At 64.8% G+C, this 57,671-nt stretch carries 39 protein-coding genes (1 of these 39 running past the window's edge); 11 read left to right on the forward strand and 28 right to left on the reverse strand.

Annotated elements, in window-relative coordinates; all coding sequences use genetic code 11:
* Positions 1-35 precede the first annotated feature (35 nt).
* Positions 36-938 (reverse strand): LysR family transcriptional regulator, encoded by a 903-nt coding sequence (locus P7C00_RS20205; protein ID WP_346635304.1) that lies wholly within the window; start codon positions 936-938, stop codon positions 36-38.
* 194 nt (positions 939-1,132) lie between these two features.
* Between P7C00_RS20205 and P7C00_RS20210 the strand changes: the two genes are divergently transcribed.
* Both P7C00_RS20210 and P7C00_RS20215 read left to right on the forward strand, forming a co-directional pair.
* Positions 1,133-1,606, forward strand: a complete 474-nt coding sequence (locus tag P7C00_RS20210; RefSeq protein WP_346635303.1) for a hypothetical protein — start codon at positions 1,133-1,135, stop codon at positions 1,604-1,606.
* Between the two features lie 391 nt (positions 1,607-1,997).
* Positions 1,998-2,624, forward strand: coding sequence for a response regulator (locus P7C00_RS20215; RefSeq protein WP_404937214.1), 627 nt, complete (start codon positions 1,998-2,000; stop codon positions 2,622-2,624).
* A gap of 22 nt (positions 2,625-2,646) precedes the next feature.
* Here P7C00_RS20215 and P7C00_RS20220 read toward each other — a convergent pair whose 3' ends face one another.
* Positions 2,647-3,888 (reverse strand): EAL domain-containing protein, encoded by a 1,242-nt coding sequence (locus tag P7C00_RS20220; protein ID WP_404937215.1) that lies wholly within the window; start codon positions 3,886-3,888, stop codon positions 2,647-2,649.
* A 530-nt stretch (positions 3,889-4,418) separates the two neighbouring features.
* On the opposite strand from P7C00_RS20220, the gene P7C00_RS20225 reads away from it, so the two are divergent.
* Entirely contained in the window at positions 4,419-5,042 is a 624-nt protein-coding gene (locus P7C00_RS20225) for a response regulator transcription factor (RefSeq protein ID WP_346635300.1), read from the forward strand.
* Positions 5,043-5,052: 10 nt separating this feature from the next.
* Entirely contained in the window at positions 5,053-8,643 is a 3,591-nt protein-coding gene (locus P7C00_RS20230; protein ID WP_404937216.1) for an ATP-binding protein, read from the forward strand.
* 107 nt (positions 8,644-8,750) lie between these two features.
* On the opposite strand, the gene P7C00_RS20235 is transcribed toward P7C00_RS20230, so the two are convergent.
* From P7C00_RS20235 to P7C00_RS20250, 4 genes are all read right to left on the reverse strand, one after another.
* On the reverse strand, positions 8,751-9,500 hold the full coding sequence (locus tag P7C00_RS20235) for a molecular chaperone (RefSeq protein WP_404937217.1): 750 nt from the start codon (positions 9,498-9,500) through the stop codon (positions 8,751-8,753).
* Between the two features lie 331 nt (positions 9,501-9,831).
* Positions 9,832-10,749, reverse strand: coding sequence for a LysR family transcriptional regulator (locus tag P7C00_RS20240; protein ID WP_404937218.1), 918 nt, complete (start codon positions 10,747-10,749; stop codon positions 9,832-9,834).
* Positions 10,750-10,837: 88 nt separating this feature from the next.
* Positions 10,838-11,317: a hypothetical protein gene (locus tag P7C00_RS20245; RefSeq protein WP_404937219.1), complete on the reverse strand. Its 480-nt coding sequence runs from the start codon at positions 11,315-11,317 to the stop codon at positions 10,838-10,840.
* Positions 11,314-22,425 carry a filamentous hemagglutinin N-terminal domain-containing protein gene (locus P7C00_RS20250; protein ID WP_404937220.1) on the reverse strand — a complete coding sequence of 3,704 codons (11,112 nt, stop codon included), beginning with the start codon at positions 22,423-22,425 and terminating at the stop codon, positions 11,314-11,316. Before P7C00_RS20250 ends, P7C00_RS20245 begins: the two co-directional genes overlap by 4 nt.
* A gap of 367 nt (positions 22,426-22,792) precedes the next feature.
* On the opposite strand from P7C00_RS20250, the gene P7C00_RS20255 reads away from it, so the two are divergent.
* Both P7C00_RS20255 and P7C00_RS20260 read left to right on the forward strand, forming a co-directional pair.
* Entirely contained in the window at positions 22,793-23,968 is a 1,176-nt protein-coding gene (locus P7C00_RS20255; RefSeq protein ID WP_404937221.1) for an SRPBCC family protein, read from the forward strand.
* 26 nt (positions 23,969-23,994) lie between these two features.
* The gene (locus P7C00_RS20260; protein WP_404937222.1) at positions 23,995-25,098 is read left to right on the forward strand and encodes an SMP-30/gluconolactonase/LRE family protein; all 1,104 of its coding nucleotides are present in this window, start codon (positions 23,995-23,997) and stop codon (positions 25,096-25,098) included.
* A 139-nt stretch (positions 25,099-25,237) separates the two neighbouring features.
* On the opposite strand, the gene P7C00_RS20265 is transcribed toward P7C00_RS20260, so the two are convergent.
* The 11 genes from P7C00_RS20265 to P7C00_RS20315 all read right to left on the reverse strand — a co-directional run bounded on the left by P7C00_RS20265 (position 25,238) and on the right by P7C00_RS20315 (position 39,054).
* Positions 25,238-25,471 (reverse strand): DUF465 domain-containing protein, encoded by a 234-nt coding sequence (locus P7C00_RS20265; RefSeq protein WP_102864849.1) that lies wholly within the window; start codon positions 25,469-25,471, stop codon positions 25,238-25,240.
* A gap of 135 nt (positions 25,472-25,606) precedes the next feature.
* The gene (locus tag P7C00_RS20270; RefSeq protein ID WP_404937223.1) at positions 25,607-28,273 is read right to left on the reverse strand and encodes an excinuclease ABC subunit A; all 2,667 of its coding nucleotides are present in this window, start codon (positions 28,271-28,273) and stop codon (positions 25,607-25,609) included.
* Positions 28,274-28,389: 116 nt separating this feature from the next.
* Positions 28,390-30,108 carry an ATP-binding protein gene (locus P7C00_RS20275; protein ID WP_404937224.1) on the reverse strand — a complete coding sequence of 573 codons (1,719 nt, stop codon included), beginning with the start codon at positions 30,106-30,108 and terminating at the stop codon, positions 28,390-28,392.
* 238 nt (positions 30,109-30,346) lie between these two features.
* A complete protein-coding gene (locus P7C00_RS20280) occupies positions 30,347-31,006 on the reverse strand; it encodes a DUF799 domain-containing protein (protein WP_402887305.1) in 660 nt (219 codons plus the stop codon).
* Entirely contained in the window at positions 31,003-31,374 is a 372-nt protein-coding gene (locus tag P7C00_RS20285) for a DUF4810 domain-containing protein (RefSeq protein WP_402887303.1), read from the reverse strand. The genes P7C00_RS20280 and P7C00_RS20285 overlap by 4 nt, the downstream gene beginning before the upstream one ends.
* A 28-nt stretch (positions 31,375-31,402) precedes the next feature.
* Entirely contained in the window at positions 31,403-32,062 is a 660-nt protein-coding gene (locus tag P7C00_RS20290; RefSeq protein ID WP_346635379.1) for a CsgG/HfaB family protein, read from the reverse strand.
* 277 nt (positions 32,063-32,339) lie between these two features.
* A complete protein-coding gene (locus P7C00_RS20295) occupies positions 32,340-35,444 on the reverse strand; it encodes an error-prone DNA polymerase (protein ID WP_404937225.1) in 3,105 nt (1,034 codons plus the stop codon).
* Positions 35,441-36,856 (reverse strand): Y-family DNA polymerase, encoded by a 1,416-nt coding sequence (locus P7C00_RS20300; protein WP_404937226.1) that lies wholly within the window; start codon positions 36,854-36,856, stop codon positions 35,441-35,443. Before P7C00_RS20300 ends, P7C00_RS20295 begins: the two co-directional genes overlap by 4 nt.
* Positions 36,857-36,863: 7 nt before the next feature.
* On the reverse strand, positions 36,864-37,481 hold the full coding sequence (imuA, locus tag P7C00_RS20305) for a translesion DNA synthesis-associated protein ImuA (protein WP_404937227.1): 618 nt from the start codon (positions 37,479-37,481) through the stop codon (positions 36,864-36,866).
* Positions 37,481-38,098: a transcriptional repressor LexA gene (gene lexA, locus P7C00_RS20310; RefSeq protein ID WP_404937228.1), complete on the reverse strand. Its 618-nt coding sequence runs from the start codon at positions 38,096-38,098 to the stop codon at positions 37,481-37,483. Before lexA ends, imuA begins: the two co-directional genes overlap by 1 nt.
* 38 nt (positions 38,099-38,136) lie before the next feature.
* Positions 38,137-39,054 carry a LysR substrate-binding domain-containing protein gene (locus tag P7C00_RS20315; protein ID WP_404937229.1) on the reverse strand — a complete coding sequence of 306 codons (918 nt, stop codon included), beginning with the start codon at positions 39,052-39,054 and terminating at the stop codon, positions 38,137-38,139.
* Between the two features lie 103 nt (positions 39,055-39,157).
* Between P7C00_RS20315 and P7C00_RS20320 the strand changes: the two genes are divergently transcribed.
* Both P7C00_RS20320 and P7C00_RS20325 read left to right on the forward strand, forming a co-directional pair.
* On the forward strand, positions 39,158-40,900 hold the full coding sequence (locus P7C00_RS20320; RefSeq protein ID WP_404937230.1) for an amidohydrolase: 1,743 nt from the start codon (positions 39,158-39,160) through the stop codon (positions 40,898-40,900).
* 104 nt (positions 40,901-41,004) lie between these two features.
* Positions 41,005-41,742: a TorF family putative porin gene (locus P7C00_RS20325; RefSeq protein ID WP_404937231.1), complete on the forward strand. Its 738-nt coding sequence runs from the start codon at positions 41,005-41,007 to the stop codon at positions 41,740-41,742.
* Positions 41,743-41,927: 185 nt separating this feature from the next.
* On the opposite strand, the gene P7C00_RS20330 is transcribed toward P7C00_RS20325, so the two are convergent.
* The 3 genes from P7C00_RS20330 to P7C00_RS20340 form a co-directional block, all read right to left on the reverse strand.
* Positions 41,928-42,896 (reverse strand): Gfo/Idh/MocA family protein, encoded by a 969-nt coding sequence (locus P7C00_RS20330; RefSeq protein WP_404940050.1) that lies wholly within the window; start codon positions 42,894-42,896, stop codon positions 41,928-41,930.
* Positions 42,897-42,913: 17 nt separating this feature from the next.
* Entirely contained in the window at positions 42,914-43,801 is an 888-nt protein-coding gene (locus tag P7C00_RS20335) for a Dyp-type peroxidase (RefSeq protein WP_404937232.1), read from the reverse strand.
* 119 nt (positions 43,802-43,920) lie between these two features.
* Positions 43,921-44,958, reverse strand: a complete 1,038-nt coding sequence (locus P7C00_RS20340; RefSeq protein WP_404937233.1) for an AraC family transcriptional regulator — start codon at positions 44,956-44,958, stop codon at positions 43,921-43,923.
* Positions 44,959-45,218: 260 nt separating this feature from the next.
* On the opposite strand from P7C00_RS20340, the gene P7C00_RS20345 reads away from it, so the two are divergent.
* Positions 45,219-46,169 (forward strand): transporter, encoded by a 951-nt coding sequence (locus tag P7C00_RS20345; protein WP_346635279.1) that lies wholly within the window; start codon positions 45,219-45,221, stop codon positions 46,167-46,169.
* A 60-nt stretch (positions 46,170-46,229) separates the two neighbouring features.
* Here the strand turns inward: P7C00_RS20345 and P7C00_RS20350 are convergent, their stop codons facing one another.
* From P7C00_RS20350 to P7C00_RS20385, 8 genes are all read right to left on the reverse strand, one after another.
* A complete protein-coding gene (locus tag P7C00_RS20350) occupies positions 46,230-47,438 on the reverse strand; it encodes a DSD1 family PLP-dependent enzyme (protein ID WP_404940052.1) in 1,209 nt (402 codons plus the stop codon).
* 85 nt (positions 47,439-47,523) lie between these two features.
* Positions 47,524-48,852: a D-arabinono-1,4-lactone oxidase gene (locus P7C00_RS20355; protein WP_404940054.1), complete on the reverse strand. Its 1,329-nt coding sequence runs from the start codon at positions 48,850-48,852 to the stop codon at positions 47,524-47,526.
* An 85-nt stretch (positions 48,853-48,937) separates the two neighbouring features.
* Positions 48,938-49,345, reverse strand: a complete 408-nt coding sequence (locus P7C00_RS20360) for a c-type cytochrome (RefSeq protein ID WP_346635278.1) — start codon at positions 49,343-49,345, stop codon at positions 48,938-48,940.
* A gap of 257 nt (positions 49,346-49,602) precedes the next feature.
* Positions 49,603-50,406, reverse strand: a complete 804-nt coding sequence (locus tag P7C00_RS20365) for an energy transducer TonB (RefSeq protein WP_404937234.1) — start codon at positions 50,404-50,406, stop codon at positions 49,603-49,605.
* A complete protein-coding gene (tolR, locus tag P7C00_RS20370; protein ID WP_041118949.1) occupies positions 50,403-50,849 on the reverse strand; it encodes a protein TolR in 447 nt (148 codons plus the stop codon). Before tolR ends, P7C00_RS20365 begins: the two co-directional genes overlap by 4 nt.
* Positions 50,850-50,865: 16 nt before the next feature.
* Entirely contained in the window at positions 50,866-51,576 is a 711-nt protein-coding gene (gene tolQ, locus P7C00_RS20375) for a protein TolQ (RefSeq protein ID WP_404937235.1), read from the reverse strand.
* An 81-nt stretch (positions 51,577-51,657) separates the two neighbouring features.
* Complete coding sequence (locus tag P7C00_RS20380; protein WP_404937236.1) at positions 51,658-53,580, reverse strand: phytase; 1,923 nt, start codon at positions 53,578-53,580, stop codon at positions 51,658-51,660.
* Positions 53,581-53,619: 39 nt separating this feature from the next.
* Positions 53,620-56,142, reverse strand: a complete 2,523-nt coding sequence (locus P7C00_RS20385; RefSeq protein WP_404937237.1) for a TonB-dependent receptor — start codon at positions 56,140-56,142, stop codon at positions 53,620-53,622.
* Positions 56,143-56,585: 443 nt separating this feature from the next.
* On the opposite strand from P7C00_RS20385, the gene P7C00_RS20390 reads away from it, so the two are divergent.
* Both P7C00_RS20390 and P7C00_RS20395 read left to right on the forward strand, forming a co-directional pair.
* Positions 56,586-57,500, forward strand: a complete 915-nt coding sequence (locus P7C00_RS20390; RefSeq protein ID WP_346635273.1) for a GGDEF domain-containing protein — start codon at positions 56,586-56,588, stop codon at positions 57,498-57,500.
* A gap of 9 nt (positions 57,501-57,509) precedes the next feature.
* Positions 57,510-57,671, forward strand: the beginning of a protein-coding gene (locus P7C00_RS20395; protein ID WP_404937238.1) for an AraC family transcriptional regulator ligand-binding domain-containing protein. Its footprint extends 876 nt past the window's final position; 162 of the gene's 1,038 nt are visible here — the first part of the coding sequence; it begins with the start codon at positions 57,510-57,512; its stop codon lies off the right edge, out of view.

Here is a 57,671-nt window from a genome sequence, read left to right on the forward strand (position 1 = left end):
CGCCCTGGCAGCCGTCTTCGCGGGCAAGCCCGCTTCTACGCCAGGCTATGGCGTTGCATGGCGCGGGCGAGCATTTCCTGGCATCTGAGGGTCGCTACCGATAGGGGGCGGTGACGGACCACGCACAAATCGACACGAATCCGTTCCAGGTGCTCGTCGTCAATCGGCACCGCCACCAGGCCATCACCCAGGTCCCGGGCCTCGGCGTCCACCTGGGGCAGGATCAGCACTGCCGCGCGCTGGCGGGCCAGGCTTTTCTGCACCTCCAGGGAGCTGGTGGTGAACACCGGCAAAATGTTCACCCCTCGCTTGCGGGCTGCGCCTTCCAATGCCTGACGCACGCCGTAGGCCGAATCCGGAATGGCCAGTGGCTGCCCTTCCAGGTCCTCCAGGCGAATGCTCGGGCACTGGGCGAAAGGATGCTCGGCGCTGACCAGTACCCGGTGCCACAACTGGCAATGGGCGGTCACTTCCACTTCGACCCGTTCCTGCAGGTAAAAGGCCAGGCCCAGATCGGCCTCGCCGCTGCACAGGGCATCGAGGGTGGCGCCGGCACTGGCGATGACAATGTTGAAGGTGACTTTGGGATGGGCCCGATTGAACGCGGCCAGTACCGGCGCCAACACGCTGGAAACGATACTTTCCGACACATGGATGCTGACGTTACCCGCTACCTGGCTCTGCCGGCTGGCGATCACGTCACGCACCTGATCGAAGCCGCGCAAGGTGGAGCTGACCTGCTCGGCCAGGCACTCGCCTTCCACCGTCAGGCGAATCCCCCGGGGCCCGCGCTCGATCAGCGCGGTGCCAAAGAAGTGTTCCAATTGCTCGATCTGCCGACTCACGGCGGTGGGCGTGACGTACAGCCGCTCTGCCGCCTGGCGCAGGGAGGCGCAACGGGCCACCTCGTGAAAATAACGCAACGCTCGTAACTGCATGGCCGCTCGCCCCCTCGCTGAACTGATCCATGAAGCACGCAATTACTGCGCCAGAGCGCCTGGACTTTGCCTGCCAAGCCCCGACAAAACATTGATCTGGGCGCCAGCCGTGCCTACCCTGCTAGGCAGCCGATTGCACGATTCGGCATGAACCAAGCCCGGCGCCACTGCCGGCCCTTCGCCAAGGATTGTCCATGAGTACTCTGCCCCGCACTGCACCGCTTGCCGCCCTGCTCGCCGCCCTGATGCTGCTCAGCGCCTGCTCCAGCGTCACCCGCAAGATCGACCCTGAACCCACCATCACCTCCGCCGGTATCCTGGCCTTTCGCGATATCTGCCTGAAGTCCGCACCGTCCTTCGCCGGGGCCGAAAGCGCCGCCCGGGCCCATGGCATTGTGGAACTCACCGACGCCGGTTTCGCCAAGATGGGCATGAACCAGGACCAGACCCTGGGGGTCCAGGTCCAGATCAACAAGGAATGTGCGATCACCACCCCCAGCCAGAACGACAGCTCGCTGACCCTGCAGTTCTTGAGCAGCGTCGCCAAGTTTTCCAGCACGCCGGTGGCGCAGAACGTCCCGGCGCGGATCACCCTCGACGGCCAGAGTTTCATCCTCATGCACGATCGCCGTGGCGGTGAAGCCTATGTGATGCTCAAGGCGCCGTAACAGCGCAACAGCCCCTGGGCTGTGTCTGCGACCGGTCGCCCGGCCATCCTCAGTCCCTGGCCGGGCTGAGGACGCCGCGCAAATTTCCCACTTGAGTACAGCCTTCAAGGACAGCGCGCCCCCCCTGGCAAGAAGCGTCTTGGAAATTTACCAGTCGCTTCTTGCACGAATCTTTTGCCCGTTCTTCTGAACTAACATGCTCGCGCCGTTTGCCACGCCTTCACTCTCTTGGGGTTGTGCCGCCGTCATCACGACCCGGCAAAACAACTTTGATCCCCTGCAAAAGAGTCATCGGGCCTATGACTTCCACAACAAAAACAGTGACTGCCGAGTGACCCATTTTCCGCAACGAGCCCTAACGGCGCTCCCTAGGGTGTCTTCCGAGGGCCCCATGAAAAACAGACGTGTGCTTATCGTCGACGACCATCCCATCATCTGCGCCGCTGTCAGCGAGCTGCTTGAAGAAAACGGCTACCAGCCCATTGGTGAATCCTCTGACGGCTTCGACGCGCTGGACAAGATTCACAAGCTGCGCCCCGACTACATGCTGCTGGACATCACCCTGGACAACCTGGATGGACTCTCGGTCCTGCAACGCATTGCCATGGACCATCTGGAGGTCAAGACCCTGGTGTTCACCGCCAATCGCGCCAGCACCTACGGCGTGCGCTGCATGCAGGCAGGCGCCATGGGCTTCATCAGCAAGAGCGCCGGCCTGCAGGAGCTGGTCAAGGGCCTGAATGCCCTGGCCGACGGCTATCTGTATTTCCCCAGGGAAGTGCTGGAGATGTACCGGGGAACCGGCCACGACCCGAGCGATGCGCTCAACAACCTGACCAACAAGGAGCTGGTGATCCTGCAGTTGCTGGCCAACGGCTACAGCAACCTGGAGATCGCCACCAAGCTCAACTTGAGCAACAAGACCATCAGCGGCCACAAGATCAATGTGCTGAAGAAACTTGGGGTGCGTACCACCATCGAACTGGCCACTATCGCCAGGCAACTGAACCTGATGTGAGAACCGCGGGCCTGCTGCGCAGCTAGCCCTGACGAATCAGCCGCAATGGCGAGTGGCTCGCGCTCAGCACCTGGAGCAGCGCCTGGCCCTGCATCGGCTTGTGGAACAGATAGCCCTGGGCCGCATCGACCCCCAGGCGCTGCAGGTGGGCACGTTGTTTCTCCGTCTCGATGCCCTCGGCCACCAGCTCCAGATTGAGCGAGCGTGCCAGCCCCACCACCGCCTCGATGATCCGGGTTTCCTTGAGCCCCAGGGCGTTGGCGACAAAACCCGAGTCGAGCTTGATCTGGCCAAAGGGAATATCCGCCAGGCGCATGATCGACGAATGGCCGGTACCGAAATCATCAAGGGACAGGCGCACACCGCTTTTCACCAGAACGCTGATGTTCTCGATGCTTTGCATGTCCAGGGTCAGGGCCTGGCGCTCGGTGATCTCCAGGGTCACCTGCTTCTTGGGCACCCCGGCCTCCTCGATCTGCCGCAGCACCTGGGCGGCAAACTCGGGGTCGGTCAGCTGGCTGGCTTCGATGTTGTAGGAGAACACCAGGGCCTCACCCTGGGTGTGGGCCTGCAGTTGCCGCTGCAGCATCAGGCCCTGTTGCAACAGGCAGTCGAACAGCTGTCGCTGGCGCTCCGGGCTGTCGAACAGATCGAGGAAGAACTGTGGCCCCAGCACGCCCTTGTGGGGATGCTGCCAACGGGCCAGAACCTCGGCACCGGTGATGCGCCGGGTCTTCAGGCACACCTGGGGCTGGAAATAAGCAACGATCTGCTGCTGTGCCAGAGCCTCGGCGACATCCAGCTGCGCCATCCAGTCATTGCTGGCGGGGGCACGCCGATCGGTCGCCAGGCTGTTGCTGCGAGAGTGGTTCTTCACCGTGCGCTTGACGGTCAGGGCCTTGAGCAGCAAGCCACTGATCTGCGCCGTGTCCAGGTCGCTATAGCTGCCGACGCAATACTTGCCGGAGCGCACGCGAAAGTTCGCCAGGCCCCAGCGGATAGACGCCTCCAGGGCTTCGCACTCGAGCATCGAGAAGAAACCGTAGTGTTCGCAGAGTCGGCGCAGGTAATAAATGGCCGTCAGGGAGTGCAACGAGTCGCAGATCACCAGGTCCAGTTCACCCAGTTCCGGTGGGAATTGGGTCCACTGGCTTTCCTGGCTGATCACCTGAACCCGGGCAAAGCCCGAAGCCGCCAGTATTCTGGAAAACCGTCGAGCCCGAAAAGCGTTCGAACACAACAACAGTACGCTTAGCGTCGACATGACCTGCGGCTCCGGATAAAAAATCATGCTATCCAAATCAGACTCAACTGAATTCAGGATGCTTCTTGAATGGAGGTAGGAAGCGTCTGAGACTGAGCATCTTCTTCGTCAATAACGCCCAAACACCTCAGCAACTGACCTTTGCTCTTACTTGCAAGTGAGGGTAAAGGCCGCCCGGGGATTGGCCGTGCCCTTATGAAAATCCGCATAAACATTAGTACTGCCACTGATGCAATCAGCCCGGGCGCCACTACTAATACAACAACTCAAGGACAACAACTGACAACCCATTGACTGCCTCTGCGGTTCTTTTCCAGCACAACTAGAAGAGCCCTCAGACTAACAAAAGCGCCCGCCAAAGAACCCGAGATGCTTCTCGCATAAAACCAAGAAGATCCTTAAAAGTGCACCAGACAGTCAGCTTTAGAGCCGGAAAACGAGTGCCGGAGGGTATAGTAAGTCCGGCGATTCGAAACCTTATTGCATACAGCTATAAGCGTTCTAGAGGTAATAATGAGAATGAGGGAATCATGAGTAAAACCGTACTGATTGTGGACGACCACCCCATCATCTCTGGTGCGATTAGAGCCACCCTTGAGCAAAACGGCTATCAGGTTGTCGCCGAGTCCGCCGATGGCCTGGATGCCCTGGCGAAAGTACGCAGCCTTGCTCCCGAGTACCTCCTACTGGACATCGGGCTTGATAGCCTGGATGGTCTGTCGGTGCTGCAGCGCCTCAACTCGGAAAATCTCAAGATCAAGACCCTGGTCTTCACCTCGCAACTGGCCAGCACCTATGCCGCGCGCTGCATGCAAGCCGGGGCCTTGGGGTTCATCAACAAAAGTGCAAGCATGGATGAACTAATCAAGGGGCTTCACACCATCAACGATGGTTATCTGTATTTCCCCAAGGAAGTGCTGGCCCACTACATGGAACACGGCCAGAACAGCGACTTGAGCGCGCATAAACTCACCAACAAGGAAGTTATTGTCCTGCAACTACTGGTCCAGGGCCTGAGCAACGTGGCCATCGGGGAGAAGCTGCACTTGAGCAACAAGACCGTCAGCGGACACAAGATCAACATCCTGCGCAAAATGGGAGTACGCACCACCATAGAACTGGCCGGTATCGCCAAAGAAATGAACCTGATTTGACTCGCGCAAGATGAAAACCATCCTGCTGACGCTACTCATGACACTGAGCCTGACGCTACTGCCCGGCGTTGCTTCAGCCGCTGAAACCTTCCAACTGTCCTCACGGGGACAGAACCTGCAGTTTTCCGCCCAGGTCAGTCCCGAGGACCAGGCCTGGCTCAATAAAAAGGGCTCCGTAAGAATCGGCGTAACCTTCCCCGACTACCCGCCCCTGACCATCTTCTCCGAGAAAAGGGAGCTGGAGGGCATACTCGCGGAAAACCTGCTGGCCCTGCAGAAAATCCTGAATATCCGTTTCGACATCATCGGTTATCCGGACCGCTGGAGCGCCTTCAAGGCACTGAAAGCGGGCGAGATCGACCTGGTGGACGCCACCACCCCGCCAGAGGCGGAAAAATACGGCGTGCAGATTTCCGCCCCTTACGCCTATACCCAGATCGCCTTGTACTCCACCACCGGTAGTCTGCTGGATGTGGACCTGCGTGATCCCACTGCGCAGATTTCATCGACCCATGATGGCTTTATCGATGAGGACACCTTCAAGATCTTTCGCAGCGCCACCATCAAGAACTACAACTCGCCCTATGAAGCCATTGCCGCCGTGCTCAAGGGACATGCCCAGGCTTATCTGGGAGATACCGTCAGCACCAACTACCTGCTGAACCAGAGTTTCAACAATCAGCTGGTGACCAACGTCAGTGTCAACGGCCTGGAGGCGAACATAGGTTTTGCCTACACCGACAACAACAGCCACCTGGCGTCCATCCTCGACCAGCAACTGCAGTCCCGCAGTCGCTGCCAGATCATCAGGATGGTCAATTGGTGGGTGGTGACCCTCAAGTGCAGCGATGACGAATTCGTCAGCGTGCTCAACAGCGAAGAGAAACAACTGCTGGGCAGCAAGAAGCCCTTCAGGATTGCCGTCAGCGAAGACTTGGCGCCCTACGCCCTGTTCGACAACAGCGGCCAGTTCGGCGGCACCATGTCCGACATTCTGGAGCTGGTACGCCTGAACTCCGGGCTGCGTTTCGAGATCGTCCGCACCCGCTCGGTGCACAAGGCCATGGAGTTGCTGGACAAGGGCGAAGTGGACCTTGGCATCATGTCGGAGACCGACTCCCGAGATCGCAAGTACCTGTTTACCCGACCGGTCATCACCACGCCCTACACCCTGATCACCAAAAATACCGGCCCCGAGGAGTTCGAGCTCCAGGACAATCCCGAACAAAGCATCGCCCTACCCCGCTCCGATGCCCTGCTGGAGCATATGCGCCAGAACTACCCGCACCTGAAGATCCACACCACGGACAACGTCGCCGACTCCCTGAACCGGGTTCGCGACGGTGGCAGCGACTTCACCCTGACCTCCACCAACCAGGCCCGGTACTACCTGTCGTACAAATACGAGGACGCCCTGAAGGTCTCGGGTCTGCTCAAAGGCGTCAACGCCCGAATCGGTCTCGCCAGCCAGCCGCATAACAAGGTGCTGATTTCCATTATCGAAAAGGCCCTGCTGCGCATTTCACCCAGTGAAACCGCGGCCATCTCCGGACGTTGGCGCGCCAATGCCGCGACCGACAACATGTATTGGGAAGGTGTGGGTCTGAGGGTCTACCAAGTGCTCAGCGCGTCCTTCGTACTGCTGCTGGCCACCTGCATCTGGATCCTCTACCTGAGAAAGCTGATCTTCAAGAAATCCATCGTGCGCCAGCAATTGCAGGAACGCCTGAGCCTGATCCAGAACATCGTCGACAGCATTCCCCACCCCATTTACGTACGTGGCCGCGACGGCGAACTGTTGCTGTTCAATACCCCCTACGCCCAGACCTTCATACCCGGCGCTACCTCAAATACCCACACCCAGATGCTCGACGCGATGCTCGGGCGCGCGGTGCTCGGACAATGGCTACAGGACTACGAGCAGGTCGCGACCAGCGGCGTCGCCCTCTCCCGTGACCAGACCTTGCCCCTGGGCGGCCAGACGCTAGACATCTACCACTGGGTCCAACCGCTGCGGGACGACCGGCAGCAGGTCTTTGGCGTGGTCTGCGGCTGGCTGGACATTGGTGATCGCCTGCGCATCCTCGAAGAACTGCGCCAGGCCAAGGAGACGGCGGATCAGGCCAACAGCGCCAAGTCGATTTTCCTCGCCACCATGAGCCACGAAATTCGCACCCCCATGAATGCCATCATCGGCATGCTGGAGCTGGTACTGACCCGCAAGGCGCCCCAGGGCAAGAATCTCGAGTCGCTGCAATTCGCCCATGAAGCGGCCGTCAGCCTGCTGGAACTGCTGGGGGGCATCCTCGACATCTCCAGCATCGAATCCGGGCAGACCCGCCTGCATCTCGAGACCTGCACCCTGAAGCAGATCGTCACTTCCACCCTGGCAATCTTCGACAGCCTGGCGACCCGCAAAGGGCTGTCGATCAAGACCCGGTTCGATGCCTGTGCCGATCTGCCGTTGCGCCTGGACCGCCTGAAGATCAAGCAGATCCTCTCCAACCTGATGAGCAACGCGATCAAGTTCACCGACAGTGGCGATATCACCCTGCGGGTCCAGGGCGTTGCATTGGGTGAGCGACGTTTCGCCTTTTCCATCAGCGTGCAAGACACCGGCCCGGGCATCGCCACTGCCGACATGGCCACCCTGTTCACGCCTTTCTCCCGGGTCACCGCCAACCGTAACAGTGGCGCCGGGATCGGCCTGTGCATCTGCCAGTCATTGAGCCGGATCATTGGCGGCGACCTGTTGGTGGACAGCGCCCCGGGCAAGGGCACCACCATGACCCTGACCGCCTGCGCCGAGGAAGCCACACCCAGCGACACCCCGCTGGCACTGCCTGTGAGCGAGCCCGCCCCCCCGATCCAACAGCGCCTGAAGATCCTCATCGTCGAGGACCATCTACCCAGCCTGACCCTGCTCAAGGAGCAGATCGAGCTGCTCGGCCATCTGCCGATCCTGGCCCACGACGGGCTTGAGGCACTGTTCATCTGGGAGGACAGCGACGTCGACCTGATCATCACCGACTGCAATATGCCGGAGTTGGACGGCATCACCCTGACCGAAGAGATTCGTCGCCTGGAACAGCAACTGCGCATTCGTCCCTGCACCATCATCGGCACCACCGCCAGCGCCCGGGCAGAAGACATGCAGGCCGGTCTCGCCGCCGGCATGGATGTGTGCCTGCTCAAGCCTCTGAGCGTGTCGATGCTGGCCCGCTACGTGCCATTGTTCGCCGAGAGCACGGCACGGGAGGCGGTGGAGGACGGGAGTTTGGCACTGCAGTTGTTCAACCTCCCGGAGGACAAGCGGCGCAGCCTGCTGGGTAACCTGATCGTATGCAATCAGCAGGATCTCCAGGCCTTGGAGGACGCCATGGCCCGGGTTGATCTCAAGGCCCTGGCCCACACGGCCCACAAACTGAAAAGCTCGGCGCAGATGATGCAGTCCGAGTCGCTGCTACGGTTATGCGAAGCCCTGGAGCAAGCCCTTGAGGACAATGCCGCCACCAGCACCTTGTCGCAGCTGTGCAATGAGGTGCGTGGGCTGATGGACAAACTCAACAGGACCCTGACGGCCTCCGCCAACCCCGACTGAGTGCCGCCGCAGACACGACAACGCCCACACGCCAGAGCGTGTGGGCGTTGCCCGGATTGAGGTCGAGCGCTCGCTACGTTGCAGCAGAGCTTGACCCGGCCAGCGATTCAGAACCTGGCACTGGACTTCAAGGGCTCGCTGTAACCGCCGTAATCGTTGATGATCGAAAACTCGACGGTGGCAGTGCCGGACTTGAGCTTGTGTTTGAGCCGGTAGTCCTGGCTGGACTTGGGCGCCACCATGCCGACATTTTTCAACTCGATGGGCCGGCCGCCGTCCATTATCCGGACCCCCATGAAAGTGACGTGATAGGCACTGGGGTTGGTGACGCGCAATACCGTCCCGCAAGGTTGGTCCAGCAGTTTCCATGACAGCTGGCTGGGGGCTTCCCGGGCCGTACCCGGCAACTTCCCGGGGCGGTAGAACAGCTTCACCCGGGTGCGTGCCGCGACGTTCAACGGCTTGTCCTGCTTGTGCGCCAACGGCAGAATTTCCTCGGCATTGAAATAGAACAGCGACTCCCGATCCTCCGGCAGTTGCCCGGGGGTCTTGATGATCCGCACCACTTGTTCTTCGCCTGCCCGCACCTTGAACAGGGCCGGCATGGCAATGAACGGGGTGTACGGATCCTGACTGTCCCTGGCATCGTTGACCCAGGCCTGCACCGCGTAATCGTTGCTGGTGAGGTTGGACACAACGGTCGACGCGCTGTGTTCATCAGCACTGAGGATGATTCGCGTCGCGCTGAGCATGATCTCGGCGGATGCCTGGGAGTCTGGCCAGAGTGTTATCAAGGCTGCGCAGAACAGCCAGTTCCGGTGAGACAAGCCAGTACGCAATAGAAGAGAAGTAGTCATATCCGCTTAACCCCGGGGGAGAATACAGGGCATGCCGGGGCCGGCCGCAGAGCACAGGGTCGACTCCCGATTGGGGATTAACTTCATTGGTTTTTTACCTAACTCGTGTGTGGCATTGGCCTTATGCCCAAGGCCCGGAAAGCCTACAAACGTTAACTTCCGAATGAGACAGGACGGCTCTTGGCCTTGACCAAGAAGGCTCTTGATTGCCAGCCGGACACCCACCAAGACCTCTGGCCGGCAAATGCCCGCGAGCCTTGCTACATGAGCGCTGCAACCACTAGGAACCCCTTGAGAGTCGCACTTTCAAGGCGCCGGGACGGTGCGCCCTTCACTGCGCAACCCCACTGGCAATCGCGCTGACCTCTCCCCGCAGCCATTGCAACCCCGGCGCCTGCTGTTGCTGGCGGTGCCAGATCAGGCTGACCTGCACCGGCCCTGCCAGCAGCGGCAGGCGGGCGATGCGGATCGGCAGCAACGCGGCAAAATGCTCCGCCAGATGCCGTGGCACCGTACCCAGCAGATCGGACTGGGCCACGATCAAGGGAATGCTCAGGTAATGGGGCACCCACAACTGCACCTGACGCTGGACCTTGGCCGAGCCCAGGACGATCTCCAGCGGCGAACCGCGCCCGCCGCGATCGGGAATCGCCACATGCCGGCTGCCCTGATAGGCGGCCAGGTCCAGCTCCGGGGTGAAGGCCGGATGGCCGGCGCGCCCGATCACCACCAGTTGTTCCTCCAGCAATGGCTGGTAGCACAGGTCCGGATTGTCGAAGTACAGGTAGTCCACCGCCAGGTCGAGCATTCCGGCGCAGAGCCAGGCCGCCAGCGAATCGGCGCTGTCGCTGCGCACCGCCAGCCGGACTTTGGGCGCCACCTGCTGCAAACGCTGGGACAGCGCCGGCAGCAGCCGCGCCTGGGCGTAATCGTTCATCGACAGGGTGAACAACGGGTCGGCCGCCGCCGGATCGAACGCGGCAGTCGGGTCCAGGCCCTGCTGCAACAGATGCAGGGCCTGGCGCACAGCGATATGCAGGCTTTGCGCCCTGGAAGTGGGCTGCATACCCCGGGCGGTACGCAGGAACAGCGGCTCGTCCAGGTGCCGGCGCAGGCGCGCCAGGGCATTGCTTACCGCCGGCTGGCTGAGGTTCAGGCGCACGGCGGCCCGGGACAGGTTCTGCTCCTGCATCAGGGCGTCGAACACCCGCAGCAGGTTGAGGTCCAGGCGTTGCACATTCAGCTTCATGAATAATGCCCACTGAGGTTATCCGGGGGCTGGATAATTCGCAGCGCCGCCCCCGGCTGTCAATAACGGCAACCGGGGGGCACGTGGATCATTCGGCCACGGTGGGACCAGGATCCTGCTGCGGCAGGAACAAACGCGCGGTCAGCCAGCAGGTCATGGCTGCGGCCAGGAAGATCAGCAACAGGCCAAGCAGGTAATCGGAATATCGGGCCGTTGCAACGTAATTGACCACTTCGCGAATGAACAGCAAGGCCCATGACATGGCAAGACCGCCGCCAATCAGCGACACAGCGCTGCAACTGAACGCGCTCCTCCTGACTTTTATCAGCGCCACCCCCAGGGCCAGCCCGAGGAAAGGCACGAAGAACACCAACAGCGTCATTAGCGGCGCCAACACGGGCATCAGCAACAGCTCCCCTCCCCTGACTTCGCCCAGCAAGCGCGGATTGCTGGTCAGATGAGCAAGCAGCAACACGAAGTTCACCAGGCCGGCAACAAAACCCGGCACCAGGGGACACAGCACAAACACTGCAAACACCTTCAGACGTGGGTATTTCACCTCAGTCATGGAGCGCATCCCTGACTTTTTGAATAACCCAGCAGCTTGCAACCAAACTCGACCCTGGAGGCGTAATCCAGAATATTGATACCACCCGGAACACCCTGCCTCTCCTCAATAAAGTGCCCTGCTATTCCTGAAGTATTGGTGGCCTTGCCCGATATCGTCTGAAACAGATCTCGGCCCCCCAGATACTTTTCATGAACCGGCTGCAATATAGTCTGTTCGCCTTTCAACTGCTTGATATCCCAGGCGACCGGATCGGTGGTGGCCTTGTTGTAGAGATTCTTGAAATTATCGAAGCCACCGGTGATCAACGCATCCCCGGCCGCCTTGCGCCAGTCGTAGACCGGCGCCACTACTCGTCCAGCAGCGAAGGTGATGTAGGACGGCAGGTAGGTCCCATCACCATCGGCACCCAACCCGGTCAAAAAGGCCCTGGACACTTCTTCCGCCCCGCCAAACCACTTGGCGCCAATGCCCAGGTTCTGCTCATAGACATTACTGGCACCGAAGAAGTTGGCCCGGTTGTCGATGGTGTTCAGGTAGGTCACCAGGCGCGTCGCTGCCCCTTCAGTGTTGTAGAGGTAGTCGAAGGTGTTCTTCGAGGAACGGACCACGTCCTTGTTCATGATTTTCCAGGCATCCTTCATGGCCACGTACTTGATCGAAGCGTTGACCGCCGCCCGGCAACCGTCGCCGGTCGGCGCCTTGTCGCAGATGCTGCGCATCTCCGAGTCCAGCCACTCGCTGAGTTTCTCGGCCTTGGTCACGGCGGCCTTTTTCTGCTCATCGGTGGAGCAGGTACGGCCCGACAGGCAGTTGCCCAACTCGTCGAAGGCCTGGTGCGTCAGGTAGTTGTTCTGGGTGCCATTGGCCGCCACCGTCGAGGCGATGCTCAGGTCACCGCCGGCGGCGGCCGCCCCGAGAACCCCGACAATCTGCGACAGGGCCATCAGGTTGGCCTGGGCCTGGATGTACTCCGGCGAACCGGGGATCAGGTTGTCCGGCAGCAGCTTGTCCCCCAGCACCCCCACCAGCAACTCGTTGGCACCACCGGCGATGGCTCCAGTGCGGAAATCACCGCCCATGGCTTCAGACAGCAGGCCGCCAAGCCCGGCATGCAGGGCGATTTTCGCCAGGCCGCCCTCGGTCAGGCCCAGGTCGCCGATCTTGCCGGCGCCATACGCCCCGCCGATGCTGGCGGCGGTTCCGGCTGCCGAAGCTGCCAGGTTGTCCTTGAAGCTGCCGCCATAGACTGCGGTCTTGATCAAGGCATCGGCCGTGACCTTGACCGCCACGGTCTGCAGGCTCTTGGCATCCAGGCCCATGGCGCTCGGGTTGTAGTTCAACCCCTGGGCCACCCCGGCGGTGGCTGCGGCCACTGTGTAGCCCTTGATGCTCTCCTTGGAAGTCACGTCCTTGAGGACCTTGCCCAGGTTGCCGCGGTTGTCGATGGTGCTGACCGTGGCCTTGGTGGCAACGTTCACCGCCACTGCCTGGAGCATGGTGTTCATCCCGGCCATCATCGGCCCCATCACCGCCGCCAGGGCGATGGCGATGATCAACTGCGCTGCCGGGCCCAGGCCCGAGTTGTTGTACTTGAAGGACTCGTGGATCTCCTTGACCTGGCGCCAGTCCACGTCGCCCCGGGCCTCGGCCTGTTTCAGCCAGGCCAGTTGCGGGTCGGCCTGGACCATGGCGTCGATAGCCTGGCTGACGCTTTTCTGGTCGATGTGCTTGATGTCGATCTTCAAGCCTTCCACGGCCTTGATGGTCAGGCTGCCGCCGGCCACCAGGCTGCTCTGGCGCAGGGTTTCATCGGTGTTGCCGCGGCCTTTGGAGGAATTCCAGAAGGCATTGTTGTTGCTCTTGGTGTGGCTTTCGTCGTGCAGGTCCTTGACCCCCTCGAAGGTGATCGCGCCGCCACTGTCCAGGGTCAGGTCCTTGGCGCTTTCCAGCTTGGCCACCTGGTACTTCTGGTCGCCGCCGCTCTTGAGGGTCAGGTCGCCGCCAGTCGTGATCTCGCTGCCGATGTTGGTGACCTGGGTCACCTCGTCACGCCGGGTCTTCTTGCGGCCCCAACTGCCCTTCTTCTTCATGTCGTACAGCGAGTAGTCGCTGTCCTGGGCCGCCAGCAACTCCAGGTTGTCACCGGCCACCAGGTAGGCTTCGTTGCCGGCGCTGATGCGACTGGAGATCAGGCTCAGGTCCTTGCCCGCACTGAGGACCACATCGGCGCCGGCGGTCAGCGAGGTGCCGACCTGGCTGACATGGTCTTCCTGGCGGGTGACCTTCTTGGTCTTGGAGTAGCTGTGCTGCTCGTCCGCCGCCGAGGCCAGGGTCATGTCCCCCACGGCATCCATGGCGATGTTGCGCTTGGCCTCGATCTGGCTGGCGACCGCCGTCAGGTCGCGTCCGGCGCTGACCGCCAGATCCCGCCCAACGCTGACGCTGGAACCGTGCTGGGTGATGCTTTCGTTCAGATAGCGGTCGCGGGTGAGCTTGTCGTGCTCCTGAGCCGATACCAGATTGACGTCACGAGCGGCGATCAGGGTGGTGTCGCCACCGCTGCTCAACACGCCGCCGACGTTGTTGATGTCGCGCCCGGCGCCCAGGTTCAGGTCGTTGCGGGCCTCGATCCGCGCCGCGTTGTTGACGTAGTCCTGGCGCTGGGTGGTGGAACCGGGGTTGCTCTGGAAGGTGGTGACGCTGCGCTCGTTGATCACATCCCCCGCCAGGGCGCGGACGGTCACGTCACGCCCGGCAATGATGCCGCCGGCCTGGTTGACCACGTTGTCCCCGGCCAGCAGGTTCAAGCGATTGCCGGCCTCGATCAGGCCACTGTTGAGCAGGTCGGTGCCCGCTGTCGCACTGAGATTCTCACTGGCACGCAAAGTCCCGGAGTTGACCAGGTCCTTGCCGGCGATCAGGGTCACGTCCCGGCCCTGGACCAGGGCACCGTTGGCCGCCAGACGGTTGTTGGCGTTGGCCAGGTACAGCACCGGCACCAGCACCTTCTCGCCGTTCACTTCCTGTTCTTCGAGCCAGACAATGTCGTGGGTCAGGGCCGCCACTTGCTGGGAGGTCAGGGTCACACCCACCGCCAGGTTGAGCGAGTCCTTGCTGGCGATGGCGTTGTTCATCAGGTACTTGAACATGCCCTCGTCGCTGTTCTGGCCATCGAGGAACCGCTGACCGGTGCGCGCCGTCACCGCCTGCTGGATCAGCCGCTGCTCATAGAAGCCGTCCCCCAGGCGCTTGGCACTCTGGTCCGGGTCATACCCCAGGTTCGACAGCAGATAATCGGAACTCATGAACTGCTTGAGGTCGGTGAGCAGCGGGTTGGTTTCGATCAGGTATTTGTGGGGATTGCTGCGCACGCTACTGTCCGGCAGGCCCTGGACCCGGCTGACGCTCTGGTTGCCGGTGCCGCCCACTGGCGACAGCACGCCCAGCGGCGAGTCCGCCGCCGTCGCGCTGACCTGGACCGCGGCAGTGCGGCCATCGACGCCGGTGGCCTGGTGATCCTGCAGATTCAGCTCACGAGCGTCCAGGACCACCTGCGGCAGCGGTTGGCTGCTCAGGTCCCGAGGGCGGATCGGCTCCGGCCCGGCCTGACGCGAGGTCAGCTCCAGGCTCGCGCCCCCCATGTTCCAGCTTTGCGCCGGGGCTGCGGGCGGCGCAGTGCCCCCCTGGCCACTCAAGCGAAACAGCCCGTTCTGCCCCGACGGCAGGCTGAAGTTCGGCAGGCTCAGGGGATTGACCTGCTGCTGCGCCAGGTCCGGCGGCAGCTGGGAGTTGAGCACCACCATCAGCGGCTTGCTCGATGCCCCGACGCCGGTGTCCCGGGCGCGATCGCCCACGGCAATGGCGCTCTTGATCACGCTGATGTTGCTGATGTCGTTGGCCGCCGTGAGCCGGGCCTTGCCGCCGGCCTGGATGATGGCCGGCGCCGAGGAAGAACTCAGGGTCGAGGTCTCTACCGGCCGGTCGATGCCATAGAAGATCCCCGGGTTGAACTTGGCCACCAGGGCCGCGAAGTCCTGCTGGTTGAAGGCACTGCCCTGGGGGTGCGCCCGGTCGTAGGCCTGCACGTCACGGGCCAGCTGGAAGAACAGCCCGCGCTTGATCTTGACCCCGGCACCGACTTCATAGCCGGAAGACCCGGACGCCACCAGAGAGGCCTGGTTGGTGATGGTGCCGCTGCTGATGGTCAGGTCATTGCCTGCCGATACGGTGCTGTAGCGGTTGAGGAAACTGCTGCTGTTGACCGTCAGGTTGCCCCCCGCGTTCAGGGTCGACTGCGGTGAGTCGCTGGTCACCACCCCTTCTACCGTCCGGTAGATAAACACCGGCCCCCGGACCCAACTGGCGCCACCGCCGCAGTGCTGGACGCAGCGGATGGTCATGCGGCCATCAGTGATCTGCTGGCTGGCCTCGTATTTTTCCCGGTCGTTGACCAGATCCAGTGCAGCGATATTGATATCGCCGCCGCTCTGGATATTGCCGGAGATGTTTCTCAGGCTTTGGGCCGAGGTGCCGGCCGCCATGCCGGCCACGGTCAGGCCGCCCAGGCTGTAGAACTCGCCATAGCTGTTGGTCAGGGTGTTGACGTTGAGGCTGGCGTTCTGGCCGCTGAAGACAAAACCATGGTCGTTGACCAGAGTCGGGGTGGTCAGGCTCAGGTCCTGGGCGCCGCCCAGGGTACCGGTGTTGAGCACGCCGCCGGCCTTCACGGTGAGTTTGGCGTTGGAAGTCAGGCGCCCGGCGTTGTTCAGTTGCCCGCCGATATTGACCTGGGTATCACCGCCGCCGGCGATGCTGCCGGCACTGCCCAGGTTCACCTGGGCAGCACCGAAGGTCATGCCGCCCAGGCTGGACACCCGGCCATTGCCGGAATAGGTGCCGCCGATCTGCAGGTCCAGGCTGCCATCGCTGGCCAGCAACCCGTCGTTGCTCCAGTTGCCGCCCCGGGCCTGCAAGTGCTGGCTGGCCAACAACTGGCCGCTGGCGGTCTGGGCGAATTGGTTGACGTTGAGGTTCAGGCGTCCGGCCTGGATCACACTGCTGTTGGTCCAGCTGTCAGCAGTGAGGGTCAGGCCTCCACGGGTGATCAGGCTGCCGCCGGCATTGATCACATTGCCGGTGGCGATATCGAAGTTGCCTTCACCCAGGTGCAGCAGGCTGCCACCCTGGTTGAGCAAACCCGACGCCGCCAGGGTCAGGTCGGTGTTGGCGGTTTCCAGCAGGCCGTTGCGGTTGTCGAACTGACCGCCGATCTGCAGTTCGGTCTTGCCCCCGGTCGCCAGGGCCCGCAGCTTGCCGCCCTGGTTGTCGAGGCTGGCGCCTCGCAGGGCCAGGCTCTCGCGGCTTTCAATCAGGCCGCCACGGTTGTTCACTGGCCCCTTGAAGTCCAGGTCGATGTGCTGGCCGTTGACCTGCCCGACACCGTTGTTCAGCGAGTTGCCACTGGCCTTGACCCGCCCGCTGGCGTACAGCCCGCCGTTGCTGTTATCCACCCCTGCGCCACCGCTGTTGAGCAGCAGGTCGCCGCCCTTGGCCGCCATGCGCCCACCACCGTTATCGATCCCGGCCAGGGCCTGCAGGTCCAGGCTCTGGGCCTCGGCCTGGCCGCCATGGTTGTTCAATTGCCCCCAGACACGAGCCTGAAACAGACCCTTGAGGCTCGACAGCACCCCGCCGCGGCTGTCCAGGTTGGCGCCCTGGATACGCAGGTCGCCGTCTTCGGCGATCAGCTTGCCACCCTGGTTGTCGATATCCCCGGTCATGGTCAGGGTCTGGGCCTTGGCGCTCTGGATCGCTCCCTGGGCATTGTTCAGACTGCCGGCATTGAGACTCAACCCGGCGTCACGGCTGTAGATCAGGCCATCACCCTGGTTGCTCAATTGGCCAGTGGTGGTGATTTGCAGCGCTCCGTTGGCGGCCAGGGTGCCACGGTTGCTGTTGTCCAGGCTGGCGCTGAACAGGGTCATCAGGTTCTGGCTGATCAGTTGCCCGCCCTGGTTGTCGATCCGGCTCGAACGCTTGAGCAACAGCGGACCACTGGCGGCCAACTGGCCCTGGGCATTGACCAGGGCGCCCAGCAGGTCGAGGGTCACCGCGCCTTCACTGCGCAGGTTGCCACCCTGGTTGTTCAGACTATTGCCGGTGAAGTTCAAGGCGCCCACGGCGCTGAGGCGGCCGCCCTGGTTGTCCAGTTCGCCGGCGCCGATGTCGAGGCTGGCGCTGCTTTCAATCAGCCCGCCCCGGGCGTTGTTCAAACCGCCACTGCCAAGGATCAGTTGCTGCTCGCCCTTGCTGGTGACGATGCCCTTGTCGCTGTTGTCCAGGCTGGCGGCCTTGAGGGTCAGCTGACCCTGGCTGGCCAGCCCGCCTTGCGCACTGTTGAGCAAGGCGCCGCTGAGGTCGATATGCAGATCCCCCAGCAGGCTCGACACGGTGCCTTGCTGGCGGTTGTCCAGGCTGCCACCGCTGAGGTTGAGCCCCTGCCAGCCGGAGACCAGCCCCTGCTGGTTGGTCAGCTGCGCTGCCTCGACCCCTAACTGCTGGTTGCTGATCAGTGTGCCGGCGCTGTTGTCCAGATTGCGCCCGGCCAGGTTGAACCCCTGGGCGCTGGAGATTTCACCTTCGCGGTTCTGCAGGTCCCGCAGGTGGGCGATGCTCAGCACGCCCTGGGTGTTGATCAGACCCTGGCGGTTGTCCAGGTCCGAGGTCTGCGGTCCCAGGTCGATGCTCAGCGCCGTGCCGCCCAGCAGCTTGCCGCCCCGGTTGTCCAGACCCTTGGCGCTGAGCTGCAAGCCCCCGGCGGACTGGATCAAACCCTGGTTCTGCAGCGGTCCGGCGACCCTCAAGCCCAGGTCGTGGTCACTGAGCAGCGAGCCACTGTTGTCCAGGCTGCCGGCATCGATCTGCAGGGCGGCAGCGGCAATCTTGCCCTTGAGTGCGGTCAGCGCGCCGTCGATACGCAGGGTCAGCGCCTGCTGGCTGAGCAGTTGCCCGGCGCTGTTGTCCAGGCTTTGCGCCGCCAATTCGAAGGCCTGCTCGCTGGAGATTTCACCCTGGCGGTTGTTCACCGAGCCCAGGTTGTTCAGCACCAGTGGACCGGGGGCGTTGATGAAGCCGCCCTGGTTGTTCAGCGTGCCGTGATTGAGGTCAAGGCTCAGGGCAGTCTTGCTGAACAGCTTGCCGCCTTGCTGCTGCAGGCCACTGACCGAGGCCTGCAAGGCCTTGGCGCTGCCGATGCTGCCCTGGTCGTTGTTGACCTGGGTCGCGGTCAGGTTCAGTTCATCACCGCTGTTGAGGTTGCCGCCCTGGCTGTTGTCCAGTTCGCCCGTCTCCAGTGCCAGCTTGGCCTTGCTGCTGATAACGCCCTGCTGCTGGTTGTCCAGACGAGCGCTGGACAGAGTCAGCGCGGCGTCGCTCAGCAGCTTGCCGCCCCGGTTGTCCAGGGCCTCCCGGGCGCTGATCTGCAGGGCGCCAGCGCTGGACAGACTGCCCTGGCGGTTGCCGAGATTGCGCACCTGGATGCCCAGACGGCCTTCGCTGCTGATGCGGCCTTGATGGTTGTCGAGGTCGCCGGCGAGCGCCAGGTCCAGGCGCTGCAGCCCCACCAAGTGCCCGTCCTGGTTATCCAGGCTCGTGCCTTTGAGGCTCAGGCCCTGGTCCGCGCTAATCAGCCCCAGGCTCCGGTTGATCACCTGGGCCACGGTCAGCGTCAGGTCGCCGCTGGCCAGTACCCGCCCGGCATCACTGTTGTCCAGGCGCTCGCCGACCAGGCCGATCTGCCGGCTGGACAGCTCGCCGCCACGGTTGTCCAGTTGCCCGATGTTCAGGTCAAGCTGCCGGGTCGCCCCCAGCAGGCCGTCCTGGCGGTTATCCAGGGTACCGGCCTTGAGGATCAGTTGGGCGTCGGCCAGGATCACTCCGCCCTGGTTGTCGGCCGCCTCGGTGACCTGCAACTGCAGGTCGCCACGGCTGTGCAGCTCACCCTCGCGGTTGTCCAGACGGGTGCTGCGGCTGTCCAGTGCCGCCGCCGCCATCAGGCCCTTGACGTTGATCAGGGCCTGTTCGATGCGCAGGGTCAGCGCCTGGTTGCTCAGGACCTTGCCGCCACTGTTGTCCAACTGCCGAGCGTTCAGGCTGAAGGCCTTGGCCCCGGAGATCTCGCCACCGCGGTTGTCCACCTGATCGAGGTTGTGCAACAGCAGTTGCCCGGGGGTGTGAAGGTTGCCGCCCTGGTTGTTCAACTGCCCGTGGTTGAGGTCCAGGGTCAGATCAGCATTGCTGAACAGCTCGCCCCCCTGCTGATCCAGACCGCTGACACTGGCGTTCAGGGCCTGATCGCTGCCGATCCGGCCCTGGTGGTTCGTCAGTTGTGCGGCGGTCAGGGTCAACTGCCCGGCGCTGGTGAGGCTGCCGCCCTGGCTGTTGTCGAAGTCCCCGGTGTTCAGACGCGCGTCAGCCTTGGCACTGATCACGCCCTTGCCACTGTTGTTCAGGCTGGCGCTGTCCAGGGCCAGGCCTTGTTCGGCGACGATGGCGCCAGCCTGGTTGAGCAGCGCCCCGCGGCTGTCGATGCTCAGGGCCTGGGCGCCGGTCAGGCGGCCGCCGCGGTTGTCCAGGCTGCCGACCTTGAGGGTCAGCAGGTCTTCACCGCTGATCAGGCCACGCTGGTTGTCCAGGGCTGCGCTCAGGGTCAGCAGCAAGGGCTTCTGACTCACCAACTGGCCGCCGCTGTTGTCCAGGCTACTGCCGCTGAGATTCAGGCCCTGCTTACTGAACAGCAGCCCCTGGTTCTGGTTGATCACCCGGGCCACCTTGAGCAGCAGGCGATCGTCGGCCAGGATCTTGCCGCCGTCGCTGTTGTTCAGCCCCTGGCCGTTGATCTGCAGCTCGCCCCGGCCCGACAGCGCACCGCCACGGTTGTCCACTTCAGCGACGTCCAGGGTCAGGGTCTTGAGGGACGCCACCAGGCCTTTGTCGCGGTTGTCCAGGTGCTGGCCTGTGAGGTACAGATCGCCTTCGGCCACCAGTTCGCCGCCCTGCTGGCGCAGGCTGTCGACCTGGGCCTGCAGGTCACGTTTGCTGGCGATACGCCCGCCGTTGTTGAGCACTTCCCGGGTCTTGAGCTCCAGGCCGGAGGTGGCGCTGAGCAGGCCGCCACTGTTGTCCAGCCGGCGTCCTTCTACAGTCACCGCGGCCTGGCTTTCCAGGCGGCCCTGGTCACGGTTGTCCAGCTCGCTGCTCAGCAGGTTCAGGGCCTGGTCCGCCCGCATCACCCCGCCGCGGTTGTCTGCCATCTCGCCACTGACCTGCAAGGTGTCGCTGGCGGAAACCTTGCCCTTGCGGTTATCCAGATGCCCGGCCTGTACCTCAACGACTCCGGTGGCCTGGATCAGTCCCTTGTCCTGATTGTCGAGACGCCCGGCGACCTCGGCGCTGAGGCGCCCCTCACTGCGCAGATTACCGGCCTTGCTGTTGTCCAGATCCCCTGCGCGCACCTTCAGCAGTTGCTCCGCCCCCAGGGCCCCGCCCTGGTTGCTGATCTTCCCGCTGGCGCTGATGTCCAGGGTGTCGCCCGCCATCACCAGCCCGGCGACGTTGTCCAGTGAAGTCACTTGCAGGGTGACCTGGGTCAGGCTGGTCAGCTCACCGTGGCGATTGCCCAGGTGGCCGAGATTGGCCTTGAGCTCGCCATCACTGGTGATCAAGGCGTTGTGGTTCAGCAGTTGCCCGGCTTGTAGCACCAACGCATCGCTACTGAGCACCCGGCCCTGGTTCTGGTTGTCCAGGGTGCCGGCACTGAGCGTCACCTGACGTTGCCCACTCAAGGTACCGCCCCGGTTGTCCAGGGTCTGGGCGGTAGTGATCGTCAGATCGCGGCTGGCGACAATGCTCTTGCCGCGGTTGTCCAGGCTCTGGGCGGTGAGGGTGATGTCCGCGTCGGGGTTGCGGCTGTTGTCGACATTGATCCCGGCTTCGATGATGCCCTTGTTGGTCAACTGGCCACCGCTGTCGAGGGTGATGCGGTCCCGGGCGGCGAGGGTTTTCTGGCTGCTCAGGTCGTCCCGGGTCTGCACCTTGAGCTCGCTGCCGGCGTAGACCGCGCCCTGGGCATCGAGGCTGCCGGCCTTGATCGCCACCGCGCCCTTCTCGGCAGTAGCGTCGGCCATGCGCAGCTGGCCATCGGCATCAAGCTGGATGTCGCCGCCACTGGCGATCAGCTTGCCGTCGAGCTTAACCCCGACCCCGGCCTCGGTGCCCACCAGCTTGATGGCCCCGGCGTACATGCCGCCCAGGGCCGAAGAGTCTATCGCCAGTTGCGGTGCATCCGCCGGGTTGGCGGCGCGGGCCGTGGCGTTCAAGGTCTTGGCATCGACATCGTTGGCCCCGGCGATCACCGCCAGGTGCTTGGCCTGGATCTCGGCGTTGATTTTCGCGCTGCGGGTGATGATTTCGAACTGGTCGATATTGCCGGCGTTGAGGCCCGCGCCCTCGATGGACACGCTGCCCTGGTCCACCTGATAACGCTGGATCTGGCCGTTCTCGATCACCGGTTTGCCGGTGGTCAGGGTGGCTTTGGGGGTGTTGATGAAGCCACAGCCGTTGCAGCTGACGCCGTAGGGGTTGGCGACGATGACATGGGCCGATTGCCCGGCCACTTCGGTGTAGCCCTTGAGCTGGCTGGGGCTGCCGCCGTTGACTTCGTTGAGAATCACATTGGCCGAACGGCCGCCCAAATTGGCGTTGCCGAGGATGATCCCCCCCAGCTGGGTGGACTGGGTGCGGCCGGTGGCGTTGTTGAGGATCACGCCCTGCTGGCCGACGTTGTAGTCGCTGAACTTGTTATGGGACAAGCCGCTGCCATTGGGCGCGGCAATGTTGACGATGGGCACGCCATTACCCGCCTGACCGAGTGTGGTGCCGCTGCCGTTGACCACAATACCGTCGGCCATCACCACCAGCGGCTGCCAGAACATCATGTTGGCGAGAATGAACGCCAGGCTGCGCTTGGACAAGCCGCAGAAAGAGTCACGCGATTGCAGGGCAGCCGAAGGCTGGCGGGCCATAAAGGCGAGTTGGCGAACGTCCATGTCAGTCTCTCAACAATGCAGGAGTCAAAACCCCAAAGGCCCTCATCCCGAAGGCCCACGGCGAGCGATAATTGATTTTACGAGGCAAGATCGGACTGGAAATCCATCGATCCGCAGCAGAGAAAAGCGGGTCAAAAGAAACAGAACATCAGCAAAAGTAATATCAATTTGATGGCAAAATACTAAATAGCCACTATTCTGGCGTCAATCTTTCATTCACCCCGTCGCCGCCTCGACACGCTTTCCCCCGGCCCTTTTCACGGTCTTTTCAGCTTGATGAATAATGCTCATTCCCACTATCCATTGGCTGGATAAAGGGTCGACGGCTACGCTGCAGCCCACAAAAACAACAACGGGAAACAGCGCCGTGCGAACCACCACCCAACACTTTCGCGAGCAGTATCGAGCCGCGGTCAGTCCGCGCTACAACCCCTGGCTGCATGGCGGCTTCGTCCTCGGCTACGGCGTGCTGTGCATCGCAGTGCTGTGCAGCACCCTGGAGCGGGTGCTGCCCCGGGAATGGCTGGCGGTGCCGGTGTCGCTGCTGTTCTTCAACCTGTGCATCTACGTGGTGCATCGCTGGCTGGGGCATCACAAGCAGCCTTTCGCCCGGCTGTTCTATGCCCGGCATACCGGCGACCACCACAGTTTCTTCACCCCGGGACTGATGACCTATGAAGGCCGCAAGGACTGGCGGGTGATTCTGTTTCCGGCCTGGCTGATCGTGGTCCACAGCCTGCTGTTCGCCCTGCCCCTGTGGGGGTTGCTGAGTGTCTGGAACAGTAACGTCGCGGCGCTGTTCGCCAGTGGCACCTTGATCGGCTACCTGGCCTATGAGGTCTTCCATGCCTGCGAGCACTTGCCCGCCAGCCATCCCCTGGCGCGCCTGCCCTGGGTGCGGCAGATGCGCCGCCTGCACGAACTGCATCACCGCCGGGAGCTGATGCAGGAGCGCAACTTCAATATCGTCCTGCCGCTGATGGACTGGCTGTTTGGCACCTTGTACTGGCAACCGGAAGAGGTGCCGGCCCCCGTTCCCTTTCCTGACGAGTCCACGCCCATGACCCGCATGCAGCATCAGATCGAGATCCCCCGCAGTGCCGCCACCACCCTGGCCTACGCCGCCAGCCCACGCTGCTGGCCACAATGGCATCCATCCTCTCTCAAGGTGTTCGGTGACGATGGGCCCCTGTTCGCCGGACAGGGTTTCGAGGAAGACATCCATGCCGGCGGACGCAGCGGCCACCTGAGCTGGCAGGTCCAGGAGTACCTGCCGGGGCACCGCTGGCGCGCCACTGCCCGGGGCGATCATGGCCTGGAACTGCAAGTGACCTATGAATGCCAACCGCTGGCGGCCGAACGCACGCGTTTTGTGCGGACCCTGGAATACCGCTTCGACAACCTGCTGATGCGCCTGGGCAATCAGCTGTTATTCAAACGGCGGATAGAGCGAGAATCCGCCGCGTCATTGCTGGCATTGTGTGAGACGGCCCAACAGGCCATCCCGCTGCCGACCAGCGACCCGGCCCGCAGCCCATCCTGAAGCCGCCCCACGACAGGAGTCCTTGCATGAATCAGATTGCCCCCCGACGCTTTTCCCCCGGCCGCATCCTCCTGCTGCTGGTGGTCGCGATCCTGGCGTTCCTGCTGCTGGCACCGACCCGGGTCCAGCCAGTGGCCTGGACCCCGGCCCCTGCCCCCTCACTGAGCCAGGGCACCTATGCCGAGAACCACAAGCTCAAGGCGGTACAGCCCGTGGGCGCTCGGGACATCGATGGCCCCGAGGCCCTGCTCCTGGAAAACGACCAACTGATCACCGGCCTGCACGACGGCCGGGTGATCCAGACCAGCCTCGACGGCAGCGTCCTCAAGGTGCTGGTCAACACCGGTGGCCGTCCTCTGGGCCTGGCCCGGCATCCGGATGGCCGCCTGATCATCGCTGATGCCATCAAGGGCCTGCTGGCCCTGGACCGGCAAGGTCAGTTGCAGACCCTGAGCACCGCCGCCAATGGCCTGAAGTTCGGTTTTACCGACGACGTGGCCGTGGATGCCGCCGGGCGCTATGCCTATTTCAGCGACGCCACCAGCCGTTGGGGTTATGGCCACGACGGCGAGGCGGTGATCGAGCATGGCGGCGATGGCCGCCTGTTGCGTTACGACTTCCAGAGCGGCAACACCGAGGTGCTGCTGGAGCGCCTGGAATTCGCCAACGGCATTGCCCTGGGGCCGGACGAGGCGTTTGTCCTGGTCAATGAAACCGGGGCCTACCGCATCAGTCGTTACTGGCTCAAGGGCGACAAGGCCGGCAGCCATGACCTGTTCATCGACAACTTGCCGGGGCTGCCGGACAACCTCAGTTTCAATGGCCGGGAGCGCTTCTGGGTGGCCCTGTATGCGCCGCGCAATGCCCTGCTCGATGGCACCGCGGCCTATCCCTTCGTGCGCAAGATGCTGGTGCGGGCCATGACCGTGTTGCCCAAGCCGGTGGAAAAGCGCGGCTTTGTCCTGGGCCTGGATACCCAGGGCCGGGTGATTGCCAACCTGCAGGATGGCAGCAGCGGCAACTACTCGCCGATCACCACGGTGCGCGAATATGGAGATGACTTGTACCTGGGGTCCTTGAGTGCCAGCCATATGGCACGGCTGCCATTGAAGGAGGCGCTGGCGCCTTGAGGGGATGAGAGGGGTGCGCTGTAGCGTGTAATGGGGACAGCGCGGCGGGCGTCAGGGCGGCTATGCCGCCCAGCGGGAGCAAGCTCCCTCGCCACAACAAGCCTCTGCTACAGCGAGCGCCCTTGTCACAGGGGGAGGGTCAGGAGCGGGCGGTGAGTTTCTCGGAGATTTCGTCCTTGATCAGCAGGCGCTTTTCCTTGAGTTTCTTCAATTCGTCGTCTGCGGCGGCTGCAGCTTCGGCCTTGAGCACCTGATTGTCGATGCTGGTGTACTTGTCGAACAGCGCATTCAGGTGGGGATCACTGGCCCGACGCTGTTGAATGTCCTCTTTGCTGCAGCTCAGGTCCTGGTAAAGGTCGTGGATCACCGGCATGGAACACCTCCGTGGTTGATGGCAGCAAGGGCTTCATTACGCCCCTGCCAGTCATCAGAATGGCCTTGGCGCCCCGGGTCTGTCGACCGCCAATCAGACCAGCGGTAACCGTTCGTCGCGGGCCCCTGTTCTGGATCAATTTCCGGCCAGGGCCTGGGCCAGAAACACGGCGGTGCGGCTGTTGCGCTGCGTGGCCACATGCTCCGGCGTGCCGCAGGCCACCAGGCTGCCGCCCTGGTCCCCCGCGCCCGGGCCAATGTCCATGACCCAGTCGGCCTGGGCCACCACGCGCATTTCATGCTCGACCACCACCACGCTGTGGCCCGCCTCCACCAGTTTGTCCAACTGCTCCAGCAGACGGTCCACATCCCGTGGGTGCAGGCCGGTGGTGGGTTCGTCCAGTACGTACAGGGTGGCGCCCCGGGCATTGCGCTGCAGCTCGGTGGCCAGTTTGATGCGCTGGGCCTCGCCGCCGGAAAGCTCGGTGGCCGGCTGGCCCAGGCGCAGGTAGTCCAGGCCGATGTCCCGCAGCACTTCCAGGGCGCGGCGAATCCCCGGCTGCTCGGCAAATACCGGCAAGGCCTGTTCCACACTCAGTTGCAGCACCTGGGCGATGTTCAGGCCCTGCCAGGTCACCGCCAGGGTCTGGGGGTTGTAGCGCGCGCCCTGGCAGGTGGGGCACGGGGCGAAGACGCTGGGCATGAACAGCAGCTCGACGCTGACAAAGCCTTCGCCTTCGCAGGCCGGGCAACGACCCTTGGCGACGTTGAAGGAAAACTGCCCGGCATCAAAGCCCAGGGCCTGTGCCTCGGCGGTAGCGGCGAACAGCTTGCGCACGTTGTCGAACAGCCCGGTGTAGGTCGCCAGGTTGGAACGCGGCGTGCGACCGATGGGTTTCTGGTCCACCTGCACCAGGCGCTTGATCCCCTCCATGCCCGCCGTGATCTGCCCCGTGCCACTGACCGGTGCCTCGTCCGCAAGATCCAGCTCCGGCGCCTCTTCGCGGCCCGACACCTTGCCCAAGTGACTGCCCACCAGTTCCAGCAGGGCCTGACTCACCAGGCTGGATTTGCCGGAGCCGGAAACTCCGGTCACCGCGGTGAAACAGCCCAGGGGAAACGCTGCGTCCAGGTCCTTGAGGTTATTGCGGGTGATGCCCTCCAGGCGCAGCCAGCCCCGGGGCTGGCGCGGGGTACGCCGGGCCGGGGCCTGTTCGGCAAACAGATAGGCCCGGGTCTGGGACGCTGCGACGGCCGCCAACCCCGCCGGCGGCCCGCTGTACAGCACCTGGCCGCCGCGTTCCCCCGCCGCCGGGCCAACGTCCACCAGCCAGTCGGCACGGCGCATGGTCTGCACATCGTGCTCCACCACAAACAGCGAGTTGCCCGCAGCCTTGAGTCGTTGCAAGGCCTCGAACAGGGCCTGCGCATCCGCCGGGTGCAGGCCCGCCGAAGGCTCATCCAGCACATAGATCACCCCGAACAACTGCGACCCCAGCTGCGTGGCCAGACGCAGGCGTTGCAACTCGCCGGACGACAGGCTCGGGGTGCTGCGCTCCAGGGCCAGGTAACCCAGCCCCAGATCGGTCAGGGTGCTGACCCGCTCCAGCAGATCCTGGGCGATGCGTTGCGCGGCCAGACGCTTCTCCACGGACAGGTTGGGGGTATGCCGCACATCCGGCGCGCCACGGTGCTCCGGGGCACCCTGGGCATGGCGCTGCTGGCGCGCAGCCCGGGTCTGCGCCTGGCTCAGCACCTCGTCACCGGCCGCCGCCTGCTCCAGGTAGTCTGCCGCCGCCACAGGCCGGAGCACCTCGGCCAGCTGCAGCAACGGCAGGCGCGACAGTTCGCCGATATCCAGCCCGGCAAAGCTCACCGCCAGGGCCTCGCGCTTGAGGCGCTTGCCTTCGCACAGCGGGCACGGGCTGCCGCGCATGAACTGCGACACGCGCTTTTTCATCAGCGCGCTCTGGGTGTGGGTAAAGGTGTGCAACACGTAGCGCCGGGCACCACTGAAGGTGCCCATGTAGCTGGGCTCCTGTTTACGCTTGAGGGCTTCGCGGGTCTGCTCCGGCGTCAGCCCGGCGTACACCGGCACCGTGGGGGTTTCCTCGGTGAAGAGAATCCAGTCGCGCTGCTTTTTCGGCAGTTCGCGCCAGGGAATGTCCACGTCGTAGCCCAGGGTCACCAGAATGTCCCGCAGGTTCTGCCCCTGCCAGGCCAGGGGCCAGGAGGCCACGGCGCGCTGGCGAATGGTCAGCGAAGGGTCCGGGACCATGGTCGCTTCGTTGACTTCATACACTCGGCCCAGGCCGTGACACTCGGGGCAGGCCCCCTGTGGCGTGTTCGGCGAGAAGTCCTCGGCATACAGCATCGCCTGCCCCGGCGGGTAACTGCCGGCCCGGGAATAGAGCATGCGCACCAGGCTGGACAAGGTGGTGACGCTGCCCACCGAAGAACGCGTGCTCGGCGTACCGCGCTGCTGTTGCAGGGCCACTGCCGGCGGCAGGCCGTCGATCCGGTCCACATCCGGCACCCCCACCTGATCGATCAGCCGTCGGGCATAGGGCGCCACCGATTCGAAGTAGCGGCGCTGGGCCTCGGCATACAGGGTCGAGAAGGCCAGGGACGACTTGCCCGAGCCGGACACCCCACTGAACACCACCAGGGCATCCCGGGGAATGTCCACGTCGACATTCTTCAGGTTGTGTTCGCGGGCCCCGCGCACCCGGACAAAACCGGAACTGAGGGTCGGCAGCGTGCTCGTCAGGGGATCAATGGGGGCGTTGCGCGAAGAAGTCATGGACCTGCCTGGTGTTGAAATTCGGGATGTGTCGCGCATGCAAACGGCGCGAGCGGCGATCATCACACAACCCGCAGGTGCCGGGGCAAGCCCGGCAGCGGGTAGGCGAAGGTGCTTCAGGCCCCCAGCAAGGACCGCACCATGGCGCTCAGGTCCTCGGGCCCGTAAGGCTTGCTCAACAGATGAGTATCCGGGCTGAGCTGATAATTGCGCGAGATCATGTCCCGGGTGTGCCCCGAGGTGAACAGCACCGCGATGGGCGGTACCTGGGTCCTGGCCCAGATGGCCAGGTCGGTGCTCTTGATCAGGCCGGGCATCACCACGTCGGTGAAAATCAGGTCGACCTTGAGCCCTGCCATCAGCAAGTGCATGGCGGCATCGCCATTGGCCGCGGTACGCACCCAATAGCCCTCGTGCTTGAGCATTTCCACCGCCGCACTGCGCACATCGGCGTTGTCCTCCACCACCAGGATGCGCTCCTGCCCTCCTGGCTCACGCGCCGGGCAGGCCGATGTTGGCTGGGCCTCCTGAGCGGCACTGCGGGCGAAATACATCTGCACCCGGGTGCCCTGCCCCGGACGGCTGAGGATGTCGATATGGCCGCCGCTCTGCTTGACGAAACCGAACACCATGCTCAGGCCCAGGCCGGTGCCGTGCCCATCGGACTTGGTGGTGAAAAACGGCTCGAAAGCCTGCTTGAGCACTTCAGGGGACATACCGCTGCCGCTGTCGGCCACGGTCAGGCGCAGGTACTCGCCGGGCTTGAGGTCCTTGCCGGCACAGAAGCTGCGGTCCAGCAGCAGATTCTCGGCGCTGATGCTGATGGTGCCCTCGCCGCCCATGGCATCCCGGGCATTGATCGCCAGGTTGAGCACGGCGTTTTCCAACTGATTGCGGTCCACATGGATGCACCAGGGCTGGTCGGGCAATTGCACCTTGATAGCAATGGTTTCGCCCAGGGCTCGCTGCAGCAATTCACCCAGCCCCTCGTACAGATGGCGCGGATTGTAGATCGCCGGCGACAACGGCTGGCGCCGGGCAAAGGCCAGCAGTTGGGTCGACAGCTTGGCGCCGCGCTCCACCGCCGCCAGCGCGGCTCCGGTACGGCGCTGCACATTGGCGTTGTCCGGCTCATGGCGGGCCAGCAGGTGCAGGTTGCCGGAAATCACTTGCAGCAGGTTATTGAAGTCATGGGCCACGCCACCGGTGAGGCCGCCAATGGCTTCGAGCTTCTGTGATTGACGCAACTGCTCCTCGGCGCTCAGGCGCGCATTGACCTCCTCCAGCACCCGCTGCTCGAGGTTGCGGGTCATCTGCCGCAGGTCATCCTCGGCGGCCTGCCGGCGCTGCTCGGATATCACATGGGCGGTGGTTTCCACGACGATGGCAATGACCCCGGCCGGCGCCTGGTCATCACCGGCCACCGGGCTGTAGTAGAGGTCCAGCCAGACGTTTTCCGGTTCGCCGTTGCGCAGCAGCACCAGTTCCTTGTTGCGGTAGGACAAGGTGCCGCCACTGAGGCAGGTGTTCATCACGCCACGATTGAACTCGGCCACTTCCGGCCAGCCCAGCTCCACCGCGCAGCCCAGCAGATAAGGGTGGCGACCGCCAGCGAACACCGCGTAGGCATCGTTGTAGATCATGTAGCCCAGCGGGCCCCAGAGCATCACCATCGGCACCGGCGAGCCGAGCATCAGCTGCACCGTGCTGCGCAGGCTATGGCTCCAGTGCTGCAATGAGCCCAGGCTGGTGACGGACCAATCGAAGGCGCGGATGCGCTCGGCCATCTCGCCTTTCCACCCCTGGCACCCGTGATGATCTGATAAGAACGGCATGAACGGACTCTACGAAAAACGTGATACAGCATGGGTTTTCAAGAGGTTGCGCACAGCCTCCAGAGCCTTTGAGCACGGCCCGGGCGGATGGTTTCACGGTTTTCAGCCCTGGACCGGAAAACCTGGACACGCCCGGTTCAACAGCACTGAACACTCAGGATAGGCGATCCCGGCAAGTCCAGGAGGACGCCGGCAAGCGCCTCCCTGGCAAAGGGCGGATTGCCCGCCCGCGAGGACCTCAGTCGGTGCCGTATTTCGGCGAGCGCGGACCGTACAGCAGACCGGTGCGTTGCCCGGCCGACAGCAGGCGCTGGCTGGTGATGCCGGCGATCGGGTGCCCGGCGTCGGTGGAAGTGTTGATGATCTGCTTCACCGCAGCGGTGATCAGCATGCCCACCAGGCCGCCGTTGTTGCCGTTGTTGCCTTCCTCGCTGGAAGCACGGGCACTGCCGGTCCACAGGGTGGTGCCGGTCTTCAGGTCCACCAGGGTGGCACTGGCAGTGACCACGGTCTCGCTGCTGATCAGCATGTAGCTGGTGCCGTATTCCTTGACCGTGATGTACAGCCCGGCGTCGGCGCCGAAGATCTCGTTGAGCTTGGCCGGCGACAGGCCGTGGATGTCCGCCGGGTTGGTCAGGCCGTTGTGACGGAAGGTTTCATCCACCAGCGCAATCGGCATCACGTAGTAACCGGCTTCGGCCAGGGGAAAGGTCACCTGGGACAGCATGCTGTAGGTGGCCTTGACGTCCGGCGACTCATTGAGCGGCGGCAGCACCAGGATCGACTTCGGCCGGGCCTGCTTGTAGGCCGAGTAGTCCACGGTCTTGGGCGCGGCGCAGCCCACCAGCAGGCTGACGGTCAACAGACCCAGGAGGTTGCGCAGGGTATTGAGGCTCATTGGGCAGCTCCCTTCTTGGCGCTCTTGAGCAGAAAGTCCATGTAGCGCGCCGACTCGGGGAACAGCGCCTTCTCGGTGTTGAACTGCTGCACCATCTGGTCATCCTTGCCCAGGTCTGCATAGAGCATGCCCAGGTGGGCGTGGTAGCCCGGTGGCACGGCCTTGCCGGTGGACTTGATCTTCTGCAGGTCGCGCTCCAGCGCCTCGACCTGGGCTTCCCTGGCTTCCTCGCCCTTGAAGTACTCGTAGGTCTGGGCCTGGTAGGTTTCCCACTGGTATAGCGTCTTGGGCCCACTGCAACCGGCCAGCAAAACGCTGCACAGCAGGGCGCCGGCCAGCAGTGGCCGCGCGGTGATTGTCTTGAACATGCTTACGTCTCCCTGTCAGCAGTGTTGATCAGTGGCCGGGTTTCCAGGCACCGGCGTCGATGGCCTCGACCATGCGGTTGACCGCCTCGCGCATGGCCAGGTCCAGCACTTTGCCGTTGAGGGTCGAATCGTAGGAAGCGGTGCCGCCGAAGCCGATCACTTCACGGTTGGACAGGGCATACTCGCCAGCGCCCTGGGTCGAATACACCACTTCGGAAGTGCTGATATTGACGATGTTCAACGCCACCTTGGCGTAGGCCACCTGGGTCTTGCCACGGCCGAGAATGCCGAACAGCTGGTGGTCGCCGGTTTCCTTGCGGCCGAACTCGGTGACGTCACCGGTCACCACAAAGTCCGCGCCCTTGAGCTTCTGCGCCTGGCCCTTGATCGCCGCTTCCTGCTGGATCTCGCCCATGTTGTCGCGGTCCAGCACGTTGAAACGGTTGGTCTGCTGCAAGTGGGTGATGAGGATGGTCTTGGCCTGGCCGCCGAGGCGGTCGACGCCATCGGAGAAGATCCCGCGCATGTAGCTGGAACGGTTATCGAACTTGCCCACCGCCATCGGCACCCGAGCGCCGGTCCACACCTGGCTGGCGCTCTGGACTTTTTCCACCGGCAAGGCCCGGGAGCTTTCGGTGGCACAACCGCTCATGCCCGCCAGCACCGCCAGCGCTGCGCCGGACAACATCAACTTCGAGATCAATCTCACTCTATGTTCCTTTTTGAGTATCCATTTAGAGGCACTGTCTAGGTGCACTTTCGCCCTGCCGTACTTCTGCGAACCCCAGTCTGTGCGGGCTCGAAATCGTCGGCAGGGCGTTCTGAAACTTGATGCGGGGGGCATCATCGGCGGCGATTATGCCAAAGCGCCATCAGGCCGAAAAGGAATAAAAAACCTTGGCGCCATTTCATTGACTGCTTGATTCCTCAGTGCACCCAAGCACTTCAGACAAGTGCCTGATCCCTCAACGAAAATCCCGACTGCGCACGCTGATGCCGTCCAGCAACGGACTCAGGTCACTCAGGCGCCCGGCAATCAGGTGACGCACTTCACCTTCTGCTTCCAGGGTGCCGTCGACCCGGAGCAACTGCGACCCCACCAGTACCCGACGCTGGCGTTCGGCCAGGTCGCGCCAGACCACCACGTTGACGTTGCCGAACTCGTCTTCGAGGGTGACGAAGGTCACCCCGCTGGCAGTGCCCGGGCGCTGGCGCCCGGTGACCAGCCCGGCCACGCTCACCGAGCGCCCGTGCTCCACCTCCAGCAGTTCCCGCGAGCTGCGGCAACGCTGGGCCTTGAGCTGTGGGCGCAACAGCGCCAAAGGATGCGGCCCCAAAGTGGTACCAAGGCTGTGGTAATCGGCCTGCAGGTCCTCACCGACGCTGGGCCGGGGCAGGTTCACCGGGATCTCCTCCTGGCGTGGCAGCTCGGCGAACAGCCCTAGCTGCTTCTCCACCCCCGCTACTTCCCAACGCGCCCGGTAGCGATCCCCCGCCAGGCCGCGCAAGGCCCCGGCATCCGCCAGCAACTCCTGGGCACGCAGATCAAGCCGGGCACGCTGGCCCAGGTCGGCGACATCGGCAAAGGCCCGTTGCTGCCGGGCGCTCTCGATACGTTGGCCATCCTCCTGGCGAAAGCCCTTGATCATGCGCAGCCCCAGGCGCAGAGCCGGCTGCCCGGACATGAGGTTTTCAGCGCGTCCGGGGTGGCTGGGGATCGGCTCCAGGCTGCAGTCCCAATCACTGGCCCCCACGTCCACCGCCAGAATCTGCAAACCATGGCGCCGGGCGTCCTGGAGGATCTGGTCCGGACTGTAGAAGCCCATGGGCCAGCTGTTGATCAGGGCGCAGGCGAAGGCCGCCGGTTCGTGGCACTTGAGCCAGCAACTGGCGTAGGTCAGCAAGGCAAAACTGGCGGCATGGGATTCGGGAAAGCCGTAGCTGCCAAAGCCCTTGATCTGCTCGAAGATCTGCGCCGCGAACTCGTCGCTGTAGCCGTTCTTGCGCATGCCTTTGCGCAGCCGTTCACGGTGCGGTTCCAGGCCGCCGTGGCGCTTCCAGGCGGCCATGGAGCGGCGCAACTGATCGGCCTCCCCCGGGGTGTAGTCGGCGGCGACAATGGCGATCTGCATCACCTGCTCCTGAAACAGCGGCACTCCCAGAGTACGCTTGAGCACCGCTTCCAACTTCGGCGACGGATAAGTCTCCGGCTCTTCACGGTTACGCCGACGCAGGTAGGGATGCACCATGCCGCCCTGGATCGGCCCGGGCCGGACGATGGCCACCTCGATCACCAGGTCGTAGAAGTTCTGCGGTTTGAGCCGGGGCAGCATCGACATCTGCGCCCGGGACTCGATCTGGAACACGCCAATGGTGTCGGCGCGACTGATCATCGCGTAGGTGGCGGGGTCTTCAGGCGGAATGCTGGTAAGGCTGTAGCGCTGGCCACGGTAGCCGTGGATCAGGTCGAAGCAACGGCGGATGGCGCTGAGCATGCCCAAGGCCAGGATGTCCACCTTGAGCAGGCCGACCATGTCCAGGTCGTCCTTGTCCCACTGGATCACCGTGCGCTCAGCCATCGTCGCGTTCTCCACCGGCACCAGGCTGTCCAGGGGCTGCTCGGAAATCACGAAGCCGCCGGGATGCTGGGACAGGTGCCGGGGAAAGCCGATCAATTGCCCGGTCAGGCTCAGGACCCGGCGCAGCACCGGGCTCTCGGGGTCGAACCCGGCCTCCTGCAGGCGCTCGACACTGGGCGGCGTATCGCTCCAATGGCCGCAGCAGTCGGCCAGGGCATTGACCTGATCCGGCGGCAGGCCCAGGGCCTTGGCCACATCGCGCACCGCCCCGGCGCCGTGGTAGGTGCTGACCACAGCGGTCAGCGCCGCGCGATGTCGGCCATAGCGCTGGAACACGTACTGCAGCACCTCTTCCCGGCGCTCGTGCTCGAAATCGACATCGATGTCCGGCGGCTCGTTGCGTTCCCGGGACAGGAAGCGCTCGAACAGCAGGGTCGAGCGGTCCGGGTCGATCTCGGTGATGCCGAGGACGAAACACACCACCGAGTTGGCCGCCGAACCCCGGCCCTGGCACAGGATGCGCTGGCACCGGGCGAAGTCGACGATGTCGTGCACGGTGAGGAAATAACTCTCGTAGCCCAGGTCGCCAATCAGCTCCAGCTCCTTGTCGATCTGCTTCAGCACCTCGGCCCGAGCCCCGGCCGGCCAGCGGCGCAGAATGCCGCGCTGGGTCAGCACCCGCAGCCAGGAGCCGGCGTCGTGCCCCTCGGGCACCAGTTCCCGGGGGTATTGATAACGCAGTTGGCCGAGGTCGAAAGCGCAGCGCCCGGCGATGGTCAGCGACTCGTCGAGCAGGGCTTTGGGGTACAGACCTTGCAGCACTTCGACGGGCCGCAGGTGGCGCTCGCCATTGGCGAACAGCCGCTGCCCGGCCTCGGCCACCGGCAGGTGATGGCGGATCGCGGTCATGGTGTCCTGCAGCGCCCGGCGCCCGCGCACATGCATATGCACATCGCCACAGGCCACGGCCGGCAGCCCCGATTGAGCGGCCAGGGCCAGCAGCGCCTGCAGGCGCCGGGCATCGTCCTGGCCGCAATGCAGCTCCAGCGCCAGCCACAGGCGCTGGGGAAATACCTGGCGCAGCCAGGGGCCGTGGTCCGCCGCCTGGCCATCGTCCGCCAGCCACAGGGCCAGCAGCCCCGGCAGCGGTTCGGCAAAGTCTTCCCGCAACAGGCGATAGTTGCCCTTCTCGGCCCGGCGCCGGGCCCGGGTGATCAGTCGGCACAAGCCCTGGTAACCCGGCAGGTCCTCCACCAGCAGCACCAGGCGCGGGCCGTCCTCGACCTGCATTTCGCTGCCGACGATCAGTTTGAGTTGCGCCTCCCGAGAGGCCTGCCAGGCCCGGACAATTCCCGCCAGGGTGCATTCGTCGGTGATCGCCAGGGCCTGGTAGCCCAGGGACTTGGCGCGCTGGAACAGCTCCTGGGCACTGGAAGCTCCACGCTGGAAACTGAAGTTGGACAGGCAGTGCAGCTCGGCGTAACCGCTCATGCGAACCAGCCTTGCAGCAGCAAGGGCCCGGGCTCGCCGACCTGGCGATAGGCCCAACCCTGCTGGCCGGCGGGGGTTTCGATCAGGTAGTAGTCGCGGCGCACATCGGCACCGTCCCACCAGCCGGACTCGATGCGCTCCGGGCCCATGAGAACCCGCACCGAGCCCTCGCCCAGAACCTGGGGTTCGGTGAACAGCCAGCCGGGGCGGCGCAACCCGGGGCTGGCCGGACAGGGTCGCGGATCGGTCTGGGGCTGCCAGCTGCGCTCCGGTCGGTGATCGGCGCGGTGCCCCAGGCCTTGCACCGCGTCATCCCCCAGGCGCGCCCGCAGGCGTTCGCGCAACTGCTCCCAGGGCAGGTTCTGCTGCGGGCGCTCGTCGAACAGTTCGCTGTGCTGGGGCACGAACAGCGGCAAGTCCTCGGCCACCAGCCGCAGGTTGCGCACCGGCGCCGGCACCTGGATCTGCTCCAGGCGCCCGCGGGCCAGTTCAAACAGCATCGCCGGGTCGCGCTCGGCACTGAGCAGCCCCACCGGAATCAAGGTGTCGGCGCCGTCGGCATGCTCCAGGTGCAGGGCGAAACGCTGCACCCCGCTGTCACGGCCACAGAGGAAGGCCGCCAGATCGGCGGTCAGCCGGCGCAGGGGGAACAGCAGCGCCTGATGGGACAGCACATCGAAATTCAGCTCGATGCGCAGGTCGAAGCGATCCGGCGGCTGATAGAACGCCAACCCCAGCGGACGCTCGCCGAGCAAGGTATCCAGGTGCTTGAGCAAGCTGCCGTCAAAACGCCGGGCCAGGCTGGGCCGGGGCAGATCCCGCAGTTGCTCGAAGCTGCGCACCCCCATGCGCGACAGGGCCGTGGCCTGCTCCGGGGCCAGGCCCAGGCGCTCGATGGGCATCGCTCCCAGAGCCTGGGCCAGGGCCTGCCGATCGGCCACCGCCAAGCCGTCATAGGCATTGGCCAGGACCCGGGCCGCCGCCGGGTTCGGCGCGGCCACGATGCGATGACGAAAACCCAGAGCCTGCAACTCCCGGCGCAGGCGCGCTTCCAACTGCGGCCAGGGGCCGAACAGGCCCAGGCTGGACTCGATCTCGAACACCAGGGTACGGGGGTAGGCCACGCTGACCTGGGAGCTGAAACCGTAGGCCCAGGCGGCAAGAAACTGCTGCCAGTGCTCGATCTGCTGCGGGTCGTATTCGGCGCTGGCAAAGGCCTTGGTCAGGGCCTGGGCGGCGGTCAGGGATTGCCCGGGGCGCAGGCCCAGCTCCCGGGCGGCGCCATTCACCGCCTGGATCACCCGGCGTTGTGGGGTGCCACTGAGCAGCGCCAGGGGCGCCTCGGGTTCGGCGCGCTGACGCAACACCGCGTCCAGCGCCAGTTGCGGGAACAGGATACAGACCCAGCGCATGCCAACCTCAGTGCCCGGAATACAGGGCAATCGGCGCCGGATGGGCCAGCCCGCCCCGGCACTTGAGCACTCGCAACTGCGGGGGACGACCCTGCACGGCAATCCGCAGGGCCGCCGGCGACGGGTTGTGCGCGGCGTCCAAGGGCCGATAGGCAAAGGCCAGGGTCTGGCCGCTTTCCGCCGCCACCTGCAAACGGCGCAGGGCACGGTCGTCGGCCTGCTGCGGCCAGCACAGCACCGCGCCGCAACTGCCGGAACGCAGGCACTGCTCGGCGGCCCACAGGGCATCGCGCTCCCCGGCCTGGATGAGCGACAGCTGGCGCACATCCACCCCGGCGTTCTGCCAGGCCTGGGGATAGGGCACAAACGGTGGCGCCACCAGCACAATGCGCTCCCCTGCTGCGGTCAAGCGCGCCAGGCTGGGCCACAACAACTGCAACTCGCCCAGGCCCTGGGCGGCGATGAGGATTTCCGTCAGCGCCGCCTCCGGCCAGCCGCCACTGGGCAGTACCGCATCCAGAGCAGCATGCCCCGTGGGGTGCAGACTGACCGGCGCGGCGGCCGGGCGGCCTTTCCACACCCGTCCGGCATTGAACAGGGAATCCAGTGCGACCACGGCGCCCATCAGCCTTGCCTCACCAGACCGCAGAACACGCCTTCGATAAACAGTTCGTGGTCGGCCGTGACCTCGATCGGCTGATAGGCCGGATTGCGCGGCAACAGGCGAATGCCCTGCCCCTTGCGCTCGAAACGCTTGATGGTGACCTCACCGTCCAGCCGGGCGATCACGGTCTGACCGTTGCGCACCTCACTGCTGCGGCGCACCGCCACCAGGTCGCCGTCGAGAATGCCGTCATCGATCATCGAATCGCCCTGGACCCGCAGCAGGTAATCCGGAGTACGAGAGAACATCCCCGGGTCCAGCAGCAACTGGCCGTGGACTTCAGCATCGACGCCGATAGGTGCACCGGCGGCCACCCGCCCCAGCACCGGAATTTCCAGCAGCTCGGGGCGCCGTGGCTGGTTGAGCAGGCGAATGCCCCGGGCCTGATGCGGGTTGACCTCGATGAACCCGGCCTCGGTCAACGCCAGCACATGCTTGCGTGCCACGCTGCGCGAGGCGAAACCGAACGCCTCGCTGATTTCAGCGAGGCTTGGGGGCTGACCGTGATCGGCGATGCGCTCGCGGATAAAGGTCAGGATGGCACTGCGGCGGGGAGATAAAGTCGTCATGGAGTACATTTGTACTCCTCTCGGATTTATCTGACAAGAACCGCCAATCAGTCCAGGCCACGGCTGGCCAGAAAGCCGCCGACATAGTCGATGAACGCCTGCACCTTGGCGGTCGCCCGCCGATGGCTGGGGTAGACCGCGAGGATGTGCGGCCCGAAGCTGTCCGGGTCGATCTCGTAGTCGGCCATCACCCGCACCAGGCGCCCGTCTGCCAGGTACGGCGCGGCGCTCCACAACGGGGTGTGCAGCAGGCCGCGCCCGGCCAGGGCATTGGCCAGCAGCAGGTCGTAATTGTCACTGCGCAGGCGTGGTGCCTGGGGCTGGGGCAGGCTCAGGCGCTGCCCGTCGCGCTCGACCCACCAGAACTCGCGGCTGAGCAAGGGGTGGCGATACAGCAGCCATTCATGTTCTTCGAGGGTCTGCGGGGTCACCGGCCGCCCCTTGCGCGCCAGGTAGGCCGGGCTGGCGCACAGGGCCAGACGGTTGCGCCCGACCACCCGGGCAATCAGCCCCGGCAGGTCGTCATGGCCTTCGCGCAGGGCCAGGTCGTAGCCGCTTTCCAGCAGGTTGACGAACTCGTCGCACAGGTCCACTTGCAGATTGATCTGCGGGTACTGCTCAAGAAAACCGTCACACACCTGATCCAGAAACGCCTGGCCGTAAGCCAGCGGCGCGGTGACCTTGAGGTTGCCGCGCAGGCCATGCTGCAACTGCTCCACCTCCTCGCCCACCTCTTCCAGCCGCTGCAGCACCTGGCGTGCAGTTTCCAGATAAAGCCGGCCGATTTCGGTCAGCACGATGCGCCGGGTACTACGCTCGAACAACCGCGAGCCCAATTCGGCCTCCAGGTGATTGACCGCCTTGGTCAGGGCCGACGGAGTCTTGCCCAACTGCTCGGCGGCCCGGCTGAAACTGCCCAGCTGGGCAGTGACCACGAACATCTTCAAGGCATTCAACTTGTCCATGGTTTTTCCATCCAGGCAAAAATGTTTTTCGTGAAGCAGCCGTTCTGCCCGCTATGGACAGCCCCTAATCTGGCGATCAGACGCAATAACAAGGAAATGTTCAATGAAAAGATTGACCCTCACGCTGTTACTGGCCGCCATGAGTTTTGCCTCGTTGGAAGCCGTGGCAGCAGCCGACCTGGTGCTGCTCAACGGCCAGATCTTCACCGCCGACCGCGCCCAGCCCAAGGTCCAGGCCCTGGCGGTGGAGAATGGCAAGATCCTGCAAACCGGCAGCGACCCGCAGATCAAGGCGCTGATCGACAGCCACACCCGGGTCGTCGACCTGGGCGGCAAGACCCTGATGCCGGGCCTGATCGACACTCACTCTCACGCGATCTTCGGCGGCCTGGAAATGACCGGCGCCAACCTGCAGGACGAGGTGGTCAGCCTCGACGAACTGGAGAAACGCCTGCGCGCCTGGCGTGACGACGGCAGCGCCCGGCATGCCGACGTACTCAACATCGCCGGCATGAGCTCGGCCTACTGGGCCCAGGCCGAGGCCCTGGGCCAGCGTTTCAACCAGGGTGAATGGGCCGGGGTGGCGGTGGTATTCACCGGCAGCGATCACCATACCGCCTGGGCCAATGACGTCATGCTCAAGCGCGCCGGGATCGACGCCGCCCTGCTCAAAAGCCTGCCCGAGGCCGAGCGCAACACCATCGGCCAACTGCCTGACGGCCGCCCCAACGGTTTCCTGGTGGACGCCGGCTGGGACCGGGTGGCCGCGAAAATGCCAGTACCTGGACCCGCCCAGATGCTGCGCGCCGCACAATCGGCCCTGCACTACAACAACAGCCTGGGGATCACCGCCTGGATGGACCCGGCCGCCAACGCCGCCCCCGGGGAGGCGGTGTTCGCCCTCAAGCCCACCGAACACACCGTCGGCGTCCTGCCGGCCTACAAGGCCCTAGCCGAGAGCGGCGGGATGACCGCCCACGTCGCCGCGCTGCTGGTGGCCAACCCCCGCAGCCGCCCCGCCGACCTCGACACTCTGGACAAGGTGCGCCAGCAGTTTCAGGGCATCCCCAACCTGACCCTGCCGGGCATCAAGATCTTCGCCGACGGGGTGATCGAATACCCGGCCCAGAGCGCGGCGATGCTCGAGCCCTACAGCAATTCGCACAAACCCGGCGAGCTGCTGATCGACCCGGCGCACTTCGGCGAACTGGTCAGCGCCATCGACCAGCGCGGCTGGCTGGTGCACATCCACGCCATCGGCGACCGCGCGGTGCGTGAATCGCTGAACGGCATCCAACAGGCGCGCCAGGATCGCCAGAGCGGCATCAGCCACTCCATCACCCACCTGCAGATGGTCAACCCCAAGGAATTCGCCCGCTTCAAGCCGCTCAACGTGATTGCCTCGATGCAACTGCTCTGGGCCTCGGCCGACGACTACACCCTGGACATGATCAAACCCTACGTCAGCGCCCTGGCATTCCGCTACCAGTACCCCGCGCACTCGCTGCTCAAACAGGGCGCGACCATCGCCGGCGCCAGCGACTGGCCGGTGTCGTCGCCCAACCCGTGGAACGCCATGGCTCAGGCCATCACCCGCCAGGGGCCCCTGGGGGTGCTCAACGCCGACGAACGCCTGGACCGCGAAACCCTGTTCTACGCCTACACCCTCAATGCCGCGCGCACCCTGGGCCTGGAACAGCAGATCGGTTCGCTGACGGCCGGCAAGCAGGCCGACTTCATCGTTCTCGACCGCGATGTGTTTACCGTGGACGAAAAGGCCCTGCATGAAACCCAGGTACTGCAGACCTGGTTCGCCGGCCGCGAGATCTACACCCGCCCGCTCTGACCCAGCCCCACCGTTGCACCGCCTGCCCCGCGTCCTGGTGACGCCGGGGCACGGCACCACCTTGCCCGCTCCACGCCCATAACAATCACAACAACGGGATACCCATGAAGACCCTCACCCTGCTCACCCTGGGCGCCGCGTGCCTGCTGCCCCCGGCCAGCCACGCCCTGTCCCTGACCGACGAACTGGCCGTGGAACTGCAACTGACCCTGGCCAGCGACTACCGCACCCGCGGCATCTCCCAGACCCAGAACGACCCCACGGCCCAGGCGGCCGTGACCCTGCTGCACAACAGCGGCCTGTACCTGGGTGCCTGGAGCTCCAACGTCGACTTCGGCGGCGGCCTGAAGACCCGCCAGGAGCTCGACTACTACGGCGGCTGGCTGTGGCAGGCCAGCGAAGACATCAGCCTGGACCTGGGCTACCTGAAGTACAGCTACCCCCGGGAAGCCCAGTTCAACCAGAGCGAGGTGTACGGCATCCTCAGCGTCTACGGAGTCAAGCTGGCGACGTATTACTCCAGCGATGCCCCCGGCATCGACAGTCAACAAAGCACCCTGTACCGCTACCTTGGCTACGAGACCCGACTGCCCCTGAAGCTGGGGCTGCAACTGCGCTATGGCCAGATGGACTTCAAGGACCCGCGGCTGATCCGCGCCTCGGGCCAGGGCGAGGACAGCTACCACGAGTGGGAGGCCAAACTGACCCGGGACCTTGCAGGGCTGGAACTGGGCCTGAGCTACATCGACACCGACCTGTCCCGCAGCCAGTGCACCAGCCACTACGGCTTCAGCGACCTGTGCGGCGCCACCTGGGTGGCCAGCGTCAAGAAGACCTTCTGAGCGACCAGCCGCCCGCCCCGGCTTGCCGGCGAAGAGGCCCGAAAGACTGGCACCCTCCTCAAGGCCGCCTTCGCTGGCAAGCCAGCTCCTACAAAAGCCCGCAGGAACACGCCGGCAATGCGCCCCACAAACCCCGTAGGAGCCGGCTTGCCGGCGAAGGGGCCCGAAAGGCATGCGCCCAGGGATCAGCCGCGCTGCAGAATCCGGTCCATGACCCAGTCGGTCTTCAGGGCTTCGCTGGCCAGGGCCGGGTGCCGGGACTCGCCGCGGATATGGGCGTTCATGCCCTGTACGTGATGCCACTGGATGTGCACAGGGTTGTCGATGACCAGGCTCAGGGGCGCTTCGGCTTCAAGTTGCAGCGGATGCTCGTCGAACACGGAAAAGCCGATGCGTCCCTGGCTTCCAATGATGTCCACCCGGTCCACCCGGCGGTCCGCCACAAAATTCCAGGCGCCGCTGCCCAGGGCCCCACAGGCGAAGCGCCAACTGGCGCTGACCGCATCCTCGGCGGCATAGAGTCCGGCCTGGCGGGTACTGATGCCGGCCACCTCGACGATGTCGCCCAGCAGGTACTGGAACAGGTCCAGGCCATGGCTGGCCAGGTCGGCGAAATAACCGCCACCGGCAATCTGTGGATCGGTACGCCAGTTGGCCGCGCCGCTGCGGTCGGCCTCGGAAGCGGCCTTGCTCAGGCTCCAGTGCAGATGCCGGACCTCACCGATGCGCCCGTCCGCCAGCCATTGCCGCACCTGCGCAAAGCGCGGCAGGGATCGCCGGTAGTAGGCAACGAACAGGTGCAGCCCGGCCTGCTCGAAGGCCTGCTGCATGGCCAGGCTCTGCCCGGCATGCAAGGCCATGGGCTTTTCCACGCAGCAATGCTTGCCGGCGGCAGCCACTTGCAGGCTGTAGGCGTAATGGCTGTCGGGGGGCGTGGCGATGTACACCGCGTCCACCTCGGGGTCGTCGATCAGCGCCTGAGCATCGGTGTAGTACCGGGCAATGCCGTGGCGCTGCGCGTAATCGCGCACCGCCTCGGCCCGGCGGCCCATCACCGCCACCAGCGCCGAACCCGCAACCTTGTAGAAGGCCGGGCCGCTCTTGCGCTCGGTGACGCTGCCACAACCGATCATGCCCCAGCGCACGGTGCGCAGCGACGCGGCCTCGGTGTTCATTTCGGCGCTTGCAACGCGCGCAGGTCGAGTTGGCCGTTGTGCAGCGGCGGGCACCAGTAGTAGCCACCGGTGATCGGCCGGCTCATGCGGTACAGGCCGTCGGTGATGCCGTCTTCCAGGCCGCTCATGCGTCGCAGTTGGACTTCGAAGGCGTTCAGGGTGTGGCCAAAGGCAAGGAACATCAGGCCGCCCTTGTCACCTTCGATCCACGGCATCGAGCGGCGCACGATAAAGGCTTCCGGAGTGAAGCTTTCCTGGGCGGTGCGCTTGACGTGGGCCGAGACCGGTGCGTCGTCCAGCTCTTCGTTGTCGCTCAGGCGCCGGCCCATGATGTGGTCGCGCTCTTGCTGGTGCATCGCGGCAAAGCCCTTGAAGTCATGCTGCCACTGCTGGATCGCGGCAAAGCTGCCACCGCGCAGGCCGTCTTCACCTTCGGCCAGTGCGGCGGCTGTGGCGGCTTCATCCTGAGGGTTTTCGGTGCCGTCCTCGTAACCGGTGAGGTCGTGGCCGGTCTTGTGGCGGAAGGTCTCGTTCATCTGCACCAGGCGAAAGGCCGGAGCCAGGGCAGCCTCCAGCTCGTTGCTGCGGTGCAGCAGCTCGCCGCGCTCGTCACCGTGCAGCCAGACCCACAGCGCGTGCTGGGTCGAAGGGTTGTCCACGCCCACGCCAGTCAGCGCCGGGAACGCCTTGAGGCCCTGCACCCGAGCGCCCAGGGCCTTGACCAGCGACGCACCAAAACCTGCCACCGCCGAAGCACCGTCCACCCGTGCCAGCAACTGGTCGAGGGCCTGGGGCAGCGCTTCAATGGATTCAAGGGCAAAGAACAGGTGACGGGCCTGGGACGGAACGGGTGCAGCGAGGATGCCGGGCTGGTAGTAACTCATGGGAACTCCTGAATAAAGGCCGCGAGTTTACCGCCATGGGCTGCCGGCGTCAGCGCTGTCGAACAATCCGCGGGAACCTATGGCCGGCCGCGGTGGTCGCGCCCCAGGCCGCTGCGGCTTCAATGCAGCGCCGCCTCTTCGCGAAAGGCGCTGGGGCTCAGCCCGGTCCAGCGCTTGAAGGCCCGGCGAAAACTGCGCACGTCGCTGTAACCCACCTCCTCGGTGATGCGTTCGATGGACAGCTCCGGGTTGCCCAAGAGGTTCAGGGTCCGCGCCTGGCGCACCCGTTCCAGCAGGGCTTCGAAGGTCAGGCCGTGCTCGGTCAGGCGTCGGCGCAGGGTGCGCCCGCTCATGTTCAGGTCCCCCGCCACCTGCTCGATATGGCTGCCGGCCCGCAGGTCCCGGCTCAGGGCCCGCTCCACCGCCTGGATCAGGTCCATCTTCTGGTGCACCTGGGCGCTTTCCAACTCCAGCAGCTTGAGGGCCTGGCGCAGGGCCACCGGATGATGGTTGGGCAAAGGCATCTGCAGCCAGCGCGCCTCGATCACCATGCGCGCGTGCAGGCAGCCGAAGCGGACATGGGGGCCCAGCAACTGCGGGTAGAGCTCGGCGTAAGCCGGCGCGGCGTGCATGAACTCCACCCGCAAGGCCTGGAAATCCGTGCTCAACAAGGCCCGGCCATAGATCAGCAGACTGGCGAAGAATTCTTCCGCAGCAAAGATCTGCACCTCGCCATAGGGCAGGCGGCACTGCAGTTCGACAAAGAACTCCTCGCCCTGACGCCCGACATCGGCGGTGACGATGGTGCCCGAGGTGTGCTGATGACGGATGCCCAGTTCGAAGGCGTCCCCCAGAGTCCGGCACAGGGACAAGGCATGCCCCAGCAACCCCAGGGTGCCCAGCACATTGCGGCTGCCGACCCAGAGCCCCAGGCCTTGCTGGGGCAGCGCCGCCAGGGCGCGCTCGATCATCGCCACCGCCTGGCGGTAGGAAATGCGCAGGGTCGGGTCCTGCAGGTCTTCCAGCGTGAAGCCCAGGCCCCGGCACAGGCGTTCGGCGCTGATCCCTTTGTCAGTGGCGACGTCCGCCAGGGTCTGCAACAGAAAGGGTGAAACCAGGGCCAGCTGGTCGTGGGGATCGACGGCTTTGATCTGCATGAGTATCGGCTTCCGGGCCGCTTGAGCGGCTGTTTTTATTGTCTGCTACGGCCGGTGCCAAGGCATCACCGACCGCTGGAGCATATCCCGTCCCACGGGGTTTTATGGAGGAATGTAACAAAGCATTGCAGCCTGTCCGACAAAGTCCCCCTCCCTGTCCGCCAATACCCTGCCCCGCGTCCGGCCCAGGGCTTATTTCTATGGGGCCTGCGGCGCGCCTGCCGCCGCGCTCCCCACTAACAATAAGAATGAGCCCAACCATGCACCCGACCCGCCTCACTCGCTCTCTGCCCCTGCACCTGGGCGTGGCCCTGGCCGCCTGCGCCAGCCTGAATGCCCAGGCCAGCGAATCCGGAGTGGACAATATCGGCCCCGGCACCGACGGCTTCTACGTGCTGCCCCTGAGCCCCGACCAGCTGCCGGAGCACATGTTCGCCTTCAACCTCTACTACAACCACTACCAGGCCAAGAAGCTCGACATCAGCTCCTTTGGCGGCAAGGTGCAGGAGGTCAAGATCACTTCCGACGCGATCATCCCGCGCCTGGATTACCTGAGCCCGCTGCGGGTCTTCGGCGGTCGCCTGGGGGGCTACGTGGCCCAGCCCTACCTGCGCCAGCAAGTGTCGCTGTACGGCCAGAGCGATCGCCGCGAAAGCATGGGCGATACCACCTTCGCGCCGATCATCCTGTGGGACATGGGGCCCAGCCTGACCCTGGGCGCGGCCGTGGAAGTGACCCTGCCCACCGGCCAGTACGATGCCGACCGGCTGGCCAACACCAGCAACAACTTCACCACCTACAAGCCGCTGTTTTCCATGACCTGGCTGCCCAGCGAACGCACCGAGCTGTCGTTCAAGAGCACCTACAGCTTCAACCGGGAAAACCGCGACACCCACTACCGTTCCGGGCAGATTTTCCACTTCGACTATTCGGCCAGCTACCGCCTGACCGACGACCTGAGCCTGGGGCTCAACGGCTACTACCTGAAGCAGACCACCGACGACAAGCAATATGGCAAGACCGTGACCTTCATGGGCGAGGACGTGAGTGACGGGGTGCGCGGGCAAGTGTTCGCCATCGGCCCGGCGCTGCACCTGCGTTTTCTCAAGTACGCCAGCGCCGAGATCCGCTGGGCCAAGGAATTCGACGTGGAAAACCGCCCCGAGGGCGACATGCTCTGGGCCAAGCTGAGCATTCCTTTCGCCTTCTGAAACCGACAGCAATCTGCGCCCCTGTAGCCGAAAACAGGCTACAGGGAGCGAGCTCATACCTCAGCCATACACCGGCCAGCGCTCGACGATACGCCCGCCACGCAGCGCCAGCAGATCGCCGAATTGCAGCAGCACCGCCTCGCTCTGCTGCGGGCGCAGGAACACCTGATCGTCCACCTGCAAGCCCACGGCGCGGGAGCCATTGACCATCTCCTGGTTGGAACTGCGGCCGAACAGCTCGTTGCTCTGCAACCCGGCCGGCGCTGCGAAATCCGCCAGCCAGTGGCCGCCATAGATGAAGAAGGTCTGGCGCTGGTTGCGGTCCCACCAGGAGAACAGCCGCGACTGGTCATCCAGGGCCGGAATCCGCACCGGGCCGGTGCTCTTGAGCACCGGGGTGGCGATAAAGGCGGCCGGCACATGCTGTTCCAGAGACGCCAGGTCGTAATGGCTGGGCTTGAGCAGCGCGGTGCCCACCGACACCTCGGTGCTCAGGGCCTCCTGCTCGTGCCGGCGATAGCTGGGGCTGCCGGCGGTGTTCAGGGTCAGCTCGGCCTGCCACAGCGCCGGGTACTGCTGGCGGGTGAAATCGGCAAAGCCGTTGTAGAGCTGCATGACCTTATCGAACAGGCTTTGCGGCGAGCCCAGAATCCCCGGCACGCCCATGTCGACAAAGGGGTCGTAGCCCATGAATCCGGCAAACTCCAGGTGCCGGGGGTTGGCGCTGATCAGCGCCAGCATCTGCCCTAACACGCCATGGTCGGCCACACCACCGCGATGCAGCCCCACATCCAGTTCGATATTGATGCGCATCCGCGTGCCCAGGCCCTGGGCCAGCCCCAGGTATTGCTGCAGGCGCTCAGGGGTATCGAGCAGCCATTGCAGTTGCCGGCGCGGGTCGAACGGGCCCTTGAGCTGCTGGTAGAACAGCTCGGCGGCGCGGACCGGCAGGGGTTTGCCAAGGAGGATATCGGCGTCGGCAAACACCTCGGCGTCGTGGTTGAGAAACGGCTGGTGGAAGGACATCAGGCGCCGGGTGCCGGCGCGCTGGGCGATATAGGCCAGGAGCCCCGGCGACGGCAGGGATTTTTCCACCAGCCGCAGGTGCTTGCCGCCCCGTTGCACCGACTGCATGACCACCTCGATGTTGTGGTCCAGGCGATCCAGGTCGATCAGCATCACCGGCTGCATCGGCCCGTTGGCCTTGAGCTCGCGATTGAGCTCGGCGAAATAGGGGCTGTAGGGCGCTCCCCGGTCGCCGGGCCGCAGCCAGGCACCGACACCGGCCAGCAACACACCGGCCCCCAGGGTGCCGGCCATGAAATGACGACGATTCATGGGTCTGATCTCCTGTTCAAACCACACCCAGCACCGAGGCCAGGTGGGCGTTGATGAATTTGCCTTGCGGGTCCAGCGCCTGACGCACCTTGGCGAAGGCCGACCATTGCGGGTACAGCCCCTGCAGGGTGCGGGCATTGAGGCTGTGGTGCTTGCCCCAGTGTGGGCGTCCCTGGTACTTCCAGAAGATCGGCTCCACCGCGGCGAAGAAGTTGTGGTGATCCATGCTGTAGTGCTGATGCACCGAGATCGAACAACTGTCGCGCCCCTCGAACATGCTCAAGGGAATGTCGTCGGCCTTGACGTAGCGGTACTCGATGGGAAACCAGGTACGCAGGTCCTTGTCACGGATCAGCGCCAGGATCTCCCGCAGGCACTCAGGCCCCAGGTGCGCCGGCACCGAGTACTCCATCTCGTTGAAACGCACGCTGCGCACATTGGCGTAGACCTGATAGGAATCCCCCACCCGCTCATCGAACCGGGCCAGCCAGCGCAGGCTGTTGAGCAGGTGGCGGCGAGTGTCGGGGAAATCGCTGAGGTACTTGTCGAGGTTCTCGATCAGGCCGACGAACTCGTTGCCGCCCTCCTCGGCCGGGTCCCTGGGCGGGGTCGCCGGGTCGTCGGTTTCGTTCAGGGCCACCGCCAGGGCGTAGTCGGAATGGGTGACCACGAGCATTTCCCAGTGCTGGTTGTCGCGAACATTGTTGGCCATGTCTTCCAGCAGTTCATCGGTCCTGGCAATCCACTGTTTTTCCCGCAGGCGATAGGCGGCGCGGTTCTGCAGGCGCACCCGGGTCGCCACCCCCAGCGCCCCGAGGGACACCCGGGCGGCGTGGAACACCTCGGCGTTGCGCTGTGGATCGCAGTCCAGCACCTCGCCACTGGCGGTCACCAATTGCAGCCCGCAGACCTGGGACGAATAGGAGCCAAAGCCGATCCCGGTGCCGTGGGTCGAAGTGGCAATCGCCCCGGCGAGGGTCTGGTAGTCGATATCCGCCATGTTCCACAACGCCTGCCCCACCTCCTTGAGCGCCGGGCCCATCAGCGCCATCGGTGTGCCGGCGGCGAACTCGGCTTGCAGGGTCTGGGGATCGTGGGCCAGCAGGCCATTGAAATAGGCCAGGGACAGCAAGGTGCCGTCGGTGGGCACCAGGGCGCTGAAGGAGTGGCCGGAGCCCACTGGGCGGATCTTGCCCGGGGCCTGGCGGATCACCTGCCGCAGCTCATCCAGGTCCTTGGGCGCCAGCCGCGCTTCGGGCAGGCAGCTTTGCGCGCCGGACCAGTTGCGCCAGGGAATCAGCCGCGGGGCGCGGGCCAGCTCGGCCAGCAGCGGGTTGCTGCACAGCGCGCTGAAGGCGCCGAGGGCACCGGCGCCTTGCAGCAGCCGGCGTCGAGAAAGGTGCGTGACCATAAACGAAGACCTTGTCTTTTTATTGGAATGAGTGGCCGGACATGAAGCTGATCAGGGCCAGGAACTGCTCTTCGCTGCACTGCATGCACTGGCCCATGGGCGGCATGCCCTGGTAGCCGTTGATGCTGTGATCCAGCAGGGTATCGGCGCCCTGGGCCAGGCGCGGGGCCCAGGCCTTGGCATCCCCGGCCAGGGGCGCGCCGGAGGCCGGGTTGGCGTGGCACAGCTGGCAGCTGCTGGCATAGACCTGGGCCAGGGCCGGGTCGGCCGGGCTCTGGCGCACAGCGTCGAGGCGCACGGCAGCAGGCGGTTCAGCCTCACCGCAAGCGCTCAGCAGCAAGCCCAGAGACAGGCCCAGGGCGCTGCGAATCAGCGAGCAAAAGTGACGCCGCAACGGGCGCGAACAGACGGGGGTAACAGTGGGCATCGGCGGTCCTCAGTGCGGCCAGGGCAAAGGGCCCGCCCCGACAACAGAGGCGGACCACACAGGGCAACACTAAGACACCCGGCCCTTGGGGTTGAGGGCATTGGCGGCCAGCCAAGGGGGCAGGCTCGGCCAGCCAAGGGGACAGGCTGAGCCAGCCAAGGGACAGGCTGAGCCAGCCAAGGGACAGGCTCAGCCAGGGCGCGCACGGTCAGCCAGGTGGCGGTCTGCACGGCGACGGGCGCACGCCTACCCCCGCCTTACTTGATCCGATAGTGAAAGGTGTTGCGCACCGCCGGCACTGTCACCGCCTGGCCATCGATCAGCCGTGGCTGGTAACGGAAAGTCGCCACCGCCGCCAGGGACGGGCGCATGAACAGGGGGTGGCAACCGTCGATGACCTTGGGGTTCTCCACCCGTCCCTGAGGGTTAACGCTGTACTCCACGGTGCAGTCGCCTTCCAGGTTCTTGTCCAGGGCCCGTTGCGGATAGTCCGGGGCCTCCTTGCTCAGGGGCTGGTACTGGCGGCTGTCGGCCGCCGCCTGGGCCGCCTGCTGACGCCCGCGCTCGGCAGCCAGCCGCGACTGTTCGGCGCGCTGGGCCTGCTCCTGGGCCAGGCGCTCGGTATCACGCTGACGCTGTTCGGCGTCCAGGCGCTCGCGCTGCTGGCGTTGCTGTTCCTGCGCCTGCTCACGCTTCTTGTCTTCCACACGCCTGCGCGCCAGGGCCGCCTGTTCCAGCTTCTGCGCCTGCACCTGGGGGTCCACCCGGGGCTTGGGGGGCTCCAGCGGCGCCGTAGGTGCCGGAGGTGGTGGTGCGACTTCAGCCACCGCCGGCAACGCTTCCGCGGGGGCGGCCGGCGGCGCCAGCATCACCAGTTGGGTGGTCAGTACCGGCGGTGTCTCGACCTGCGGTTTGTCCACCGACCAGCCCAGTACCAGCGCCGCCAGCACCCCGGCGTGCAGGGCCAGGGCCAGGGTCGCCGCCAGGCTGTTGCGCCAGAAGCCGGCAGTTGCGGAGCCCATGGGCAGGGCTATCGGGCTGTGCATGATCATCGCCGTCATTGCGGGGCCTCGGTCACCAGCCCCAGGTTGTGCACCCCGCCCTGCTGCAACGCCGCCATGGCCGCCACCACGCTGGAATAAGCGGCGTCCTGGTCGGCGCGGATATACACCTGGGTGTCGCCGCGCTGGGCAATCACCTGGGCCACCTTGGCGCGCATCTGCTCAAGGTCCACGGCGCTATCGGTCTGGTGGCGGGTATCGAGTTCGCTGCCCAGGTTCCAGTAGTAGCCGCCGCCGGCCTGCACCGACAGGGTGAGGATCTGCTGGCGGCTGTCGGTGGCCAGGGCCTCGCTGGCCACCTTGGGCAATTCGATCTTCACCCCCTGGGTGAGCATCGGCGCGGTGACCATAAAGATCACCAGTAGCACCAGCATCACGTCGATGTAAGGCACCACGTTCATTTCCGCCTTGGGTCCGTGCTTGCGTTGCGGCCGGGTCAACATCAGTTTGCTCCTTCTCTCAGGCGGCCACGGCCAGGTGACTCGGGGTGCCCTGCAAGGTGCGATGCAGGCGTACTTGCAGTTCATTGCCGAAGGCGTAGTAACGGGTCAGCAGGGTCTGGCTGCGGGCGGAGAAGCGGTTGTAGGCGATCACCGCAGGAATTGCTGCGAACAGGCCGATGGCGGTGGCGATCAGCGCCTCGGCAATGCCCGGAGCCACGGTGGACAAGGTCGCCTGCTGCACCTGGGACAGGCCGGGGAAAGAATTCATGATCCCCCACACGGTGCCGAACAGGCCGATATAGGGGCTCACCGAGCCCACGGTGGCGAGAAACTGCAGGCCCTTTTCCAGACGGGTTTCCTGCTCGCTGATGGCCACATACAAGGCCCGCTCCACGCCTTCCAGCACCCCTTCGCCGGCACCGCCTGCCTGGCCCCGCAGGTGGCTGAACTCCTGGTAGCCGGCGGCAAAGATCGGCTCCACGCCGCCTTCGGCGTTGCTGCCCTTGGCCACTTCGCGGTACAGCGGCAACAGCTCGGGGGCGCCGCGAAAGCGCTGGATGAAATCGTTGAAGCGCTGCTCACGACCGCGCAGCACCGCGCCACGCTGAATGATCAGGTACCAGCTGAGCAAGGATGCCAGGAGCAAGGTCAGCATCACCGCCTTGACCAACAGGCTGGCATCGCTGATCAGCCCCCAGATGCTCATGTGTTCGAGTGTGGCCTGCATGGTGGAACTCCTTCTCGGGTGCCCGCCAGGGCTGGCGGGGCTATTCGATGAAATGCAAATGACAAGGTGATGACCGCCACCTCAGGGCAGCTTCAGGGCCTGGGTGACCTCGGCCCAGGGCACGAACTTGAAGTTCTGGGTCTGCTCGGGCATGCGCTTGCGCCCGTCCTGGACCACCAGCAGGCCCTGGCTCCAGGGCCCGCCGAGGTTGGCCGAGGTGACTTCCAGGCCGTCGGTTTCCGCGGCACCGTCGATCCCCGCCCGGGCATTCAGGCTGACCCGGAAGGCGCCGTGGGAGGCGAACGGCGGTTCGGCATCCAGCACCAGGTAGCTGTCGTTGCCCTGGCTGGAAATCACCAGGTAGTCCCGGGCGCTGCTCTGGTACAGGGCCAGCCCCTCGACATCGGCCTGCAACAGGCCGCCGACCTTGATCACGCTGTGCAGGGTCGCCGGTTGCTCGGGCCGGGCATCCACCGCCCAGACGCCGACGTCCTCTTCACCGAGGAACAGGCGCTGGCGCTGGTCGTCGGCGACACAACCCTCGGGCTGGCTGGCCACCTTGAACTGGCGCACCAGTTCGCCCTGGGCCGTGCCGCCGGGGGCGCTCAGGCGGTACTGGACGAAGGTGCCGTCCTTGTCGTTGGCAATGGCGTAGATCTCGCCGCTGGCCGGCTGGAACAGGCAGATACCGTAGATTTCCTTGAGCGGCGTGGGCACCTCTCCGGCCTCGCTCAGCTCGCCGCTGGCCCGGTCGATGGCAAACAGGCTGAGGCTGTTGCGGTCGCGGTTGCTGGCCACGGCCAGGTCCACACGGCGCTCGCCGAGCTGGAAGTTGGGCCGCACATCGACATTGTTCAGGCGCCCCACTGCCAGCTCCTGCAACAGCTTGCCCTGCAGGTCGTAGGCCAGCAGACCCTGCTTCTTGTTGGTGCCCAGCACCCGACTCTGGGACGGCTGCTGCGGGTGGACCCAGATCGCCGGGTCATCGGCGGCGTCGCCCTGGCGCCCCACCGGCTCGCTCTGCACCGCCGCCTGCACGGTGGGCAAGACCGGCGGCAGCGCCACTGGGGTGGCTTGCCAGTTCAATTGGCCCTGGTACAGGCGCCCGTCTTCGTCGTCGCGCAGCAGCACTTGCAGACCCTTGTCGCTGGCGCGCAGGGCAAGGTTTTCCGGTTCCTTGAGGCCGGCCAGGGGCAGTGTGGCCTGGGCCGCCCAGCCTTTTTCCTGCTGCTGGTAGAGGTGCAGTTGCGCGGCTTTCGGGTCCAGGCCGAGCATCCCGCCCGGCACCAGGGCCATGGCCCCGGCGCTTTTCCTGATCTCGCCGAAGGGCGCGCGCAGGGCCACCGGCTGGCGCGTGGTGTCGGCCTCGGCATGGGCCGGGTAGGCCCACCAGCCGACATTCTGCTCATTGACCAGCAGGTGCTGGGCGGCATCGTCCACCTGGCAGAACTTGGCCTCGGGAGGCAGTGGCAGTCCACGCACCCGCTGCGGCTCGACGCTCAACTGCGCACCGTGGCCCACCAGCCACTGCTCGCCCTTGCCCTCCTCGCCCACCAGGAACAGGAACAGGTTACTGGCCTCGTCGCGGTACAGGCACAGGCCGTTGACCGGGTAGTCGCGGGGTGGCAGGTACAGCGGCTGGCCCCAACTGCGGCTGGCCGGGTCGAGGCTCACCAGCAGCGCCTGCTGGCGCTGGTTGTCGAGGCTGGCCACCAATACTTGCTGGCCGGCGGCGCGGCTGTCCAGGCCATTGAACGAGCCCTTGAGCCGGGCCAGTTGCCGGCCCTGTTCATCCAGCAGCAACAGGCCTTCGCGCTCGCTGGCCAGCAGCCGGTCGGCACCTGTGCCGGCGGGCACGAAACCCAGGCCGGTGACGCCCGGGGTCTGCTCGGCCCAGGGCTTGAGGTTCAGGCCGGGCACGCTGGGCGCGGCCAGGGCGGCGCTGCCGGCCAGGGCCATGCACAGGGCCAGCAGGCCGTTTCTTGCGGTCGATACAGTGCTCATCACAATCCTTGGGTGTGCAGTCGGGCAAGGGCCCGGTACTTAGAAATGGGTGAAGGTCAGGCCGAGCTTGTAGGTCGGGCCGTATTCCTCGTACTGGGCGTTGTAGGAGCGCTTGCCGGTGTAGACGAAGTACGGCTGGTCGGTGAGGTTCTGCGCCTCGAAGCTCAGTTGCAGGTTCTTGGTCAGGGAATACTTGGCGCTGAAATCGACGAAGGTCTGGGCATCCACGTGCAGGTCGTGGGCCTTGTCGTTGATGGACGCCAGTTCGAACAGGTAGGCCGACTTGTAGTTGGCCGACAGGCGCAGGCTGAGCTTGTCGTCTTCCCAGCCGAGCATCAGGTTGCCCACGGTGTCCGACTGGTTGGGCAGGTCGATGTCGCGCTTGCGGTTGACCCCGGCCTTCTGGTCGAAGCCCTCGATGCTCGCGCTGGAGCGGCTGAAGGTGCTGTTGGCGCCCACCAGCAGGCCGTTCCACGGCGCCGGCAGCCAGTCGAACTTCTGCGAGTAGGCCAGTTCCAGACCATACAGCTTGGCGCTGTCGCCGTTGGCGAAGCTGTGCGCCTCGGAGAACCCGGTCCAGGCGCCGGTGCCGGCCAGGTCGGTGTTGTAGACGAAGTTCTGGATGTCCTTGTAGAACATGAAGGCCGAGACGGTGCCGGCATGGCCCATGTAGTGCTCGATGCCCAGGTCCAGGTTGCTCGACTCCAGGGGCTTGAGATCGGGGTTGCCGAAGGTCGCCTCGTCGCCGTCGATGACAAAGCCCGGGGCCAGTTGGCCGAAGGTCGGGCGCACCACGCTCTTGGTCCAGGCCGCGCGCAGCTGGGTGTTCTTGTCCAACTGGTAGCGCGCATGCAGCCCCGGCAGCCAGTGCTGGTAGCGGCGTTTGGTGTCGGTGGCAGTGAAGGCACCGTCGGTGACCCCGGTACCCTTGGCCTCGAACTCGGTACCCTCGTAGCGCAGGCCGGCGATAAAGCGCCAGTCGTCGATGTCCAGGGTGTTCATGAAGTAGCCGGCATTAATGTCTTCGCGAATCTTGAAGTCGTTGACCCGGGATTCTTCCTCGTCATAGAAGGCCGCCTGATTCAGGCCGCCGATCAACTGCTTGATGGCGCCGCCACTGATGCCCGGGCCGAAGCGGCCCAGGGAATAGTCCACGCTGCCCTTCTGGAACTGCCCGAGGTTGAGCTGCTGATCAGTGAAACCCAGGGTGTCGAAATCCTTGTAGACCCAGGCCTCCAGATCGTTGTCCTTGTTGCGCCGGCTGATTTTGCCGCCGAACTTGAACTGCGCGGCATAGCCACTGAGGTCGTAGTCCCGGGCCAGGTCCAGGCGCAGGTTCTTTTCGGTGTCGGTGGTGTTCTGCTTTTCCCAGTCGACCTTGTCCAGGGTGAAGTTGGCCGCATCAAAGAAGCCTGAGCCGATCACCGGGCGCGGCTTGCCGTTGTCGTAGAAGCCGCTGTCGGAAAAATCGCTGTTGCCCTTGAAGGTGGCCCCGGCGATATGCGCCGGGCTGTCTTCGCTGGAGCGGCTGTAGCCGGTCTGCCCGCTGAGAGTCCACAAGCCCAGTTGGCGCTCGCCGCCGAACACGTAGGACTGGATTTCCTGGGTTTCCTCGCGCTGCTTGAGTTTGCGCTTGGCCTCAGCGTCGCCGCGATCACCGGCGGCCAGGGGGTCGGCGAACTCGATGCTGGTGGAGTTGCGCGTCTCGCTGTCCTTGTAGCGGCTGTAGAGGGTGCGCAGGTAATAGCTGCTGCTGTCGTCAGGCTTGTAGTCGAAGTTCAGGCCGCCACCGGCGCGCTCGCGGCTGATGGCGTAGTCGCGCTGCTCGAAAGACTGCAACTTGGCGCCCTGGTCGAAGTCCCAGGCGCCGCCGGTCTCGACATTGTCGGAGCCGAAATCGCGCTTCTGCCAGCTCAGGGCCGCGGCCACGCCGAAGTTGTCGATGCCGTCGCCGAGGCTGAAACGGTTGCTCGCCGCACCGGAGAATTTCGGGCTGGTCTGGCGCGTGTTCTGGTCGTAGCTGGCCTCGCTGCTGCCGGTGTAGAACAGGCCCTTGTGGTCGAAGGCCGAGAGGCTTTTCACATCCACGGTGCCGCCCAGGGAATTGGCGTCCATGTCCGGGGTCAGGGTCTTGATCACCGACAGCGACTGCACCAGCTCCGATGGCAGCACATCCAGTGCCACGGCCCGGCGCGCGCTTTCCGGCGAAGGCACCAGGGTGCCGTTGATGGTCACGCTGTTGAGGTCCGGACCCAGGCCGCGGACGCTGACAAAGCGCCCCTCGCCCTGATCGCGCTCGATGCTGATACCCGGCAGGCGCTGCACCGCCTCGGCGACGTTCTGGTCCGGCAACTGAGCCACGCCGTCGGCATGCACCACGCTTTCGATGCTGTCCGAGCGCCGCTGCTCCTTGAGCGCCTGATCGACGCTGGCGGCCTGGCCGACCACTTGCACATGCTCGGTGGCGGCCGTTTCGGCGGCGCTCAAGCGTTCACTGGCGATGGCCATGGCCAGCGCGGTCAAGGTAAAGCTGACAAGCCCGGGACTGCTGCGCTTGTACATGATGGTCCTCCCCCAAGAGTCCGCTAACGCCGGGCAAGGGGCCCGGCAACTGGGAGGGCACGCTAGGGTTGGCGAATGACGGTTCTGTGACAGGCCTGGTCGACAGGTCGCCAAAACAGCCGTTTTCCCGGGTTTAGCCCCGGCAAATGAGCTGAATTGACCCCTGTGGGAGCGGGCTTGCCCGCAAAAGCCATCACCCGTCGGGCGCAGGTCTTGCGGGCCCCTTCGCCGGCAAGCCGGCTCCTACACATCCGTGGCGCACCCGCCGCCCCGTAGGAGCGGGCTTGCCCGCGAAGAGGCCCTTGAGGCTGCCCCATCCAGCAAAAAAAACGCCTGAACCCTGAGCTGATTCGACCCCCGGCGGTTTTTTCCGGCGTCACCCCAGTGTCATAAACATCTGCTGTGCTGACGCCCTCTCACTCCTGGCAAAAAGGATCGCGGCCATGTTCTGCGTGCTCAAACCCCACCGCTGGAAACTCGCCGCGCTGTTGCTGGCGGCCAATGCCGGGCTGCTGCTGCACCTGGCTTGCGGCAGCCTGAAAGCGGTCAGCGAATGGCAGTGGCTGGACATCATCGGCGAAGGCGGCTCGGCGCTGCTGGCCCTGGTCTGGCTGGGGCTGGTGCTCAAGAGCCGCCCCGCCGGGCGGGTCACCAACTACCTGGCCCTGGGCCTGAGCTGCATCTTCTTTTCCTGGTGGATCGACAGCCTCGACGAGTTCATCCGCCTGCCCGACAGCATCACCTGGGACCACTGGCTGGAGTCCGGGCCGATGCCCATCGGCATGATCCTGCTGACCCTTGGCATCTACCACTGGCACCGCGAACAGCTGGCCATCAGCGCGCAGATGGAAAAGAAGGAGCGGCTGTTTCGCGAACACCGCCAGTTCGACAAGCTCACGCCCCTGGCCGGCGCCGACTACCTCAAGCACCAGCTGGCCAGTAGCCTGGCCGACAGCCGCCGACAGCAGCAGCCACTGTCGCTGCTGGCCCTGGACCTGGATCACTTTGCCGCGATCAACCAGGACTACGGCCATGCCGAGGGTGATGCGGTGCTGCAGGCCCTGAGCCATGTGCTGCTGCTCAACCTGCGGCGCCAGGACCTGCTGTGCCGGCTGGCCGGTGACCGCTTTGTGGTGCTGCTGCCCAACACCGGGGAAAGCCAGGCGCGGCTGCTGGCCCTGGAACTGCAACAGGCAGTGCAGGGGCTGGCGCACAAGACCCGGCAACACGGCGAGCGCCTGCACCTGGCAGCCAGCACCGCGGTGGTGATGGCCCTGGAAGAAACCCCGGAGGGGCTGCTCAAACGCCTCAACCTGGCCCTGGCCCGGGCCAAGCAGCCCCTGGCGAAAACCGCCTGAGGCGCCGTCATGACCGTGAAGACCAGTTGGTACGAAGCCGATACGCGGTTTATCCCCGGGCACTATCAACCGGCAGCGCTGATCGATCTGGCGCTGTCCCGGGACATCGACAGCCACCGCCTGCTGCGCGGCACCGGGCTGTTCCATGAGGACATCCTGGCCGGCCAGACC

The organism is Pseudomonas sp. JDS08PS003 (assembly GCF_045013505.1).
In the GTDB taxonomy this organism is placed as follows: Bacteria; Pseudomonadota; Gammaproteobacteria; order Pseudomonadales; family Pseudomonadaceae; genus Aquipseudomonas; species Aquipseudomonas protegens_B.

Bases quoted from the DNA above. Each gene is read 5' to 3' on its own strand.
- P7C00_RS20205 (WP_346635304.1), bottom strand. From the start codon at position 938: ATGCAGTTACGAGCGTTGCGTTATTTTCACGAGGTGGCCCGTTGCGCC.
- P7C00_RS20210 (WP_346635303.1), top strand. From the start codon at position 1,133: ATGAGTACTCTGCCCCGCACTGCACCGCTTGCCGCCCTGCTCGCCGCC.
- P7C00_RS20215 (WP_404937214.1), top strand. From the start codon at position 1,998: ATGAAAAACAGACGTGTGCTTATCGTCGACGACCATCCCATCATCTGC.
- P7C00_RS20220 (WP_404937215.1), bottom strand. From the start codon at position 3,888: ATGTCGACGCTAAGCGTACTGTTGTTGTGTTCGAACGCTTTTCGGGCT.
- P7C00_RS20225 (WP_346635300.1), top strand. From the start codon at position 4,419: ATGAGTAAAACCGTACTGATTGTGGACGACCACCCCATCATCTCTGGT.
- P7C00_RS20230 (WP_404937216.1), top strand. From the start codon at position 5,053: ATGAAAACCATCCTGCTGACGCTACTCATGACACTGAGCCTGACGCTA.
- P7C00_RS20235 (WP_404937217.1), bottom strand. From the start codon at position 9,500: ATGACTACTTCTCTTCTATTGCGTACTGGCTTGTCTCACCGGAACTGG.
- P7C00_RS20240 (WP_404937218.1), bottom strand. From the start codon at position 10,749: ATGAAGCTGAATGTGCAACGCCTGGACCTCAACCTGCTGCGGGTGTTC.
- P7C00_RS20245 (WP_404937219.1), bottom strand. From the start codon at position 11,317: ATGACTGAGGTGAAATACCCACGTCTGAAGGTGTTTGCAGTGTTTGTG.
- P7C00_RS20250 (WP_404937220.1), bottom strand. From the start codon at position 22,425: ATGGACGTTCGCCAACTCGCCTTTATGGCCCGCCAGCCTTCGGCTGCC.
- P7C00_RS20260 (WP_404937222.1), top strand. From the start codon at position 23,995: ATGAATCAGATTGCCCCCCGACGCTTTTCCCCCGGCCGCATCCTCCTG.
- P7C00_RS20265 (WP_102864849.1), bottom strand. From the start codon at position 25,471: ATGCCGGTGATCCACGACCTTTACCAGGACCTGAGCTGCAGCAAAGAG.
- P7C00_RS20270 (WP_404937223.1), bottom strand. From the start codon at position 28,273: ATGACTTCTTCGCGCAACGCCCCCATTGATCCCCTGACGAGCACGCTG.
- P7C00_RS20275 (WP_404937224.1), bottom strand. From the start codon at position 30,108: ATGCCGTTCTTATCAGATCATCACGGGTGCCAGGGGTGGAAAGGCGAG.
- P7C00_RS20280 (WP_402887305.1), bottom strand. From the start codon at position 31,006: ATGAGCCTCAATACCCTGCGCAACCTCCTGGGTCTGTTGACCGTCAGC.
- P7C00_RS20285 (WP_402887303.1), bottom strand. From the start codon at position 31,374: ATGTTCAAGACAATCACCGCGCGGCCACTGCTGGCCGGCGCCCTGCTG.
- P7C00_RS20290 (WP_346635379.1), bottom strand. From the start codon at position 32,062: ATGTTGTCCGGCGCAGCGCTGGCGGTGCTGGCGGGCATGAGCGGTTGT.
- P7C00_RS20295 (WP_404937225.1), bottom strand. From the start codon at position 35,444: ATGAGCGGTTACGCCGAGCTGCACTGCCTGTCCAACTTCAGTTTCCAG.
- P7C00_RS20300 (WP_404937226.1), bottom strand. From the start codon at position 36,856: ATGCGCTGGGTCTGTATCCTGTTCCCGCAACTGGCGCTGGACGCGGTG.
- imuA (WP_404937227.1), bottom strand. From the start codon at position 37,481: ATGGGCGCCGTGGTCGCACTGGATTCCCTGTTCAATGCCGGACGGGTG.
- lexA (WP_404937228.1), bottom strand. From the start codon at position 38,098: ATGTACTCCATGACGACTTTATCTCCCCGCCGCAGTGCCATCCTGACC.
- P7C00_RS20315 (WP_404937229.1), bottom strand. From the start codon at position 39,054: ATGGACAAGTTGAATGCCTTGAAGATGTTCGTGGTCACTGCCCAGCTG.
- P7C00_RS20320 (WP_404937230.1), top strand. From the start codon at position 39,158: ATGAAAAGATTGACCCTCACGCTGTTACTGGCCGCCATGAGTTTTGCC.
- P7C00_RS20325 (WP_404937231.1), top strand. From the start codon at position 41,005: ATGAAGACCCTCACCCTGCTCACCCTGGGCGCCGCGTGCCTGCTGCCC.
- P7C00_RS20335 (WP_404937232.1), bottom strand. From the start codon at position 43,801: ATGAGTTACTACCAGCCCGGCATCCTCGCTGCACCCGTTCCGTCCCAG.
- P7C00_RS20340 (WP_404937233.1), bottom strand. From the start codon at position 44,958: ATGCAGATCAAAGCCGTCGATCCCCACGACCAGCTGGCCCTGGTTTCA.
- P7C00_RS20345 (WP_346635279.1), top strand. From the start codon at position 45,219: ATGCACCCGACCCGCCTCACTCGCTCTCTGCCCCTGCACCTGGGCGTG.
- P7C00_RS20360 (WP_346635278.1), bottom strand. From the start codon at position 49,345: ATGCCCACTGTTACCCCCGTCTGTTCGCGCCCGTTGCGGCGTCACTTT.
- P7C00_RS20365 (WP_404937234.1), bottom strand. From the start codon at position 50,406: ATGACGGCGATGATCATGCACAGCCCGATAGCCCTGCCCATGGGCTCC.
- tolR (WP_041118949.1), bottom strand. From the start codon at position 50,849: ATGTTGACCCGGCCGCAACGCAAGCACGGACCCAAGGCGGAAATGAAC.
- tolQ (WP_404937235.1), bottom strand. From the start codon at position 51,576: ATGCAGGCCACACTCGAACACATGAGCATCTGGGGGCTGATCAGCGAT.
- P7C00_RS20380 (WP_404937236.1), bottom strand. From the start codon at position 53,580: ATGAGCACTGTATCGACCGCAAGAAACGGCCTGCTGGCCCTGTGCATG.
- P7C00_RS20385 (WP_404937237.1), bottom strand. From the start codon at position 56,142: ATGTACAAGCGCAGCAGTCCCGGGCTTGTCAGCTTTACCTTGACCGCG.
- P7C00_RS20390 (WP_346635273.1), top strand. From the start codon at position 56,586: ATGTTCTGCGTGCTCAAACCCCACCGCTGGAAACTCGCCGCGCTGTTG.